At 50.1% G+C, this 48913-nt stretch carries 37 protein-coding genes and 1 other annotated feature; of the genes, 8 read left to right on the forward strand and 29 right to left on the reverse strand.

The features are described 5' to 3' along the window. Nucleotides 1-62: 62 nt before the first annotated feature. From treR to ACLTD4_RS14465, 9 genes are all read right to left on the reverse strand, one after another. Nucleotides 63-776 carry a trehalose operon repressor gene (gene treR, locus ACLTD4_RS14425; protein WP_117622660.1) on the reverse strand — a complete coding sequence of 238 codons (714 nt, stop codon included), beginning with the start codon at nt 774-776 and terminating at the stop codon, nt 63-65. 153 nt (nt 777-929) lie between these two features. After that, nucleotides 930-1658: a hypothetical protein gene (locus ACLTD4_RS14430; RefSeq protein ID WP_412331388.1), complete on the reverse strand. Its 729-nt coding sequence runs from the start codon at nt 1656-1658 to the stop codon at nt 930-932. Further along, nucleotides 1619-2119 (reverse strand): hypothetical protein, encoded by a 501-nt coding sequence (locus tag ACLTD4_RS14435; protein WP_412331389.1) that lies wholly within the window; start codon nt 2117-2119, stop codon nt 1619-1621. Before ACLTD4_RS14435 ends, ACLTD4_RS14430 begins: the two co-directional genes overlap by 40 nt. Before the next feature lie 281 nt (nt 2120-2400). Beyond that, nucleotides 2401-2856, reverse strand: coding sequence for a YhcH/YjgK/YiaL family protein (locus tag ACLTD4_RS14440; RefSeq protein WP_117622658.1), 456 nt, complete (start codon nt 2854-2856; stop codon nt 2401-2403). After that, entirely contained in the window at nt 2850-3638 is a 789-nt protein-coding gene (locus ACLTD4_RS14445) for a hypothetical protein (RefSeq protein ID WP_117622657.1), read from the reverse strand. The genes ACLTD4_RS14440 and ACLTD4_RS14445 overlap by 7 nt, the downstream gene beginning before the upstream one ends. A 176-nt stretch (nt 3639-3814) precedes the next feature. Further along, complete coding sequence (locus ACLTD4_RS14450) at nt 3815-5944, reverse strand: hydantoinase/oxoprolinase family protein (protein ID WP_055656694.1); 2130 nt, start codon at nt 5942-5944, stop codon at nt 3815-3817. Between the two features lie 19 nt (nt 5945-5963). Continuing rightward, nucleotides 5964-7310: a hypothetical protein gene (locus tag ACLTD4_RS14455; RefSeq protein ID WP_002604500.1), complete on the reverse strand. Its 1347-nt coding sequence runs from the start codon at nt 7308-7310 to the stop codon at nt 5964-5966. 44 nt (nt 7311-7354) lie between these two features. Further along, on the reverse strand, nt 7355-8362 hold the full coding sequence (gene yiaK / locus ACLTD4_RS14460; protein ID WP_002604501.1) for a 3-dehydro-L-gulonate 2-dehydrogenase: 1008 nt from the start codon (nt 8360-8362) through the stop codon (nt 7355-7357). Between the two features lie 569 nt (nt 8363-8931). Further along, nucleotides 8932-9924, reverse strand: a complete 993-nt coding sequence (locus tag ACLTD4_RS14465) for a LacI family DNA-binding transcriptional regulator (protein WP_038258855.1) — start codon at nt 9922-9924, stop codon at nt 8932-8934. A gap of 261 nt (nt 9925-10185) precedes the next feature. Here ACLTD4_RS14465 and ACLTD4_RS14470 point away from each other — a divergent pair, with 261 nt between their 5' ends. Then, complete coding sequence (locus ACLTD4_RS14470; RefSeq protein ID WP_117622655.1) at nt 10186-11481, forward strand: HD-GYP domain-containing protein; 1296 nt, start codon at nt 10186-10188, stop codon at nt 11479-11481. Between the two features lie 45 nt (nt 11482-11526). On the opposite strand, the gene ACLTD4_RS14475 is transcribed toward ACLTD4_RS14470, so the two are convergent. From ACLTD4_RS14475 to ACLTD4_RS14485, 3 genes are all read right to left on the reverse strand, one after another. After that, entirely contained in the window at nt 11527-12570 is a 1044-nt protein-coding gene (locus ACLTD4_RS14475) for a ribonucleotide-diphosphate reductase subunit beta (RefSeq protein WP_117622654.1), read from the reverse strand. Nucleotides 12571-12623: 53 nt separating this feature from the next. Next, nucleotides 12624-15155: a ribonucleoside-diphosphate reductase subunit alpha gene (locus ACLTD4_RS14480; RefSeq protein WP_055656928.1), complete on the reverse strand. Its 2532-nt coding sequence runs from the start codon at nt 15153-15155 to the stop codon at nt 12624-12626. 452 nt (nt 15156-15607) lie between these two features. Next, nucleotides 15608-16135: a putative immunity protein gene (locus tag ACLTD4_RS14485; protein ID WP_117622653.1), complete on the reverse strand. Its 528-nt coding sequence runs from the start codon at nt 16133-16135 to the stop codon at nt 15608-15610. 177 nt (nt 16136-16312) lie between these two features. Here ACLTD4_RS14485 and ACLTD4_RS14490 point away from each other — a divergent pair, with 177 nt between their 5' ends. Continuing rightward, nucleotides 16313-17188: a hypothetical protein gene (locus ACLTD4_RS14490; protein WP_243009735.1), complete on the forward strand. Its 876-nt coding sequence runs from the start codon at nt 16313-16315 to the stop codon at nt 17186-17188. A 204-nt stretch (nt 17189-17392) separates the two neighbouring features. Here the strand turns inward: ACLTD4_RS14490 and ACLTD4_RS14495 are convergent, their stop codons facing one another. From ACLTD4_RS14495 to ACLTD4_RS14510, 4 genes are all read right to left on the reverse strand, one after another. Continuing rightward, the gene (locus tag ACLTD4_RS14495; RefSeq protein WP_320995629.1) at nt 17393-17857 is read right to left on the reverse strand and encodes a GNAT family N-acetyltransferase; all 465 of its coding nucleotides are present in this window, start codon (nt 17855-17857) and stop codon (nt 17393-17395) included. A gap of 229 nt (nt 17858-18086) precedes the next feature. Continuing rightward, complete coding sequence (gene tyrS, locus ACLTD4_RS14500) at nt 18087-19310, reverse strand: tyrosine--tRNA ligase (RefSeq protein ID WP_002604509.1); 1224 nt, start codon at nt 19308-19310, stop codon at nt 18087-18089. Between the two features lie 70 nt (nt 19311-19380). Beyond that, nucleotides 19381-19660: a binding site (T-box leader), on the reverse strand. A gap of 415 nt (nt 19661-20075) precedes the next feature. Further along, entirely contained in the window at nt 20076-21932 is a 1857-nt protein-coding gene (locus ACLTD4_RS14505; RefSeq protein ID WP_117622651.1) for an aryl-sulfate sulfotransferase, read from the reverse strand. A gap of 17 nt (nt 21933-21949) precedes the next feature. Continuing rightward, on the reverse strand, nt 21950-23386 hold the full coding sequence (locus ACLTD4_RS14510) for an SLC13 family permease (RefSeq protein WP_025530957.1): 1437 nt from the start codon (nt 23384-23386) through the stop codon (nt 21950-21952). Nucleotides 23387-23539: 153 nt separating this feature from the next. Between ACLTD4_RS14510 and ACLTD4_RS14515 the strand changes: the two genes are divergently transcribed. Next, nucleotides 23540-24244, forward strand: a complete 705-nt coding sequence (locus ACLTD4_RS14515) for a Crp/Fnr family transcriptional regulator (protein ID WP_002604512.1) — start codon at nt 23540-23542, stop codon at nt 24242-24244. Nucleotides 24245-24318: 74 nt separating this feature from the next. Here ACLTD4_RS14515 and ACLTD4_RS14520 read toward each other — a convergent pair whose 3' ends face one another. The 7 genes from ACLTD4_RS14520 to ACLTD4_RS14550 all read right to left on the reverse strand — a co-directional run bounded on the left by ACLTD4_RS14520 (nt 24319) and on the right by ACLTD4_RS14550 (nt 36639). After that, nucleotides 24319-31020 (reverse strand): bacterial Ig-like domain-containing protein, encoded by a 6702-nt coding sequence (locus ACLTD4_RS14520; RefSeq protein ID WP_412331390.1) that lies wholly within the window; start codon nt 31018-31020, stop codon nt 24319-24321. Nucleotides 31021-31615: 595 nt separating this feature from the next. Further along, a complete protein-coding gene (locus tag ACLTD4_RS14525; protein WP_002604514.1) occupies nt 31616-31933 on the reverse strand; it encodes a carboxymuconolactone decarboxylase family protein in 318 nt (105 codons plus the stop codon). 102 nt (nt 31934-32035) lie between these two features. Then, nucleotides 32036-32875 carry an RNA polymerase sigma factor gene (locus tag ACLTD4_RS14530; RefSeq protein ID WP_243008314.1) on the reverse strand — a complete coding sequence of 280 codons (840 nt, stop codon included), beginning with the start codon at nt 32873-32875 and terminating at the stop codon, nt 32036-32038. A 26-nt stretch (nt 32876-32901) separates the two neighbouring features. Beyond that, nucleotides 32902-34080, reverse strand: a complete 1179-nt coding sequence (locus tag ACLTD4_RS14535; RefSeq protein ID WP_117622649.1) for a DHHW family protein — start codon at nt 34078-34080, stop codon at nt 32902-32904. A 55-nt stretch (nt 34081-34135) separates the two neighbouring features. Further along, nucleotides 34136-35539: an MBOAT family O-acyltransferase gene (locus ACLTD4_RS14540; protein ID WP_117622648.1), complete on the reverse strand. Its 1404-nt coding sequence runs from the start codon at nt 35537-35539 to the stop codon at nt 34136-34138. 2 nt (nt 35540-35541) lie between these two features. Beyond that, nucleotides 35542-36114, reverse strand: a complete 573-nt coding sequence (locus tag ACLTD4_RS14545; RefSeq protein WP_055656669.1) for a DUF4358 domain-containing protein — start codon at nt 36112-36114, stop codon at nt 35542-35544. Between the two features lie 234 nt (nt 36115-36348). Then, the gene (locus ACLTD4_RS14550; protein ID WP_055656667.1) at nt 36349-36639 is read right to left on the reverse strand and encodes a hypothetical protein; all 291 of its coding nucleotides are present in this window, start codon (nt 36637-36639) and stop codon (nt 36349-36351) included. A gap of 188 nt (nt 36640-36827) precedes the next feature. On the opposite strand from ACLTD4_RS14550, the gene ACLTD4_RS14555 reads away from it, so the two are divergent. Continuing rightward, nucleotides 36828-37856, forward strand: a complete 1029-nt coding sequence (locus tag ACLTD4_RS14555) for a 3-deoxy-7-phosphoheptulonate synthase (protein WP_055656665.1) — start codon at nt 36828-36830, stop codon at nt 37854-37856. Nucleotides 37857-37916: 60 nt separating this feature from the next. Here the strand turns inward: ACLTD4_RS14555 and ACLTD4_RS14560 are convergent, their stop codons facing one another. Further along, a complete protein-coding gene (locus ACLTD4_RS14560; protein ID WP_181988645.1) occupies nt 37917-39875 on the reverse strand; it encodes a CAP domain-containing protein in 1959 nt (652 codons plus the stop codon). Between the two features lie 194 nt (nt 39876-40069). Here ACLTD4_RS14560 and ACLTD4_RS14565 point away from each other — a divergent pair, with 194 nt between their 5' ends. The 3 genes from ACLTD4_RS14565 to ACLTD4_RS14575 all read left to right on the forward strand — a co-directional run bounded on the left by ACLTD4_RS14565 (nt 40070) and on the right by ACLTD4_RS14575 (nt 44047). Continuing rightward, nucleotides 40070-41317 carry an MFS transporter gene (locus ACLTD4_RS14565; RefSeq protein WP_117622646.1) on the forward strand — a complete coding sequence of 416 codons (1248 nt, stop codon included), beginning with the start codon at nt 40070-40072 and terminating at the stop codon, nt 41315-41317. 372 nt (nt 41318-41689) lie between these two features. Further along, nucleotides 41690-41935, forward strand: coding sequence for an HPr family phosphocarrier protein (locus tag ACLTD4_RS14570; protein WP_002604536.1), 246 nt, complete (start codon nt 41690-41692; stop codon nt 41933-41935). Between the two features lie 21 nt (nt 41936-41956). Then, nucleotides 41957-44047, forward strand: a complete 2091-nt coding sequence (locus ACLTD4_RS14575) for a glycogen debranching protein (protein WP_117622645.1) — start codon at nt 41957-41959, stop codon at nt 44045-44047. A gap of 301 nt (nt 44048-44348) precedes the next feature. Here ACLTD4_RS14575 and ACLTD4_RS14580 read toward each other — a convergent pair whose 3' ends face one another. The 5 genes from ACLTD4_RS14580 to ACLTD4_RS14600 form a co-directional block, all read right to left on the reverse strand. Beyond that, entirely contained in the window at nt 44349-45182 is an 834-nt protein-coding gene (locus tag ACLTD4_RS14580) for an undecaprenyl-diphosphate phosphatase (protein WP_002604538.1), read from the reverse strand. A gap of 22 nt (nt 45183-45204) precedes the next feature. Next, nucleotides 45205-45879 (reverse strand): uracil-DNA glycosylase, encoded by a 675-nt coding sequence (locus ACLTD4_RS14585; RefSeq protein ID WP_110324664.1) that lies wholly within the window; start codon nt 45877-45879, stop codon nt 45205-45207. A 61-nt stretch (nt 45880-45940) separates the two neighbouring features. Then, the gene (hisF, locus tag ACLTD4_RS14590; protein WP_002604540.1) at nt 45941-46702 is read right to left on the reverse strand and encodes an imidazole glycerol phosphate synthase subunit HisF; all 762 of its coding nucleotides are present in this window, start codon (nt 46700-46702) and stop codon (nt 45941-45943) included. 11 nt (nt 46703-46713) lie between these two features. Beyond that, nucleotides 46714-47322, reverse strand: a complete 609-nt coding sequence (hisH, locus tag ACLTD4_RS14595) for an imidazole glycerol phosphate synthase subunit HisH (protein WP_117622644.1) — start codon at nt 47320-47322, stop codon at nt 46714-46716. 61 nt (nt 47323-47383) lie between these two features. Then, nucleotides 47384-48013, reverse strand: coding sequence for a hypothetical protein (locus tag ACLTD4_RS14600; protein WP_117622643.1), 630 nt, complete (start codon nt 48011-48013; stop codon nt 47384-47386). A gap of 240 nt (nt 48014-48253) precedes the next feature. Here ACLTD4_RS14600 and ACLTD4_RS14605 point away from each other — a divergent pair, with 240 nt between their 5' ends. After that, complete coding sequence (locus ACLTD4_RS14605) at nt 48254-48694, forward strand: DUF4430 domain-containing protein (RefSeq protein ID WP_242354583.1); 441 nt, start codon at nt 48254-48256, stop codon at nt 48692-48694. Nucleotides 48695-48913 lie beyond the last annotated feature (219 nt).

The following is a 48913-nucleotide window of genomic DNA, read 5'->3' on the forward strand; positions in this document are numbered from 1 at the left end:
CGGCCTCCGTCCCCTTCCTGCTCTCCTCAAGCTCTTTGGCGTAGCATTCGCCAAACCATTATTTACAGCTTTCGCCTCGCAAAGTCCACAAACTTAAACTTATCCGGGCGGTGGCGGGACTCCGTAAACTGGAACAGCGTGGAATCTTCCAGATACGTATAGCTCTTTACCACAACGATCATATCGTAGTTCTTTATATCCAAAAGGCGGCGGTCTTCATCTCCCGCCATCTGTACCGTAATCTCCTTCATGGCGAAACCGATCTTTAAGCCCACCTCCTGCTCCAGATACTCATAGACGGAATCCTGGGCCGCCCGAAGCGGAAGATTATCCACCACCTTTCTGGAGAAATAATCCTTATCGATGATGATCTTTTCCCCCTCTATCTCCCTGACCCGCTCCAGAACAAATGCTTCGTCCTCGGGGCCGATCTGCAGGGCCTCCATCAGCTTCGGGTCATTCTTAACGATCTCTAAATTTTCCACGTACGTTTTTGGCTTCGAATCGGAGAAACGGTATATCTCCTTGAAGCTGGCGATCTCCGACACCGGGAAGTTAAATTTATTCTTGTCCAGAACGACCGCAGGCTTCCCCTTCGCCTTTCTGATAAATCCGTCCTGTACCAGCAGGTCCAGCGCCTTTCTGACCGTATCGCGGGACGCGCCGTACAATTCCATCAAATCGCCTTCGGAAGGAAGCTTGTCCCCTGCCTTATATTCCCGCTTTTCAATCTGAGCCTGCAGCTGGTTGTAAAGATGTTTGTATTTACTCTCCATAATTGACCTCACTTTATTCGAATCAAGAAACTACAGCGAACCAAAACCATATAACTCCTGTATGTATTTTAACATATACGTACAGCTTAGTCAACGCAAAATAAAGATACAAAACAGCACTCCTCCGCGTAATAACAGAAAAAAGGTTCGTCGTTAAAACGAACCTCCATCCGAAATTACCACGTCAGAAGCGTCAATGGATCCTTCTCCGCCTCCGTCACCACCCATGGAACCGATACCGCTTCCGATCCCACCGACCCCCGGAAGCTCCTGCGCCGCCCGCTCCTCTTCCCAGCTCCGGTGCTTACCCGTCCCCAGAATATAGCAGGTGTCTGCAAGGCCTTCCCGTACAAGACTGTAATCGGCCCCATACCTGGCGGCCCTTCTCTTCTTCATCTCCAGCCTGATCTGCAGAACCTTCTTTTCCTTTCGTGCCTTCTCCGCATGCTTCTTTTGAAGCTTCAGGCTGCTTTCCCGGTCCAGCCGCCGGATCTTTCTGCTTCCTCTTGCCAGAAGCTTCTGGAGAGAGCGGATCGCCCTGTCGGCCTTCGTCCTCTCCTCCTCGTCTCCGAAGCAGGCCGCCAGCCTTAGATTTCCGATGCTCCGGTGAACGTCTCCCAGCACCTTCTGTACCTGGCCCTTTGTCCCCGCTCTGGCAAGGCTCCCATAATGACCGCTGGTCGCATAGGAACTTACTGAGGCCTTTTTTACATTTATTTCTGATTCCAGCTTCTGCTTTTCCCGACTGCCCGGAAAGCCGGTAATGCCTGATGTGCCATCTTTCTGACCGGACTTCTGCTTTCCTGCTGCCGGCACTGCCCACGTCTTTTTACCGGCTGCGTCTAAACACGCGCCCTCGCTCGCGTTGGCGCTTCCACCCATCGCCAGTCCGCACTCCGTCTCCTTAGAACAGCCTTACATCGTTCATATTCTCCGGCATCCCGCCCCATCCGCTTCAGGAAATCCGTGGTGACGACCAGAAAACGCCCTTTTCCCAGCGAAGCCGCCAACTGTTTTAAGTCGCGGACCTCCTCCCGGTCCCGGATCAGAATCGTCACACCCGGATAATCTTTTTCCAGAACACGCAGATAGTCAAGCACCGCTTCTTCCGAAACCGGCCCTCTGTCCTCGGCCCCAAACGCCACCGTGTCAGAAGTTCCGGCCCGCACTGCCTCTTTCGCCGCGTTTCCGCCGTACGTGATACTCTTACCGCCTCTTACCTCAGCCGCGCCCTGACTTCCCATAGGATACGGCAGTCCATTTTCCGTTTCCGGAATCCCCGTTTTACCGGTTCCCGGCCGCCAGGTGATTCGGCTGGCCGCCCCCATTTTCACACCCTCCACCTCCAGCTCCCTTCCGGCGGCTGAAACCGCCCAAATGCCGTGTCTGTCTGAGAAAATAGTATCACACCGGGGTGGTAAAATCAATGTTGATATTCTGCATCATTTATAGAGCAGAGAGTCCGGCTTGCCGGACTCGCACGCCCGAGTGCGGTCGCTTCAGCGGCCATATTTCTTTAGCGCGCAGTACGCAGGCCCCGGAAAAGCAACATACAGAAGACTGCCTGTACCGGTATTTCACCGATGGCAGGCAGTCTTCTGTATGTTGTTTCTCACATCATCATCTACACTCTGACCTTAATCACAATCTTCTTCACATAGCATGCCTCTTTTGCCTGGCATCTCGGCTTATGTGCGTCCTCCGGAGCCACGACGATGCAGTCTCCCGCCTTTAACAGGACCGTACCCGCTTCCTCGGGTTCGCAGAAAAACACGATGTCATTCGTCTCATCATAAGGAGCCTCTTCCGTCAGATCCGCACGTTTCGCATAGCCGAACTGTTCCTCGCCTTCCACCACATACTGGATATCGAAATATCGGTTGTGCGCTTCGAACTTACACGTATCCGCCTTCAGAGAAGTGTATTCCTGAACGCTGGCGTAAATGTCATCGCCGTCAATATCCACTCTCCCAACGGCCAGCGCCTTCAGATCCGTAGTCCGTAAAAATTCATAGCCCCTGCGGAATTTCTCAGCCAGATAGTCGTATTTCTCCACTACATTCAAATTACCTGTCAGCATGTCTCTTCCTCAACTTTCCCGCCGTTCTCTCCGGCGATTTCCATGATTTCCTCAAAAAGAGCCGTAGCCGCCGCCCCATGATATCCATACATCAGAAGAACATCGAGCACGTAGGGAGAAAACGGAAGCTTAAGCAGTTCCTCTGCAAACGCCATACCGGCCATCTCACCGAGACAGACGAGACGGGACTTATTGGAAAATGGTTTCCGCCACAGCTCCACTCTCTCCGTCTTCGTATAGATGACATCCTCCTTCTTGAACTCCACCGCATGGAAGATCTCATGGGCCAGAAGTATATCGAAAATCTTCACATCTCCCAGGAGATCCGCGAGGCCTTCCGAAGCCGCCAGCGCTTCCGCCTTTTCAACCGCGTCCATAAATATGGTTACCTCGTCCGGTTCCACATACTGTGCAAAAGTAACCTGGCCACCGCCCACAGGTGTATCGGGAGTCGTCACTTGCAGCTTCATAGAGGCCGCTGCGGATTTTGCCAGACTGTCCGGCACTTCCAATACGACTTCTGCCGCCGCCAGCGCCGCCTCTTCTCTCCCGCAGGCTTCCGCCTTTCTCTGGTACTGAAGCTTCTGCTCCCGGTCAAATTTGCCCTCCAGCGGCTCTCTCGACCAGGCGTAAAGCCCCCAGGCTTCCCGGTCCAGTGAGAGAAGGCGTTCCATCATCGGACGAAGCGGAAGCACCTTCCCCGTATCTCCCAGACCCAGATCAGGCATTTCAGCCTTTCCGAACAGACTGCCCGCCAAACGTTTTGCACCATTTAAAGCCACAGCGCACTCCCCTTTCTTCTATATAAATAATATCAGAGACCAGTACTGCATTGCATAAGTTTCAGTGAATGCAGTACTGACTCACCGGACTCTGCGCCGGAGTGTACTCCTGGCAGGAGGCATTTCCTGTAACAGGAGCACTTACCAGTACCGGAAACAGCTCTTTCTCTTCTATTCTACAACTGATTCTTCGCGCCGACAATAATAATATCATCGGAAGAGTCGATCATCTGCATTTCCACATCCATCAACATCAGAATCTGTTCCAGTTCTCCGGATCCGTTAAAGTCCATGACCCGCGCGCCGACACAGAGATAGTAGTCCGGCCGCAGAATGGCGTCCGCCTTAAATATGGCCAACTCTTCCCACATCTTCGATACAATGCTCCGATATGAGGACGCTTTCGTCAGAACGACTTCGCCATCGGTTCTCTGGACCTTGATAAAGCCTTTCTTATCCAGAATGCGAAGCGGATTTCTGCCCTTTCCTTCCATATTATAAACGTAGAAGCTGGCCGTCTGGCCGACGAGCCGGACATCGGCAGGATTGGCCCGCAAGTCTTCCGCCGCCAGAGTCCGCGCCTCTTCCTCCGTGCATTCTTTTAATAAGTCGGTAGTCTTCACTTCCGTGGAGCCCAGCGCAATGGCGGTAAGCTTGGAAGTTTGAGGGTCGATTTCGATGTGAACCTCCACGGAATCCGGCGCCGCACCACTCTCCACCGCCTTGTCAACAGCTTCACGCTTGATGCTTCTGATGTCCTCCGGTGTCGGACTGGGAACCACGCGTTCTACCACATCCCGAACCATGGCCAGCGCCACGCCGATCGAGGAAATGACTTCCGCATTTTCCGGAACGCTGTACTTAATATTCATTTTATCCGCACAGAATCCGATCAGTGACGTCGCGCCGCCGCCTACGCCAACCAGGGAAATCTGGTCGTGCTCCAAATGGTATTTCGCCGCCAGATCCAGGATGATCGGTTCAATCTTCTCGTACGCCCTGGTAAGAATCTGTCTCGCCACATCTTCCACCGTAACACCTAAGTAATCCGCAATCGGCTGCATCGCCTTTCTGGCTGCGTTTACATTTCCATGGGAGAAATCCTTCTCCGTTACCAGCCCCAGTACGTTAGCCGCGCAGCTGTTGGTGATCGTCACCCTTTTGCCGCTCTTTAAGCGGATCGCCACATAGTCATCCGGATCCCCCTCCTTGGGAGAGAAAAATTCCAGCTTCGGTTCCACGATCTCATCCTCGTCGGTAAATACCGCATAATCCAGCCCCGCAATATGAGCGGAACGCGGTCCCACATCGTGAACCCCGGTCTTGTTCACACGGATCATGCTGCCCCCGGCCACACCGAGCACGCGCACATCCAGAGAACTGATATAGGTTCTGTGTCCGCCGACGATGGAGTAATCGATGGCAGGACGCCCATTTTTAATGACACCGATATTGGTCGTCGTACCGCCCACTTCAAAATACACTCCGTTGGAGGCGCGCAAGTACATAAGCGATCCCATGACGCTGGCGGCAGGTCCCGACAGCATGGTCAGAACCGGGCGCTTCTTCATCTCATTGATTTCCATAACGCCGCCGTCTCCGCGCATGATCATCAGCGGAACCTCCACGCCGGCCTCACGGACGCTGCTCTCGGTGCTGTTGGCAGTGTTCAGCATTTTCGGCAGAATACTAGCGTTGATTGCGGCCGTTCTCGTTCTCCTCGTCAGTCCGTAAAGCTTCGTGATGTCGGAGGCCAGTGTCGTCTCAAATCCCATCTCGTCATGGGCAATCTCATAGACGAACTGCTCTCCCGCGATGTCATCCACGCCGTAGGCATCCGACGCAACCATAACCTGGGCGCCTTCCGCTTTTAATTCCTCCACAGCCTTTCTCACGGTATCCTCATCCACTTCGTCATCCTTTAAATACCGGTTTTTGATAACAATCTTTCTGCCGGATCCTAAATCGATATCCTTCAGCTTCGTCTGAGCGCGGGAGAGAACGCCCTCCATGCCCTTCGGCCCCATGCCGACCACTCCGACAGTCGCCACATCGCCCTCAATCAGAGCGTTGGTAGCCTGGGTGGTGCTGTGCGCCACGAAAATCACGTCCTCCGGAGCGATATCATTTTCCCTTAAGCAGTTCTGAAACGCGGCTACAACACCGGCCGCCACACCACTCACATCGTCATGTGTCGTCTTAACGGAAGATTTTCCGATAATCTCATGTGTCGCATTGTCAATGGCTACCGCCTTCGTATGGGTTCCGCCTACGTCAATGCCCATTCTCACTAATCTTTTTCCCATGATAATTTACTCCTTTTCGTTAACCGAACATCACAAATGTGACAATCTGTAAGATCACGCAGATAATCCAGCCGCATACGACGCTCATCTTTAAGAAATCCCTGGTGGAAACCTTGGCATAGCTGATTCCCCATACGATCCAAGACTGCGTGATACAGCAGGAAACGTTCATGACCGTCGTAGACGCAATCATGAGAGGCGCCAGAAATGCGGTGGAAAATCCGATTCCCTTTAAAATCCCCAGCGTGGCCGCGCCGCATCCGTATAAGGTAAACGGTCCGCGAAACAGCCCGAGCGGTGCCAGAGCACAGAAAATAATGGTGATAAACAGGGTGCTGTGAGGAATTACATTGCCCAGCAGCGCGTTAAAATACGGGATACACAGTTCGGCCGCCTTGTTAAACATGGGTACCATGAGCAGGAAGCCCACCAGCGGAGCGGTATCGACAACGCCGTCGAAAAAGTCTTTATTAAAGGTACGGCAGGCCGTACGGAAATTCTTAAGCTTCCCGCAGACAAAGAGCGCATAGAAACCGCCGATCAGGAATCCCATGATGATCGGAACCTTGAACACGATCAGCAGGAACACCGGAATAAACGGGGTAAGAAGGGATTTTCCCGGGGCGAAATCCATTTTCTGTCTGATTGGCCGTCTGGCCGCCCAGGAGTGAACCGTCTTTTTCTTTCTCATGCAGAAGAGCACAAGGCAGATGGTGAAAATCAGCTGAACCGCCAGGGCAATTCCGCCCCAACGCACATACTCTTCGTAAGGATATGTAGTTCTCCCCTCCGCATCGAGAAAAAATGCGGTATACTGTCCAAACAGGACCGGATTTAAGAACATACCGGCGCCGATGCTCAGCATAAAGGATACGACAGACAGCACCTTCGGAATCCCAAGAGACATCAGAATCGGAAGGATAATCACACCGATCGCCACAACCGCTCCTGCTCCAAACAGAGAGGAGAAAATCGCTGTGGTCACGATACATAAAAGAATACAGGTAACGGCCGGCTTATCACCGCCCAGCTCCGTGGTCTTTCGGATCAGCGTGGAGGCAATTCCAGTCTCTAAGAGCACGCGTCCAAACCAGGCGCCGAATACGACGTTGACCAGAACGGTCCCCCAGCCTTCCGGGCCGCTCTGAAATACTTTTGAGAATGCCTGGATCCATGTGATACCGACGTTCTCCGCATTAGCCGCAACAAATGCCGGATTCGTCGGAAATGTATTGCCGATCATGGGGAGTACGGTCCAGAGAATTGCCATGACCAGCATACCCATCATTAAGTTTCCGCCTTTCGCGGCATAGAATGCCAGGCCGAAAAATGATACCAGAATCAGAATTCCTATGATATATTCCATTGATTTTTCTCTCCCTCTCTACCATTCTTTCCGGGTGACCCCTTCTAGCGTTCCAAAGAATTCAACGTCTCCCACACCTCTTCGATAACCGGAATTCCGTTCTTCGTGTTGTCATCTCTCGTCTTCAGTTCCAGCTCGCCAGGGTAGAACACCTCCCCGCCCTCTGCCGCAGGCTCCGAGGCCTTGATATCCGCCAGAATCTCATCCACAATGCGGTCTGTTTCCTCAGTCGTGTTAAACTTGGACGGATCCATGGCGATCATCACCTGGGATAAGCCTACCTCGTCGCCGAAGGTCCCGATCTTCTTAACGGAATTCTCGCTGGTTAAAACCGTTGCGATCAGATCCAGGGCAATCGAGATTCCGCTTCCCTTCCAGTAGCCCATCGGAAGCACTCTCCATGTCTTTTCAATCTCCGCGGGATCCGTGGTGATATTTCCATTGGTGTCGTAGCCGCCCGGTACCGGAAGCTGCTGGCCCTTCAGCCTCGCCTCCTCGATCTTGCCGTAAGAGAACTGGGATACGGCACAGTCGATGACCGCGTGCTTACCGCTGCTTCTCGGAATCGCCATAATGAGTGGATTGTTGCCGATCTTTCTGTCTTTACCGCCCCAGGCCGGCATATTCGGCATGGTATTAGACCAGCAGATTCCGATGCATCCCTGGTCAGCAGCCTGCCATCCGTAGCTGCCGCCGCGCATCCAGTGGTTGTTATTGCCCAGCGCCACGACGCCCACACCGTTTAATTTCGCCAGTTCACAGGCACGATCCATGGCAAGCTTTGCATTTAACGGACCGAATCCACGGTGTCCGTTCCACCGCTCAATAGCTCCCATAGCCGATTCGCATGTCGCAATAGCCGACGGATCGATCTCTCCTTTGTCCAGATAGCTGACCACTCTCGGAAAACGGTTTACACCGTGGGAATACACACCGTCGAGACTGTTTTTTGCAAACACCGTCGCCGCGTCCAGTGCATGAGTCTCGGAAAACCCTCTGCTCATCAAAATTCCCTGGAACTTCTTTAATAAATCCTCATACTGCACTCTCATGATTTTTCTCTCCTTTAATCTGGCCTCCGCCGGTGGGGGACTGACGGAAGAACTTGTTTTCTTCTCAATTACCTGTCCTGTCTTCGTTACTGCTCTTTACTTTTTAGATCTCTTTTTCAATTCTTGAGAAAGCGCTTTCTTATAGTCTCATTATAGCATTCGAGACTGTCTTGTCAATATGTCTTGTAATAAACTCTTAATTTTAGTTAATAATGCATATTTATCCGTATAATTTTTTGTTAAAAGGTTACATCGTTTTGCATTTATGTAAAAGCGTTTTCACGTTTAAATATAAAAAAAGAAGAGTTTATTTGATTTTAGTGTCCAAATAAACTCTTTTATATTGAGAAAGCGTTTTTACATAATCATAATTTTATGATCCTTTTTTTGATTTTGTTTTCTCGATTCTGTTTTCTCGATCCTGTTTTCCCGATCCTATTTTCCCGATCCTGTTTTCTCGATTCTATTTTCCCGATCCTGTTTTCTCGATTCTATTTTCCCGATCCTGTTTTCCCGATCCTGTTTTCCCGATCCTGTTTTCCCGATCCTGTTTTCCCAATTCTGTTTTCTCACTGTGTAGTCCCGCGTATCAATAATTCTGGCTGTATAGCCACATTGGATAAGGCTTTCCGGCCTTCCAGAACATCCTTTAAAAGCTGGGCGCACATATCTCCCAGAAGTTCAGGCTTATTATCCAGCGTCGTCAGTTCCGGCTCACAGATCAGAGAATCAGGAGAATTGTTGCAGCCGGTCACCGCGATATCCTCGGGCACCCGGAAGCCTTTCTTTTTCAGCCCCTTCATCACCCCGATAGCGGTAATATCTTCACCGCACACAATCCCTGTAAACGGGATGCCGAGCTGGCAGATCTCCTCTGCCGCCTCTAGACCGCCTTCCAGGCCGTACCGGCAGTGCACCACATTCTTTTCGGCTCCGGCGATATCGTGCAGCTTCATGGCTTCCAGAAATCCCTGACATTTCGCCCGGCTGCTCTCTGTCTCCAGGTCATAGAGATAGAGCAGATCCCTGTGTCCTTTCTCATAGAGATAATCGACGACGGAGCGGATCCCTTTCATATCGTCCACCATAACGGAATAGAAATCCGGCTGTTTCACCTGTCCATTGGCGACCACCACAGGAATCCCCTTAATCCTGGCCGTCATCTCCGGGTAATGAATCAGCTCATTAAAGACAGATCCGATCAGCACAATTCCATCCACCTGTTTTTCGGAAAGGATCTCGAAATACCGGCCGCATTCGCTGATCGAACCGCCCGTATTACAGACGGTCACATTATACCCCTCATTGCTGAAAATCTGTTCAATCACGTAAACCATTCTGGCGTAGTGGGTCACCCTGACATCCACAGTCAGAATCGCAATACTCTTCATCGTCTTCGACACCATCCCACGCGCAATGGCGCTGGGTTTATAGTCGTACTTCTTAAGCACCTCCTCCACCCGCTGTCTGATTTCCGGATTTACATTCCCTTTATTATTCAGTACCCGTGATACAGTGGAGATCGATGTCTTCGCCTCCGCCGCAATATCGTAGATATTCATAGTCTGCATCCCCTCTCTGAAAGCCCTTTCTCCATTTATTGTAAATGATTTTTCCTGATTTGTCACGATGATTTGCGAATTTATCAAAAGAACAGAATCCGTCTACGGTTCGGGCGTCATTCTCACTCTGCGAACCTCCCGTAACGCACGGAACCTCCTTTCACATTTTGCTGTAAAATTCCCATACATAAGCATGACATTTTCCCCCATTTATGTTACACTTAAATTTACCATCAAACACGAAAACTGGAGAACAAAATTATGCAGTATACAGGTTCCATTGACAACCGGGGAATACTGGAAATTATCCGTCGTTCCTGCAGCTATGTGGACGCCCGCCTGATGAATCACGGCTACAGGGTGGCCTATATTGTATCTGAAATGTTAAAGCCATATTTCCATGAAGACGCCCGGAAGATACGGGACGTCTGTTTTCTGACCCTTCTTCACGACATCGGCGCCTACAAGACCGATGAGATTTCAAAGATGCTGCAGTTTGACACCAATGATGTTCTGGCCCACTCCGTCTATGGCTATCTGTTCATCAAATACTTTTCTCCGCTCAAAAAGCTTTCCGGAGCTATTCTTCTGCATCACGCTACCTGGCAGGTTCTGGAGCATTCGGAGGTATTTCCGGAAGGAATCCGGCTTCTTGCACAGGTCATTCATGTGGCCGACCGCATCGACGTCGCCATGGAGGTGCAGCACCTGACATGGGAAGAAACCGCGGCTCTCCTGAAGAAAGGAAGCGGAACAAAATTCTCGCCCGTTATTGCCGATCTTGCCCTCGCCTGCGATTTCCACACACCGTTCGAAGGCGACACGGACGCAGAATCGCTATTTTTTCAGTTGTTTTCCGAGATTCCCCTCACACAGGACGAAATCACGGATTACTTAAAGATGCTTATCTTCACCATTGATTTCCGAAGCCGCCACACGGTTACCCATACCATCACCACCACGACCATCAGCGCCGAACTGGCGAAACGCATGGGGATGAACGAGGAGGAATGCAACCAGATCATCTGCGGTTCCATGCTTCATGACTTGGGAAAAATCGGCATTCCGGTGGAAATCCTGGAGTATCCGGGCAAATTGAGCCCCCAGGCCATGAATATCATGCGCACCCACGTGGACATCACTGAGAAAATTTTCGGAGACGTCATCGAGGATACGGTCAAATCGCTCGCCCTCCGTCACCATGAAAAGCTCGACGGCTCCGGTTACCCGAGAGGCCTGGCCGCCGCCGACTTAAGCACCGGAGAACGGATCGTGGCCATCGCCGATATCATCAGCGCCCTTTCCGGCACGAGAAGCTACAAGACCGCATTTTCCAAAGACAAAATATGCACGATTATCACAGAAATGAAGGACGCAGGTCTGATCGACGCCGCTATTGTGGAGCTCATGATTTCCGACTACGATGAGATCATGGAGGAGACCCGAATTCAGTGCCAGCCGATTCTCGATATCTACGTTCTCATACAAAAGGATTTTGACCGGATTTCCCAGGCCATGACCGTGGATGACATCGCGGGCATGAAGGCAGTTTTCTAAAACTGCCCTCATGCCCGCTTCTTCTTTAAAGATCATCTGCCAGATTTAAAGATCATCTACCAGAGCGCTGCTCTTCGCATAAGCCGTACTTCTGGCCTCAAAGAAATCCGTCTTTATCATGTTGGCATTGCTGTACTGGGATACCCAGGCCATACTCTCCGGTTCCTTTTCATGCCCCTCATAAATCGGGTCAAAGCCAAGGCTGAAACACCGCAGGTTGCCAAGATACTGAATATAGTCCGTTATCATATCTTTCGTCAGTCCCGGCACCTTGTCTCCGATGGCGTAATGGCCCCAGGCGATCTCCTGGCGGCATCCCTCTTTAATCATCTCTCGGTATACATCCACGCGTTCGGGGGTAAAGAGCTCCGGCTCCTCATTTTTGAGTTCCAGAATCATGTTGCGGAACAGCCATAAATGAGTGTTCTCATCGCGGTTGATATACCGGATCTCCTGTGCGGATCCCGGCATCTTGTGGTTCCTGCCAAGGTTATAGAAGAACATAAATCCGCTGTAGAAGTAAACCCCTTCAAGGATGAAATTGGCTACCACGGTCTTCATAAATGTAAACGGGCTCTTGTCCTTCTGAAATTCATTATAAAGATTTCCAATAAAGGTATTTCTGGCAAGCAGATGCTCATCGTTTTTCCACTGGTAGAGCACCTCGTTCCTGGTCTGCGGCTCGCAGATGGTATCCAGCATATAGCTGTAGCTCTGGCTGTGGACCGCCTCCTGGAAGGTCTGGATGGACAGGCATAAGTTGATTTCATTGGCCGTAATATATTCGCCGATGGCCGGTAAATTGGCGGTCTGGATGCTGTCCAGGAATACGAGGAATGACAGAATCTTGTCATAGGCCCTCCGCTCCCCGGCGTCCAGCATAGGATAGTCCTTTACATCAGGGCCCAGGTTGATCTCCTCCGGCACCCAGAAATTGTTCATGGCCTGCCGGTACCAGTCGCTCACCCAGGTGTATTTCATATTGTTAAAATCGTTGAGATTCGTTGTATTGCCGCCTATCATACGGCGGTTTCTGACGTCGGTATCGCCGTTCGGATTGAATAACGGCTTTCTGGTTAATTGTTCCATGGTCTTTCCTTTCCTCTTTTACAGCTTGCTGCATGATATTTCCGCGGCCGCATTTAGCTGGAGCATACCTCGCACTCTTCTACTTCCAGGCTTCTGGAGCGGATATAATAAATGGTTTTTACGCCGCACTCCCAGGCCAGTACATAAAGGTTCAGCACCTGCCTTAAGGTGTATTCGTTGGTGATATAGAGATTCATGCTCTGCGCCTGGTCCACATGGCGCTGCCGGATTCCCCCCGCCCGGACGGACCACTGCTGGTCAATGTAGTGGGCGTTCTTGTACTGCCAGAATGTCTCGGGAGATAAATCCGGAGCCACCCGCGGCACCAGTCCATTCTTCTTTTCCTCCAGGTAATACCGGTTCATGATCGGGTCCAGGCCGGCCGTCGTTCCCGCCAGCATACTGGTGCTGCTCGTCGGCGCAATGGCGATCAGCCATCCGTTTCTCATGCCGTTTGCCGCCGTCTTTTCCTTCAGCCGGAGCCACTCTTCCGAATGGTAGTTCCGTTTTTCAAAATAGGCGCCCGTCTGCCAGTCGCTTCCTTCAAACAGCTCATAGCGGCCCTTTTCCCCGGCATAGTCACAGCTTGCCTCAATCGCCGCGTAATTAATCCATTCAAACACCCGGTCGGTAAATGCCAAATGCTCCTCCGATTCCCAGGAAATTCCGTTTTTCGCCAGCATATGGTGGTAACCGCTGATCCCCAGTCCGATGGGGCGGTACCGCATGTTGTTGATTTTGGCGTATGGAACCGGGAAAAAGTTTAAGTCGATGACATTGTCCAGCGCACGCACTGCGTACCGTGTCAGCTCGGTAACCTCTTTCCGGTCCGTCACATCGATCTTCCCGAGAGAGAGGCTGGCCAGATTACATACCACGAAATCGCCGGGCTTTGTCACTGTCACCACCACCGTTTCGCCGTCCACCGTTTCGATGCGCTGCTCCATCTGTTCCACCGGACTCATATTCTGTGCAATTTCCGTACAGAGATTGCTGCAGTAAATGATGCCCTTATGGCTGTTGGGATTTGCCTCATTAACCAGGTCCCGGTTAAAGGTAAATGGAGTTCCCGTCTCCACCGCACTCTTTAAAATCAGGCGGACCAGTTCTTTTACCGGAATCACCCGCTTATGAATCCTGTGATCAGCGACACAGTCCCGATAGCGTTCCTCCCATTCCTGTCCATAGGAATCTTCCAGCGAATAGCCCTTTACCGTGAGAATCTCATGAGGACACATCAGGTACCAGTCCGCGTCGATATTCTCCTTTGCCAGCTTCCAGAACAGGTTCGGATAACAGACCGCCGGAAATACGTCGTGTGCCTTCATACGGTCGTCCCCATTGTTAGTACGCAGTGCCAGGAATTCCGGAAGGTCCTTATGCCACGCATCCAGATATACGGCGACGGCTCCCTGGCGAACGCCCAGCTGATCTACCGCCACCGCGGTATCATTGGCCAGCTTGATCCAGCGGATCACGCCCCCGGCTGCGCCCTTAAAGCCGCGGATTGCACTTCCTGCTGCCCTGACCTTGCCGAAATACAGTCCCATACCACCGCCGAACTTGCTAACCTTGGCAAAGCTGTCAATGCTGCGGTAAATGCCATCCAGGCTGTCCGGCACCGTGTCGATAAAACAGGAGGAAAGCTGATGATACGGCTTTCTCGCGTTGGAAAGGGTCGGCGTCGCCATGGTAACCTTAAGCGTACTCAGCATATCGTAAAAACGCCTCACCCATTCCAGCCGGTCGTTCTTCTCCAGCATGGCCAGATGCAGGGCGATGCCCAGAAACATCTCCTGCGGGGACTCTAACGGAACATTCTCCCGGCTGCGGATCACATATCTGGAAAGAAGCAGCTCCAGTCCGGAATACGTAAAAAGCTGATCCCGCGTTTCGTCGAGGAAGCCCTCACACGTCTCGATCTCCTCCCTGGTGTAATGTTCCAGAATATAGTCGCCGTAAAGCCGTTCCCCTGTCAGAAAATACAGCTTATCGTAAAAGCTTCTGATCTGATACTTCGCCTCCATGGATCTTAAGTTCTTTCTGAAGCGGACCATCAAAAGACGGGCCGCAATGTACTCCCAGTCCGGCGCTTCCTGGGTGGTAAGCTCCACAGCGGCCTGGATTAAGGCAGCCAGCTTCTCCGCTTCCGTCATCCCCTGTTTATAGAAAGCCGAAAATTTCATAAACAGGTGCTCCAGCCGGTACGCCGTGCCGGTCCATTTTTTCTGAATCTCCTTTAAGACGGCCTCCATATCAGGAACATCGTTAAAATACCGGACCAGATCCTGCCTCACACTGCGTTCCTTACTCCGCTCATTCCGATAAAGAATAAAGCTCTTAAGCGCCTCGTAGCAGCCGGCTTCCATCAGAGACTGTTCCACCATGTCCTGAATCTGCTCCACGCTGAGAGGACTTCCGTCCCTCACCGCACCGTCCACTTTCTCATTCACCAGACCCATGATCCTGTCCATCCGCGCCTCGCCAGGCTCCTGATTCACACTGGCAAACGCACACAGGATGGCACTCTTTATCTTCCCGCACTCGTATGATTCCGGCTGACCGTTTCTTTTTCTGATATCCATTTCTTTTACCGCCATTCTCCAAAGTTTAATTGTCATTTTTCATTCATCAAGCAATCAGTATTAATAACTGTTATTAATGCCGTCACTAAAAGATAATACCACAAGATGTAGTTTATTACAAGATTGTGATCGCAAAATATTTGATTTTTTTACCTTTTGTAATACAACAGATCAATACATGCAAAACTGATGGCCAACCCGAAATCTGATCTTATTACACGGGCGAAAAAGCGCTTTTATTCTATTATAAACAGAATTCCGGCTTGGAATCAAGCGGCAATGAATCAGATGGTGATGAGTATGAATATGAGACCTTTTCCTGCGGGATCAGCACGAAAAAAATAACGTGGAAATGCCGATTAAAAAGATAAGAGGAATCGGCATTCCCACGTTGAAATTATTTTCTTTGTCGGCTGTATTTAACAGCAACAATCTTCTGCATCGGGCCCCCCCTAACAATTCCATTTCACCTTCACCGGATGTGCTTCATCCGGCACGCAGACCTGTTTCAGCGAATCTACGGCTTTTTCCAACTCTTTGGAAGCTATTTGATCATAAACCTCAGCACTTTGTTCCAATCCGGCCTGGCTGTATGCTGCGGCCGCCGCCCCATAAAACAGAAATCCCAGTGCGCTGGTCGGCGTATGGACCGAAGCACATGATGTTGAAACCGCCCGCGCCGCAGCCTGTGCGGTCGGATTATCCGCCAGATCCCGGGCAAGCTGCCCCGCTTCCTTAATTACCGGTTTTATCTCACATAATTTACCGTTTCCTTTTAAATATTCTTCACATGCCAGTATCGTATCCCTCAGACACACATTTCCCGGGCACTCATTCTCATAAATTCCCAGAAAATTATCTTTCGCATAGCCAACAGCCCAGGCCGCCAGCGTTCTTTCATTCTGTGTTTCAATAAGACGCATCAGAGCAATACATTCCGCAGAATTGACATCACCAAGCATTTTTCTTAATTTAGGCATCGTTTTTCTCCTGTTCCTTCTCTCATCTTTCACACAATTTTATCATACCATACTCCCCAGCACGCCATCCATCATTGTAAGTATTTGTAAAACTTTCTTAATTTTCATTTTTCTACCAACCTGCTATAATCTAATTGGCAGCAATCGAAAAACACAACTAATTTAATGGAGGTTTCAATGAAAAAATTAACCGGAAGTCTGCTTCTCTCACTTTTATGCGTCACAGCCGTCTTCGCCTCTGGATTTGCTTTCCGTTCAAAGGCTGACACAGGTACGGCTCCTTCTTCCATCCGGATCTATGGAACGGTAAATCAGACCAGCGACGGCCGACTGTCCATTTCCCGGCAGGACGGGGATTTTGCCGGACAGGAATTAATTATCAATGTATCAGAAGAAACCAGAATTTTAGACGCAGTAAACGGTTATCCCGTTGCGCTGGATACTCTTAAAAACGGCGAGACCATCTACGCCTATATCAGCCCGGCCATGACCTTAAGTCTTCCGCCGATGTCTCACGGAGAGATCATTCTCTGCAGCATTCCGGCCGATTTCAAAGTTCCGGAATATATAACAGTTGATACCTTGACGGTTGCAGGTGACGGTGTTTCCGGTACCATTTCAGCAGATAACGGTACCACCTATACCGTTAATCCCGACAGTCAGATTCTTCCTTACCTCACAAGAAATATCGTCACACTTCAGGACCTTGTGAAAGGTAAGAAATGTCTTGTCTGGACACAGACGGGTTCCAATACTGCATATAAAATCGTAGCATTTGCCGATTCGGTAAATACAGACGGCTCCGGCGAAGCGGCAGCCCCCCGCGGCTGGTCTTCCCAGGATGGCAGCTGGTATTACTATGACAGCACCGGCAGTCTCCACAAAGGCTGGTTAAATGATAACGGCAACTGGTATTACTTAAATCCGGAAACCGGCGTTATGCAGACAGGATTTCTCACAGTTGACGGAAAGACCTATTACCTGCAGGAAAACGGAAAAATGCTGACAAAGGCGAAAACATTTACGCCCGACGCAAGCGGTGCACTTCACTAAGCCGTTCGATTCCATCGGCAGCGCTGCTGTCAACATCGGCGTCACCACAGCAATCAGGCAATCCACATAAAAAGGATGGCAGAGGCCGGGATTCTCCCAAGAGTGATCCCAGCCTCCGCCATCCTTTTATCACCTCTCCATATGCGGATTCAACCTTGCATAAATATAGGTATCCTTCCAAAGAGGTTTGTTATCGTCATCCTTTCAAAAATACACATTTTGTTTCAAGTAAGCTTCCCGTTCAAATCCCAATGACTCCAGCAGTCTCCAGGAGCCTTGATTTTGTGGGTCACACTCAGCGAAGATTCTATGTATTGCACCGGAAAATGCCTGCTCGATTAAAGCCTTGCAGCTTTCCTTTGCATATCCCTTTCCCCAATAATCCTGATTAAATACGTATCCCATTTCGAGGGCGTCAAACTCCCGCTTTCCCAAATATACATTTCCTATCATCTTATGATTGCTTTTTAATTCGACGGCAATCATCTCATCGGTTGAGATTCTCCATGCAAGGTTACTCTTTACTTCATCCGGATCCATCGGTTTATAAGGTTCGTATTTAACGACCTCCGGATTGGATAAGTATTCGTACAGATCCTGCGCATCTCCTTCCACATATCTTCTTAAAATCAACCGCTCTGTTTCTACAATCACATTTATGCTTTCCACAGTATTCCTCCCTGGGTTTTTACCTGACTCTGCGTTTCCCTGCTTTGACGTTTCTCCGGTTCCGGCCGGATTTGTCATTCTACTCTAAATTCAATTGCCGGTTTTGTCAAGTATACCGATGTCATTTTCCAGCAAAGCTTTCTGCTGCAGGCTCTGGGACAGTTATACTCCAACAACAGGAGAGCGGCGAACGCCATAAGCATTCACCGCTCTCACCATTTCCTCAATTCTATTTCGCAATAACTTTAACAAATTTCTTCTTTCCACGCTTCACAACGACGCCTTCGCCCTCCAGGCTCTCTTTTGCGAAGACGGCCTTCACGTCATTTACTGCATTGCCGTCAACGGATACACCACCCTGTTCCACGTTGCGTCTTGCCTCGGAACGAGAGCCGGCGAGACCGGATTTATGAAGAATATCGAGAATATCAATGGTTCCTTCTCTGAAATCGTCATCCGTCAGCTCGCAGGTCGGCATATCGGCCGCATTACCGCCGGTAAACAGTTCACGGGCGCTCTTCTGGGACTTTTCAGCTTCTTCCTCGCCGTGAACCAGTTTTGTCAGCTCGTATGCCAGGATTTCTTTCGCCTGGTTTAACTGGCTTCCTTCCCATTTATCCATCTCGTTAATCTGCTCGATCGGCAGGAATGTCAGCATGCGGAGACATTTTAAGACATCTGCGTCGCTCACATTTCTCCAGTACTGGTAGAAGTCAAACGGAGTGGTCTTGTTCGGATCCAGCCATACAGCGCCGGACTGGGTCTTGCCCATCTTCTTGCCCTCGGAGTTAAGCAGCAGGGTGATTGTCATGGCGTGCGCATCCTTGCCCAGCTTCCGGCGAATCAGCTCTGTACCGCCCAGCATGTTGCTCCACTGATCGTCGCCGCCGAACTGCATATTACAGCCGTAGCGCTTAAACAGCTCATAGAAATCGTAGCTCTGCATGATCATGTAGTTGAACTCCAGGAAGCTTAAGCCTTTCTCCATACGCTGCTTGTAGCATTCCGCTCTCAGCATGTTATTTACAGAAAAATGAGTTCCCACTTCACGCAGGAAATCGACGTAATTCAAATCCAGCAGCCAGTCCGCATTGTTGACCATCATGGCCTTTCCTTCGGAAAAATCGATAAAACGGCTCATCTGCTTCTTGAAGCAGTCGCAGTTGTGCTGAATCGTATCCACAGTCATCATCTGGCGTAAATCGCTGCGTCCCGACGGATCACCGATCATTCCGGTACCGCCGCCGATCAGGGCGATCGGTTTGTTTCCCGCCTCCTGTAAACGCTTCATCAGGCAAAGCGCCATAAAATGTCCTACGTGAAGGCTGTCCGCGGTTGGGTCAAAACCAATATAGAATACAGCCTTCCCTTCATTAATCATTTTGCTGATCTCTTCTTCATTCGTTACCTGGGCAATGAGGCCGCGGGCTTTGAGTTCTTCGTACGCTGTCATAATTGTTTTCTCCTTTTCTTTTAATTTTTGTAGATACTTTCCTATTACATAAAAAAAAGTCCCGTCCTGTTCAAAGGACGAGACTGTAATCCCGTGTTACCACCTTAATTTATAAACGGCTCGCGCCGCTTACCTCTTCGAGTACGATCGTCATACTCTAGCACGATAACGTGTGCAGGAATCCGTCACAGTCTACTCGCCGATCCGCAGGACTCTCCGTCCCTTCCAGATCTGCTTTCAGTGTGAAGCTCAAAGATGTATTCACAATCCGCTTTCCACGCGCCTCTCATCAACCGGCTGCTTTCTGTGTGCTATTGCGCATTATTACTTGTTCTTATCAACGCCTTTTTGCATTTATGAAGTTATTGATTAGTATATGAGGTTTCAGTTTGTTTGTCAAGAGCCTAAATCTATTTTTTCAGCAAAAAAATTGTATCAAAACAATAGCCAAAATGAAAAAGAAATTTTTAAATACTACCGTCAACTTCCAGAGAAAAAAACAGCTCAAAGCAAAAGCTGAGCAATATCTTAAATTTCCTTATCTCGATTATGGCGAGTGTAGCTGGTTACTACATATGCAAATGGTTAGATCGAGACGAATAAGACAGTTAGCCTAAAAACAAAGCCCCAGGGATTGCGCCCCTGGGGTTTTGTATGTTGATATGATATCTTAAATTTCCTGGTACCATTATATTAAGCCAGGAATAATAAAATGTCAAGTTGTATCTCAAAAAAATAGCCTAAATTTATTTTTTTATTTATTTTTCAGCCATCAATTTTTAAAGTCAGGCCGAGGCTGTATTTAGTATCATCGATAATCAGAGAAACGGCGTATTCCCCCTGAAGACCGCATTTATTCAGCCGGAAGTCCACCTGACGCCCGGAACTCTGGAATGTGCCCACGCACATGGCGGTAAATGACACTGCGGAAGTGGATACGAAATAGTTATGACAGTTTCCCTCCCCGTCTTCTAAGACCAGCATCACCAGCTGCCCTTTCTCGAAGGTTCCATGGAAGGTGTAACGGTCAAACTCTTCGCTGATATCTAAGTGGTATTGATCCGGAATGGTGTTTTTACTATATTCCGTCTCGGCGGCGGTTCCGAATTCCGGCGTTTTCCCTAATGTCCCCAGTATCATTCCGCGTCCCAGCGTCAAGTTCTCCCCTTCGCTGTAAAGGGACATTTTCTTTGCGCGGTAATAATTGGCGTTCAGGCACATTTCGTAGACAACTCTGCCGTCCAGAAGCTCCACGGTCTTTGACTCAAGCCGGACATTTTTGTTCTCAAAGTATCTGCGGGAGCCGACACCTTCGCAGGTGATACCGTCAAGGGAGGCAATTCCGCCGGAATGCACCAGATAATTCCCCTCTCCGTAGTAGTCCACGTTGGAGATGTAGGGCGAGAAGAACTCATTTCCCCGTTCCTTTCCGTACTGCCAGATCTGTCGGACGGTCCGTTTCTCCCGGTCGATGCTAAAACGCACGCCTCTTGAGTAATTGTCTTTTCCCAGGCGGTAGTGCTCCGGGTTTTTAGAACGGTAATGGCCGTTGTCAAAGGTCATAACATCACCAGCCGGGGTTATGAGACAGGCGTGCTGTTCATACTGCCATTCCAGATCGCCCACTGGCTTTAAGAAGTACGCTTCCCTCATGTCCTCCGGCCAGCCTTCCGGATCCCCCAGAATCCAGTTCAGTTTTCCGCTCTGAAAATCGATGTTGATCAGGACATCCTGATGGCGGCCGGATAGTGTGATGGAATCCGTCTTTTTATCATACCACAGGGCATTATTGTGGAACCAGTCGTGAGCGCTCCAGCTTCCGGAAGGAGCGGCATCCTGAGGCAGAATATCCTTGAAGTCCCAGGTTTTTAAAATGGAACCATCCGCCCTGTCAATCAGGACGCACATATCCTCCACCGTGCCATTTTCAAAGCACTCCGTCAGTACAAGGAGGTTCCCATCCTCCATCTCAAACTGGTCGTGGTGATAGCCGCCGGGAAGACGGTATTCCGCATAAATTTTTCCGATCAAGTCCATTTCCCACAGCCCCGTCGTATAATACGGTTTCTCCAGAAGGCGGGGGGAACCGATGGAAAAACGGCCGTTCTGCAGTTCCTTTATGGCGAAGGTAATGTTTTCCGTGCAGTACCAGCGGCAGTCTCCGCGGTAATCGTAAGCGGCCGGAAGCGCGCCCATGGCGGGTATGACGAACATCACGTTTCCATCCATATACGCGGCTGTCGTGTCTATGGACTCCGGCAGTTTGACGGCACTGTCCAGCGGGCCGGTGGTGATAATGATTTCTTTACGCCGCCCATCCGACAACCTCAGTTCCACGGTGTTATCTGTTCCCGGATACAGGCCAAGGACCGGTATTACGTGTTCATACGCCTCCGGAAATGATTTCGCGATGTCTCCGCTGGCTTCCATCCCTTTTACCGTAATGCTCACACTCACCTTCTCCTCCGTAAAAAAAGCGATCACGGCGGTGAGAGGCGCTATGCCGTAAGGATTTACCGTAACGAGCGGATTTTCAAAAGAACGGTGTTCCCGGTGAAAGTTCTCCATAAATTCCTGTTCTGCTGCGGCCTGCTGGTCAATAAAATGTTCTATTATTTTCATCCTGTTCCTCCTGTTATTTATGAAAAGAAAATATTAGCGATGGGCAGACCCACGGCCAAGACGGCAATCAGACTGATTATGCTCATCAGGATTCCGTATTTATAGATATCACCAATTTTCAGCCATTTCGTATTTCCATGCAGGATTGCCGATGTCGTGGAAGCGGCCGGCGTCACAACGGCAATACACACCATATACATGGACAAGCATGCAATGGCCGCGGAGCCGGCGCCGATCTGCTGCGAAAATACATGGATAATTGGTATGAGCAGCATGCCTACCACCATATTGTTGCAGATATTGGTGAGAACGCACGCAATGACCACTATGGTAATGGTGAAGACCAGCGGACTCTGTCCCTCGAATACAGGCGTTAAAATCTGCTTCAATAACACGGTGATTCCTGTGGCTTCATCGGTCAGGGCATTTCCAATGGTCAATGCGGAGCCTACAATCAGCACAACGGACCAGATCATATATTTGGAAACAATCGTCTTAAAATTAACCAGCGGCTTTTTATCTACGTGGATCAGACAGCATACGGTTATGATAAAGACAGGGATTGCATTCTGTGTATCCTTTAACAGCTGCTGCAGAGCCCCTTCCGGCAAAAGAGAGGGAGCCAGCACCCAGATGATAAAAAAGAGCAGGGCAAAGCTTAAGCTTTTCTGGCGGAGATTCATGGGCGGCAGCGGATTTTTGTCAAAAAGACTGGCATCGATCTGTTTCAGCGGCGTCACGTCCGGCTTAAGTACGAAACGCATGAGCAGAACGATGGCTGCCAGCGCCGTCAGCGAAATCGCCGCTGCGGTTACCATATAGGGGAGGTATTCGATCGCCGTCCCGGTCACCTTTGCATAATTGCCCAGCAGCCCCGGGAGCGCGCCCTTGAAAGGTGTTGTCGCAAACCCAAAGGAAGCCGCCATTACCACAGAGATCAGCATTAAGGTCACATACCGGTCGCCTTCTTTATAGCCGATTACTGCAAATAGGCTGTAGAGAATCGGCCAGAAGATGAATATGGTGGGACTCGGAGCGGTCAATACGGATAAAAGATATACTCCCAGTAGAAGCATTGCGGTAAATACCCATGGGCGTCCGTTATTGATCCTGCGGGTGATAAACCAACGGGAAATGTACTCGCAAATTCCTTCTTCTGTTATGGCTCCTGTCAGCATGATGACAAAGAACAGCATGATGACGATTGGATTTCCGAAGGTCGAGCTCAAAAGGCCGTTAAAACTGCCGAAACCGGTGAGTCCTAACATCAGGACACCGAACAGACTGGGCCAGAGCGTATCGACAAAGGTCCATAGATACATCGTTCCAAGAAAGACGCCTAATACCTTGACTCCGACTTCCGTAACTGGTCCAAAGGGAGAAATAAAACGGAAAACCAGCATAATCAATATGCCAATAATACAATGAATATAATACTTAACCCCTGATTTCATGGTGCTTCTCCTTTTATCGGTTGAATTTGTCTGAGTACTCTGTTAAGATAATAACATACGGCTGCTGTTAAAAAAATAGCAATCACTAAACATCGCTTATAAATAAAAAAAAGGCAGCATCTTTTATGTGCATGTTGTACAACCGGAGGGACTGTGAAGGAGAACGAAAGAGATCATTTTTTAGAAATTCTATGCAAAGAGGGCACCAGGATCCAATTGGACAAAAACCAGTACTTTTCTTCGATCATCAATCATGAAAATACTGCCTACTGTCTGATATCCGGCGTATGCGCCCTGCTGCGTTTCACCCAAAACGGGGAAGAGATTATCTATCACTATTTCAGGGAAAAGGATTTGATCGGCGGCGTGCCGTTTTTTCTATCCCACAAAGGGGCAGCCCAGATTAATACACTCTATAGTTTCTGTTCTTTGTATACAAAGACAGAGTGCATTCTATACAAAATTCCTTTTTCCGTACTGGAGAGAAAGATAAAAGAAGAGCCGGAAATCGGCTACTGGATCAGCGAAGGAATCGCCCGGCATTTTATGGAGGAAATCTCCCATGTACATTCTTCGAAGGAGGATCATACGTCGGGGCGTCTCTGCCGGACTCTGATTGAGCTGGCAAATGAAAAGAACGGAAGATATGAACTTCAAAAATATTTTACCTACACCGAACTGGCCAGATACCTTGGAGTCCATTCGGTAACCGTTTCCAAAATTATGCTGGTGCTGAAAAAAATGAAGGTGATTGAAAAGGAAGGCCACAAGACCGTAATCTGTGATATGGAGCAGTTAAAGTATCTTGCAGAAAATCCACATGAAATCGGCGACTTTTCTCCGCAGGAAGAGGAATAGAATCAGACGTATGCCCCCTGTCTGCCTGACAGGGGGCATATCTGTATCCCGGTGTTTTTCTCAGGGATTTGTTTTTATTTTACCCATTTTCCATCACTGCCGACCCGGTACCCGTCTGCAGTGACCGTGTCTTTAGCCATGGTGCCGTCTGCATTCAGATAATACCAGACGCCGTTGTATTCCAGCCACCGGTTCCCATACATGGCCCCGCTCTGGCCTAAGTAATACCAGTTTCCGCCATATTCCATCCAGCGGTTTTCATACATGGCTCCGCTTTCGTCCACGAAGTACCAGACGTCTGCATCCATCATCCACTCGTTGGCCGCCATCCTGCCATCCGACTTAAAGAAATACCAGGAACCGTTAATCCGTCCCCATTCATTTCTGGCAGGCTGGCCGTTTGGCTTCGTGTACTGCCAGCTTCCGCCGTCCTGCTTCCAGCTTCCTCCGTCCATGGTGCTGCTCGGCTTTGGAACTGGCCTGGTCTCAGCCGTATCACTGCTTCCAGAGCTGTCGCTGCTGCTCGCCGGTCTGACGGTCACCCACAGGGAATCCTGGAATACCTTTGCATCGCCGTTTTTGTCAATTCCGGTGTAAGAGACGGTCACTTTGATATCTCCGGAAATCATGAACAGTGCCGGGCTGACTTTGTAGTCACGGGTCAGCTCCTCCACACGCTCTCCTGTCTCACGGTTTATCCGGTAAGCCGTCACCGCCATACCTGCCGGTGCAAACATATCTCCCACGCGGTAAACCGTCTGATCGGGCTGGGAAGTGATCTGAATCATCTCTGTGTAAAAGCCCTCTTCCGCCTCATCGGCTACGGAGACATCAACGGCCGCCTGGAACTCCTTTTCTTCCTGATTCTTATCGGTTCCCATATAGACTACCTTGACCTTCTTATTGCCCGATGTGCTGAAATCGTATTGATAGTCCAGCTCTTCCAGCGGAATTTCCACCGCTCTCGTGGCATTTCCCGGACTGGCCTTTTGGATATCCATCACCTTCATTCCTTCCGGATTGAACTCCTCTCCGACCTTGTATACGACCTTCTTCGGCTTTTTATCAACCCGGATGCGGGTCGTGTAATACTCCGGTTCCACTGGTTCATCCTCTACGGTTACGGTAAAGGAGTCGGTAAACTCTATCCGCTCGCCGTCGCTGTTCTCGTCCTCATAGATAACCTCGACGGTGGCCTTTCCCGCTTTGCTGAAATCGTACTCTGTCACATAATCCGATATCTCAATGTCTCTTTCCGCATTGCTGGGGCTGGCTTTCTGGTGTGCCTTCACCACCATGCCGGCAGTGTCCAGCTCGTCACCCGTATAGTATTTCATCTTGTCCGGCTTCCCGGTCACTTTAATCTTCGTTGTGTAGTACTCGGTGCCTTCCTCTGTTACGACCACACGGAAGGTGTCCGTATATACAGTTCCGCTCTTTCCGGCCGCCGATACGGTAATCTCCTTCTCACCGGGAGTCCCTGAATTTAAAGTACTCACGGTGTACTGGTCTTCCTCCAGTTCGACTCTGGTCGCGTCACTCATGGTGGCGGTCACCACCATACCGGTGGTATCCAGTTTTTCACCAATCCGGTATTCTGTCCTGTCCGGAAGTCTTTCCACCTTCACTCCGCTGATATCCAGCACCTCCGGCTGTTTTGCGACTGCCAGCCAGCTGATAACCGGATCGTTTTTGCTTACCTTCTCAACTCTTAAGGTTACCGTATCCGCCTTCTCCAGAGTGAAGCTCAGGGTCTTTTCATCCTGCGATCCCTTTCCGGAGAGAGTCAGGTTCTCTGCTGCCAGTTCTTTTCCGTCTGCCAGTACCACCGCCTTCATGGAACGCGGCTCCCACCATTCGTTGACGCCGACGGTAAGGGAATACGCTCCCGCTTCAAGAGGCAGGTAATAGAGAACAGGATTGCCTCCTTCCATGTAGAATCCGGAGCTGTACTTATCCGTTAAATCCGTGTCCGGCTTTGTCACAACGCCGGTCTTGTTGAAGCCCCATTTCGTGCCGTCGGAGATCTGGTCAGCCTTCTCATTCTTCAGCTGATCGCCGAGCAGGGCGCGGACCGCCTCGTAGACAGGCGTTGTTCCGTCTCCCGGAGCCGCGCTGAAGCTGTCGATGTAATATAACGTGTCTTCCGGTACCACTTCCACCGGAATTACGGCCTGAAGGTCCTTGCCGCCTTCCACAGTTCCCTTTAGGCGGACTGTCTTATACGGTGCGGAGAAGGAATCCTCCTCGTTATTGGCCCATTGAATTTTTGCGGTGCTCTCGGTACCATTTGCCAGCTTCACCCTTACTTCTGCCGGCAGAATGTCGTCTTTGACCGTTTCGCCTTCCACAACAGCCAGATACTCAGGCAGTCTGTCATCAATAATCTCCACAGGCTGATCCAGACGCAGAAGCGCTTCTTTCGCCTCCTGCAGCCGGATTGCCGCCGTATCGATCTCCAGCTGGGTGGATTCCGTCTCATTCCCAATGACTGCCTGCGCCGCTGTCAGCGCATCTGCGAAGACTTTCCAGTGATCGGCGGTATAGTCTGCCTCCCGGTACGTTTCACATTCGGCCGCCAGAGCCTTTAAGGCTTCGATGCTGCCGCCCGGCAGAACCTCTCCGAGAATGTAAACGCCGTCAATCACAAGCGTTCCGCTCTTTACCACCACCTTAAAGGTGTGGTCTCCCGATGTGAGTCCGTCCAATACAATCGTGGAATAACGCTTGCTGCTGGAGTTGTTTTCTGCATTCTCCGCCTTCTTAACGCCGTCCACATAGATATCTGCCTTGACGCCGCCTCCATTTTCACCTACCAGCATGAAACCGGTACCCCTGCCGTCAAACGTCACATAGGTCGAGTCTCCGCTCTTTTTATTATAGGAGGTGGTCCGGTACCAGTTATCCGCGCTGCCGTTGCCTGGTCCTGTCAGCCTCCAGTCATTGCTGTACTGTACCTCGTCGTCGTGATCGTCATAAAATGCGGTCGCATACGGGATGTAACCAGGGATTTTCTCCACCTTCAGATTGTCGAAATACGTCTCCGCCCAGGCACTTCCCAGGAAGACGCGTCCCATCAGGTACGGTTTATCCGTGTCAATATAGCTGCCTGCCAGTTCTCCGTCCACATAGGCCAGGATTGCGTTGCCTCTGCCCTCTAAGGCGATCCGGCAGGAATCCCCCTGCTTCTCCGGCATACTGCCTTCCAGGAGCGTGCTGCCGCCCTTCCGCATTTTCCATGTTCCATTCTGGATTAACAGGTTGTAACCGCTGTTATCACTGTTCATTCCTGTCTGCTGACGGATTCCCAGAAGGGCGTATCCGTTGTCAGCCTGTACGTCGACGCTTGCCTTATAATTCATCCAGCGGTAGTCGCCGACAATCGTCTCCGGATCCCCGCCGTTCCACTCACTTACGGCGGCCGATAAAATCTGGCCGAGACGCTGATTGCCGTCGTCTTCCTTTTCCACCACCCAGGCGCCGTGCGTCCATCCTAGGCGCGGTTCATTTCCCCTGGATGATAAGTAGTCCTGCTGCTCCGGCCCGTTCGCCGTATTGACCGTTACGGTTCCTTCCTCGTCGTACTCAAAATCATCGGCGTAAAGGATGGTATTGTCTGTAACCCCGGTACATCCCTCTCCCATCTTTCCGTCCTCATCCGTATCCAGCACTGCCTTATCCGATAAAGACGTATGCTCCGGAAGCGTCAGCGCCCGGTCGCCGTCGTTCTGGTGGTAATCCAGGGTTGTGAAGGTCGCTATAGCCCCCGCATCCACCGACACGGTATACATACCGGCCGAGTTTGCAGCCACTTCGCCCTTGAATTCCATGTACTCGTCTGCCTTTGTCTGCCAGATCTCCAGTTTCTGGTTTTCATCGAGATTCATATCCTCGGCCTTAATCTGATAATTCAGTTTCTTCGGACTGTTGTTTACCGCTACCACCGAGAAATCCGATTTATCAGGGGCTGCAAGAGTCATATAGCTCGGTTTGCCTGCTTCATTGGAAAGGTGCTCATTTTTGTTATTGTCCCCGGCATAGGAATTGCTCGCCTGGGGAATTCCCAGCCAGATTCCATTGCTGTTGTCCTCGTCAGCCGCCCATCCGGACTTGGAAAACTGGGTGAAATGCGCCGTCATGTAGAGGGCCTCGTCATAACGGACATATCCCGCCCACGGCTCTCTGGCGCTGACCAGATCTTTATGCGCATACTGCAGCCCGTCATAGAAACCGCCGATTGCAGGCTGGAATATGTAATGAGTCATGTTGCTGAACACAAAGGAATTTAAGTAACCGTCCACCATGGCCAGAGGGCTCTGATTCCCGCCCATCGCCACATAGGAATCGGTGCGCCGCTCCGCCTGGCTCGTCATGCCAAAGGTCGCGCAGCCTTCGCTGTACCAGATTTCCTTATTGTATTTCTGTGCCAGATCCCGTACATTCTGGTCCGTACCGGTTACGTAATGGATTCCCACCGCATCGACAGAATCCCACGTTCCGCCCTTCTGATCCTTTGAGTTATACATGTCCGTGACAATTCCCCAGGAATCGATCTCATCGGCGGCTACAAACTGAATCCTGTGATAGGCGTCCTGTGCATCCTCCTCCATGTAATCCGGGAAATCGCTCTCTTCTTCCACCAGCTTTGTAAATGCCTTTGTCATCGGCGCGCTAATCTTAATCGCATCATTGTAGTTCGCCTCGTTGACACCGGCGGCAATGTAGTCTGCCATGATGCCATACTTCTCATAAGCGTCGAAAATGGTATCGCGGTACCATTCATAGACCTTTTCCGTGTTGGTATTGCCATTGGTCCAGTTCGGAGAACGCCAGCGCAGAACACTGACCTTTACATCCGGGTTCACACTCTTCGCATCCGCCGCCAGCTGCCAGCCAGGGGAACGGGACACGTCGGCATCCTCGCCCTCATACCGGATAGTAGCCGGATCCGCCGCCGTCGAAGTATTACCGTCATTTCCCATCTCAATTTTCACGTGGGATATTAAGGGATGTTCTCCTTCAAACAGGGTATGAATCATTTCCCAGTACTTTTCCGGCGCCTCTGCCTTATAGTCCATCAGCAGGTTGCTGGTTCCGTTGCAGCTTAAGAGTCCCCAGCCTTTGTATGTCAGTCCGTTGGTCATCAGAGCCGCCGCATCCACATCGCTGCCTTTAATGGTGATCACTGCATCGCAGACCGGAAGAATATTTCTGATCTTTGCGGTTGCTGCCAATACGGCCTCTCTCGAAGCATTTCCGCCTGCAAGAAGGGCTTCTGCCTCGGTGACGGCCTGTTTCAGCGCCTCATTACCGGGGTCCTCCGTGTCGAGATAAGCGTTTGCTTCCATTACAGCACGCTTTAACTCAGAAAGCAGCGGCTCCATCATCCGCGTTTTCGTCTCGGCTGCAGCCGCTTCCTCCGACATGGCCTCAGATGTCACCACAATATCATCATAAAGGCCATTCAGCAGAAAATTGGTGGCAAAGGAGCGGCCCAAAGCTGCTGTTATATTGCTCATCCCGCTCAGTTTGAAGCCGAGATCAGGAATCTCTCCCGCCCTTTCACCATTTAAATAAACCGTAACAGAACCGTTGGCGCCGTCCTTTTCCGAATAAGACACGGCCATGGCGTTCCAGTCATCTGCAATGATATGTTCCAGAGCCGTATTCCCGGCGCTGATTCCGCCTCCCGCCTTGGAATCGCCGTATCCCACTTTCCCCGACTGGGTAAAAATATGGATATTCTGATTCTCTGTTCCTATGGAAAATGCCGCTTTTTTATTCCTGTTATCTTCATTTGTATCAGTATCTTCCACCTTTACGTTGGCAAGCAGCGTAAATTCTTTTCTCCCAAACAGTGCGGCCGCATCTTTGATCTCCGCATGGCCGCCATTCTGATTATTCCAGCCAGCTGTCACTTCTACCACGTTACCGCGGCCGGCGTCCGAGATAACGCTCGCTCCCCGATTCGTGAGGCCGCCATCCATCTCCTCCAGCGCTGTGTCAAACGGCACCAGGGATGAATCCTTTTCGGCAACCGCCAGCCAGCTGAGAATTGCCCCTTTATTCTTCGTATCCTGGATCCGGAGCGTCACCTCACCGGCCTTATCCAGGGTAACATCACCAGTGACGCGTGTTTCCTGGTTGACGATTAGCGCTCCGGTCGTTCCCAGAGAGACCGGGGTACCATCGTCGATCTGTGCCGTGATGTCAAGCGTTCTTCCCTGATCCGGCCACCATTCGTAGTGCGCGGATGTAATTTCATACGTTCCTGCATCCAGGGGAAGCGTATAGGTAAGAAGCTTGTCCTGATCATTATAGATCCCGGATACCGCCTTATCCTCTGTCGTTACATTCCCTTTGGTTTTCACATTCTGATTGTGAAATCCCCAGGAGCCTTCCACGTACACCGCATCGGCCGCATCATTTTTCAGCTTAGTCCCCGTTAATTCCTTCACCGCTTCATAGGCAGGAGTGGTTCCATCCAACGGGCCGCTGCTGTAATTATCAATATAATATACCAGCTCCTGAGGTACGACCTCCACATCATATCGTACACCTTTGCTGGTCACTGCTACTGTATCGTATGCCTTACCAAACTGGTCTGCCTTGACAGATGCGTCATCTTTTAACTGCTCCGGCACCTGGCCCACATAGGTAGCAATCCGCTGGTTTGTCTCAGCATAGGCTATCGTGGGAACAGAAACGGAAGGCACCATCATCGCAGTCACAAGAATCCAGGACAGCGCTCTCTGCCCCTGTTTCTTACACTTCATACTTTTTCCTCCTCTTTACATACCCTTTACCATAAAACAGTTCATTGAAGCATTGTCAATAAGCCCGCATTCACTTTTATTGTGAACAGTATCGTAAACAGAGGAAAAAGCAAAAAATGTCGAAAACAGATTCCTTTTGCTCTCTCAATTTGCTATAATTAAGTCAGGCTTATTGCTGTGATAAAATGCAGGAACGACTCTGTGCCACCAGATTGTTTTGCTTTGCGTTCACGCGATAAGCTTTTTCCTGCACTTTTTTATGTTTTTTCTCCCCCCTCTCCTTCTGAATGTATTATCACATAGTTTTTTGTGTGTTTTGAATAGAATATTTTTTCATGAAACTGTAATTTTATTAGTATTGTTCAATAGCCCCTTCCTCCCCTCTCTCTGTCCATGTAATTTCTTAAGCAATACCTGTACTTTTTATTTCTAATATTTTCCATCCGTTCTCATCACAGTTAATGACGCAGCGCTGTTCCAGTACAGCTTCTTCGCAAAATAAAAAACGCCCCCATACGGGACATTCAACTTCTTTGTCCTGTATGGGGGCACTGCATTTTTTAACCGCTTCTCAAGCTTCCTTCACCCGGATGTCTCACGATTCCCCGTAACACTCTGCGGCTGCTGAAAGCGCATCGATCACCTGTATTCCTACGGCCGGAAGACCGACTAAAACTGCGCTCATGACTTCAGCCTTTGTCGCTCCCAGCTCTTTTGCAGAATCCACATGGTAGGCAATGCCTCCGGTCATGCGCAGAGCGGCCAGTACGGATAAGTAGGCCAGCTCCTGCGTCTTTCTGTCCAGCGCACTGGCCTGCGAACCTTTCATGACCATTTCCATGTACGCCTTCCCGGTTTCTCCAGTCTCACTCAGCAAAATCTTAAATCCATTTCCCATCTTACTTTTCTCCATGTTACATTCTCCATTCTCTATTTTGGTTTTATGGTATTGAAACGATCACACGGCCTGCTGCCAGTCCCTATAACCGCTTCTATAAAGTAAGATGCTGTGAAATTATGAAAGTCCCGTTTTTTCTGCATTATTTTTAAAAAAAGTTCCGATTGCCGACGCCACCGTATCATACCATTCCTGCGACGGAACGCGGTCCGGAATGTTTCGGTAATAATGGAGAATCTGTCTCCTCGTTTCTTCGTTCGGCTGATACCCGGTACCCCGGTAGTCCAGTACGGTGATCCGCGTTCTTGTCTCCCTCTGCAGAGCATTCCTGTTATTAGAAAATTCAATCCATGCCGAACATCTGCAGGGATTTTTCTCATCCAGGATGCCGCAGTGGTCACGGAAGAAAGACTCCAGACTCAGCCTCGCCCTGTATAAAAGCCCCTTTACCGCCTTGGGCGTAACATCGAGAATTTCTGCCGTCTCCGGAATGGACAGGCCAAACATATCTACAAGCGAAAATGCAGCCCTCTGATTCAAAGGCAGCTTCCCCGCCATCGCAAGAAAGCAGCCGTCCCGAAGCCTTTCAACCTCCTCCGACACGATAACTTCTTCCACAGGAGACGGAATGCTTTCAGTAAGAAGACTCCCCTCCCGCTCCAGGGCCTCCATATCATCCGTAAAGCTGAGAGGGGTGCTGGCCTGTTTACGGATCTTCATCCGAAATTCATTGACACAGATTGTTCGCAGCCAGCTCTTCACCGCCGCCGGATTCTTAAGTTCCGGGCAGTGCAGCCACGCCTTTAAGAGCGTCTCCTGGGACAGGTCCTCTGCCTCCTGCACATCCGTTGTCAGACGGAATGCAAGCCCATACACGAACCTTCCATATTGCTCAATCCATTCTTCAGTTCCCAAGTCCACATTGCCTGCTGCCTTCTGTTGTATATCCTTCATCATACACCTCGCCGCAGTTCACAGCCCTGCTATTTATAAACCAGCCGTGATACCGTTTTTTCCTTTGCAAATCCCGGAATCTGGTACATCACCAGAACATCCGTGATCCCCTGTTCCTCCATCCACTCCTTCAAATTCAGGTTCAGGTACCGCAGGTCCGCCATATACACGGTTCCGAAATGGTTGGCCGTAAACACGGCGAAGCTGTGGGCGTAGGAGTCCTTGATTATGAAAAGCTTCTTTTCCTTCTGATCTCCTTCTATGCTCCTGTTTTCGATCTTGGTTATGGCATGGTTGCCGTCGAGATACATGGCGTATTTGTCCTTTCCCTTTAATGCATCAGGAAAGTAGAGGGAATCATATTCCTTCGGTTCCCCGTCGAAAGACACCCGGTAATTCTGCGGCTCCTTCGGCTGCCACACCTCGATGGAATCGTACCGCCACGGAACATTGAGTTTGGAATAGACCGTTCCATGAAACTCGCTGCTGGCCGTCCGGATATCAAACATGTCTTCCGTCCACGGGATAAGCCCCATGGACTCCGCCCACAGCCGGTATCCCAAAAACGCCCCTCTGGCGGTCCAATGGTGATCCGTCCGGTAGTACAGCTCCTCGTCCCGAAACGATTTTAAGCAGTCTTCTGCCGGAAGCACCATCTCCGGGGAGTTCCCTGCTTCTTTCAGGCGTTCAAAAAGCAGCTCCGTTACCCGGCCCTGATCGTAGGGCGCGGCGAGAAATGGCAGCCGGTCTGTCATGACCTGGGACGCCGATGGTACAAGCATCACCCGCACATGGTCTTTCCCCAGGGACTTCTCCGCCGCCCCTGTAAATGCGGCCAGCTTCTCCATATTTTTGTTCAGCTGCTCCCCTTCCACGTCCTCTGTATCGTATTTCTCGATCAGATAGCCGTCTTTCCCAAAGTATACGCCGTTTACATCTTCCTGAAAGGCCAGACGCTCTGACGTAACCTTCAGACCGATCCATCCGTTTCTTCCCGGAAACTGATCGCTCAAATACTGTTCATACTTCTCTCCATAGCTTCCATCCAGCAGAGACTTCACCGTAAATTCCGGTTTCTTTTGCAGATACCGGTTCTCCGAGTCGGAAAACGCCTTCTGCGGCGTAATCATACCCGCCAGGGATACAATCCCCAAAAAGCCCAGAAACAGGAAGGTCATGCCTCTGTCACTGTATCTCTCTTTCTTCATAAACTCTCCTCATTTCCAACGCTACTGTCTCCTGGCGTAAATACGCCGGGAGGCACTAGAACCTGAAATACAGAAACGGATTATAACTGGCATCTACCAGAAATGCAACCGACAGCACAAGAATAACCGCCACAAACAGCAATTCGGCCGTCTCTCTCACACGTCCCGAAAGCTTCCTGCACAAGATCCCCGGAAGCGGTGTAGAACCCAGGACAGCCGCCGCAAGTAACGGCAGATTGGTCACCAGCAAATACCACGTTCTCCGGCTTGCAAAGGCGATACCTCCGGCGCCGGCCATCTGGGTGAAGTACTGAAGCCCCTCCGCCATATTTTCATGTGCAAACAGCACCCAGCCAAGAAAGACGAAGACCATGGCGTATGCGCTTCTGACGGCAGATGGCATCTTCTCCAGATACGGCTTCAGAATAAACTTCTCAAGCAGCAGAAGCACACCGAAATAGAGCCCCCATAAAAGGTAATTCCAGGCCGCTCCGTGCCAGATTCCTGTCAGCAGCCAGACGATCGCGATGTTCCGCACCTGCACCGCAGCGCCTCTCCTGTTTCCGCCCAGCGGTATATACACATACTCCTTAAACCAGGTGCTCAGGGTGATATGCCACCTGCGCCAGAAATCGGTGATGCTCTTCGCCGTATAGGGATACCGGAAATTCTCCGGGAAGTGAAAGCCCATCATCGCGCCCAGCCCCATGGCCATATCGGAATAACCGGAAAAATCAAAGTAGATCTGCATGCCGAACGCCAGAATCCCCATCCACATCATCAGGACGGTCCGCTCTGCATCCGGAACTCCCGAAATCTGCGTCCACAGCGCTCCTATGGTATTGGCGATCAATACCTTCTTTCCCAGGCCCACGGCAAACAGAAAGACTCCCCTGGAAAATCCGGCGAAGTTCTCAGTCCGCTCCCGCAGTTCCTCTGCAATGGTATGATACCGCACGATTGGTCCCGCAATCAGCTGGGGAAACATGGAGACATAGGCGCCGAAATCGATGATATTCTTCTGCGGGCTGGCCTCCTTCCGGTAGATGTCGATCGTGTATGACATGGTCTGGAACGTATAAAAGGAAATACCGATAGGAAGCGCCAGTCCCGGAAGAGGGAATGCAAGCCCGGTCAGCCGCCCCACGGTTTCCAAAAGGAAATCCGCGTATTTAAAGACACCTAAAAGCCCCAGATTGATGATGACCGAGGAAGCCACACAGAGCCTGGCCCGCTTCTGTTTTCCCTCTTCCATAAAGCGCCACACCAGACGTCCGTGGACGTAATCGACCAGCGTGGAAAACAGCAGCAGTGAGATGTACACCGGTTCTCCCCAACCATAAAAAATGAGGCTCCCAATGAACAGAACCCCATTGCGGAACCTCTTTGGAGCAGCAAAATATACAATTAACATAACCGGCAGAAACCGGAATAAGAATAACAGGCTGGAAAATACCATGTTTACCCCTCAAAGAATGCGTTAATTGCGTCAACTGCCTTCTTGTTTTCTTCCTGTGCAGATTGAAGGGCAGCCTCTTCGCCCTGCTCCTGCGCTTCCTCAGAAGCCGTTCCCAGCATAACGAAGAACACATAATCTCCGTGGCGGACTACTTCAGACGCCTGCACCTTGCTGATGTTCATCGGATACTGCATGGAATCTTCCACGAGACGGGTGCGGTAATCGCCGAGAAGCTTCTCCACATCCCCGCCCTTTCCTTCCTTCGCCCTGATGGCCACAAAGGTGTCCACATGGACGCTGATCATCGGTCCTTCCGCGATGAATTCCTCGTATAAATCCGCCGGAACTCCGAATATATCGTTTAATGCCTGTGCGTCATAGGCTGCGCTTGGTATATAATTTTCTCCGTATACATCTTTTACTGCCTGGTGAACTTTCTCCAAATCCACCGTAATCGCCTGTGTGGACTCTGCCACAGTTCCTGACCCGCCGTTATCCGGGCCCTTCTTGCCTCCACAGGCCGTAAGGCTTATCGCTGTCAGAACCAGCGCGGTTACAAATACTGATTTTCTCATAAATTTCTCCTTTATCTGTTCTACTTACGCGGATTCATTATAATATAGAACCGGCCAGATATCTATAGCATATCTCATACGAAATACTGAAGGTTCTCTTACGAACCGTCAGTTCATTCCCTGTCCTTCATTCCCCGTCATTTCATCAAATGAAATCAGCCATACTGCAATGAAAAAGCCTGCACACCCCTTACCTCCATTATTCCAGGTCAAATAAGGCGATGTGCAGGCGTATCAAAATTCAAAATCATCAAACCCATAGAGCAGCGGATAAGGCGCACAGTCCCGCAGGGGGGCCTGGATCGTTCCCTTCACGCCTCTGCTGAATGCCGGTCTGCGTGTGGCAGACTTTGTTCTGTTCTTAATCAGCCGGCCGCCCTTCCCCAGTTCTCCCACATAATATCCGTCCTGATCATAAATATCTCTGCCAAAAAACTTCCCGAGCACGGTGCCGTCACAGGCCACCAGATACTCCTTCTGTCTGACTCCCACGTATTTACCGCCCCAGGTCCAGAATCTATCCATACTCTCACACCATTCCCTTTTCTCAAATCTTTTCTCATATCATACACTATTTTTGTAAAAAAAGGAACACCCGGATTCCCTTGTTTGAACACATTTCCTAAAATTTCGGTCAGGTATAGATTTTTCCGATATTCTGGTATATAATTGGCAACAACAAAAGAGAAGAATCTTATCTTCAGGAGGATACCATGGGATTTCAATATGTAAACAACCTTCCGACCCCGGATGAAATCAAAGAACGCTTCCCTCTTCCGGCTGAATTAAAAGAGCGGAAGGCAAAGAGGGACCAGGAGGTCAGCGATGTTCTGACCGGCAAAAGCGATAAATTTCTCGTGATCATTGGTCCGTGCTCTGCGGACAATGAAGATTCCGTGTGCGACTACGCAGAACGCTTAATCAAGGTTCAGGAGAAGACCGCGGACCGTCTCATCATCATTCCGCGTGTCTACACCAACAAACCGCGTACCACCGGCGAGGGATACAAGGGAATGCTTCATCAGCCGGACCCGGAGAAAAAACCGGATATGCATGAGGGACTCATCGCCATTCGCAAGATGCACATGCGTGTATTTGCCGAGACAGGCTTCCCCACCGCCGATGAAATGCTCTATCCGGAGAACATGACTTATCTGGATGATATCATGTCCTACGTGGCCATCGGAGCCCGGTCCGTAGAGAACCAGCAGCACCGTCTTACCGCCAGCGGCTGTGACGTGGCCGTCGGCATGAAAAATCCGACCAGCGGCGACTTATCCGTTATGCTGAACTCCGTCGTAGCGGCACAGCAGGGTCATGATTTTACATACCGCGGCTGGGAAGTAAAGAGCGGCGGCAATCCGCTGGCTCATACCATTCTCCGCGGCGCAGTCAACAAACACGGCCAGTGCATTCCGAACTACCATTTTGAAGATCTGGTTCTGCTTCAGGAACTTTACGCCAAGCGCAACCTGGATAATGCAGCCTGTATCGTGGATACCAACCACTCCAATTCCAACAAGAAATACATGGAACAGATCCGCATCGCCAAAGAAGTTCTTCACAGCAGAAGACATGCGGCTCAGATCAAGGATCTGGTCAAGGGCCTGATGATCGAAAGCTACATTGAGCCAGGCAGCCAGAAAGTCGGCGAGCACTGCTACGGGAAATCTATCACCGATCCCTGTCTTGGATGGACAGATTCTGAACGACTGCTTTATGAGATTGCGGAAAACGTATAAAAATAAGAGAACAGCCGCGCACGAGGTTTTAATCCTGTGCGCGGCTGTTGTACTTTGCCCTTACTTTGTCTGAACGACTCCATTTACAGTCCATTCACCGTTCTCATTCACGGTATTCCCATCAATCACACCATTCCGCATCATTTTCCCGCGCGTGCCATCTGAATTGGGGTTAAAATAATAGCATTTCTGTACGCCATTCTGATCTGGAACCCAGCACCAGCCGGTAACCATCTTTCCTCTGGTTCCATCCGAATTTTGATTTAAGTAAAACAGATTCTCCCCGTCCTGATACCATCCAGTTACCATGTTTCCATTCGCATCAAAGAAAAACCAGTCAAAAGAATTTTGCCTTGATGTAGGATTGGCATATGGATTGTATACTGCCGCCCACTGATTGAGGTAAGGCATTCCATTTGAATCGGTAAATCTCCAGCCGCCCTCCTTTGTCTGTGTCCAATCCCCCTTTACCACGTAATCAGGGATCGATTCTGCCCCTGATATACCGGCTGCACCAGGCCCTTTTCCGGTTCCTCCCGCTGAAGAACCGCCTCCACCCGATGAAGAACCGCCGCTTCCGTAAGAATGGGATCCACCGCCTCCGGAGCCGCTTCCTCCACCGCTATTGGAAGAAGAACCGCCTTTTATGGTGACGGTAAACGACGCTTCCAGGTCTTTGTATTTCACAGTGATTGTCTGCTGCCCCTCCTGATTCGCATCATAACCGGTACACATCTGCGAAATTACCGGCATATACGAAATCCCATGTTCGGTACAGTTCAATGCCGCGACAACTCCAAAATCTTCAATTGCCGAAGCCTTTTTAAATGTCATGTCTGCCGGCACAAACAGCTCCATATGGTTCAGCTTATCATCGTAGCATCCAGAAAACATCTGCACCCAATAATTATTTGACTCTCCTGTCGCAAAATGTACAAAATTGTCATTCATTATATTTTTATAATGCCCGGAACTGTGCATCCACCCATTCATAACGGCCGCCGGGCTCGAGTATCCCCATGCTATATTTTCTCCCATTGAGCTGGTAGTATAGCCGATCTCATTAAAAACCGTAAAACAGCTGCTTCCGTCAGGCCGGATATGGGAATATTTCTGTGTCAGTTCCTTTTTCCTTATATCAGTCCCTGTCTGCATAAGGGGAACCATGGAAAGAGGAAGGTGTCCTTCCTTCATACGGTTCTGATTGGTAATCCGAAACACGGTCCATTCCCTTGAAGTGTACATATCCTCAGACGGTGGAACCATTTCATCATAACAGAGGTACTTACAGGATACCTCGTATCCGTCAGCTGTCTGAAAAAATAAATTCGCTCGGCCTCTTTTCTTTGCAGTAAAGACTCCCTCCTGGGTGATACTGATCACGTTTCCGTTGTCGCTGCGCCATACCCCTTCAGGAGCCTCTTCAAAGCCGGAAAACGTAATCTTAACCTGACCGGTGATCCCGACTGTCACTTCCTGATCCTGCATCAGAATTTCTTTATCAGAAACAACGACTTCTAAAACCCTTCCCTCCGTCTCCTGGGGGTCCTGGGTTTCATCTGAGCTGCGTTTCACTGCGGTCACCTTATATTGATACGTCTTTCCTTTTTCAGCAGTTTTATCTGTGTAGTTTCTTTTCCATGTCCCAGACTCCAGCTTTATGTAATCACTGCCGTCTTCAGAACGATACAGATTGCACTGATAGGAACCGGAGACGTTCCACTTGATCTGTACATATCTGTGATAATTATTCACAAGGACAATGTCCGTAATTTTCTCACTTTCATCCCACTTCATCAGCAGTGCATTGGACCTGGTTGCCTTATTCTGGGCATTTGAATCCGTCGCCTTGTCATAGTTCTCATCTTTTTCAGCATTTGAGCTGCTGGCTGTCCTCACCTTTGATGCGTACTCTGATCCAAGGCCATGCTCTGGTCTGCTGCCTGTGTCTGCCCATGCATAATTACTGCAAACCAGTACAAAAGTCAGCGCCAAAGCCAGTATTCGTTTCTTTTTCATCTCATATCCCCCTTCATGTCCCGATTGTAAGGATTTTAAATGCACCATTTTCCTTACAATTCCATTAAATTTTTATTAACTGAGATCAATTATACAATGCCCTTCCCTGATTATCAAGCGATTCAAAATTATATTACTAATTTCGCATCATTTATTGTATACTATATTTCTAATCACCAACTGGGGGAAATGATATGAACGCATTACAGAGAAACTGGAAACAGAATTTTTTTACGATATGGGCGGGGCAGGCTTTTTCCCAATTTTCAAGCGCTGTCCTTCAGTTTGCCATTGTGTGGTACTTGACGGATCAGACCGGCTCGGCTCTCGTCCTGACAGCCGCCATGATGATGGGATTTTTACCGCAGGGAGTCCTGGGGCCGTTTATCGGGGTGTTCATCGACCGGTATAACCGAAAACGGATCATGATTCTCTCGGATCTGTTCATCTCCGCCGCCAGTTTGGTCATGGTAATCGCCGGCTGGACGGGGACATTGTCAACCGAACTGATCCTCGTGGTCCTGTTTTTCCGTTCCATCGGTTCTGCCTTTCACATACCGTGTCTCCAGGCCGTTACGCCGCAGATTGTTCCGGAGGATCAGCTGACCCGCTGTGCCGGATATTCCCAGGCTTTAGAATCCGTATCACAGATACTAAGCCCGGTACTGGCTGCCGTATTCTACAGCTCCTGGAGTTTAAGCGGCATCATCTTTCTGGATGTCCTGGGCGCATTGGCCGCGGTCTTCACACTGGCCATAACAGAGATACCGAAACTGCCGGAAGAGGAAAACAGGGGAAAAGTCCATGTACTGCGGGAGGCCATGGAGGGCTTCTTAATTCTGAAGACGAATAAGGGCATGCTGGGTCTGGTTCTGATCAGCACCCTGTATACCCTGGCGCTGATGCCGACCAGTGCGTTGTTCCCGCTGATGAGCATGTCGTATTTTCATGGAACCAGCACAAATGCAAGCGTCGTCGAAGTCGTATTTTCGATCGGGCTGTTGTTCGGCTCTCTTATACTATCGAAATGGGGCGGAACGAAAAACAGGATTTATACCATTGTCGGTTCGTTTCTGCTGATGAGCTTCAGTTTATTTATATCCGGGCTTCTTCCTGAGCATGGTTTTGCTGCATTCGTCTTCTGCTCCTGGCTGATGGGCGTGTCCGGTCCGTTTTATTGGGGAATCTACACACCACTGCTGCAAAGCAGCTTCGAAGCAAAATATCTGGGACGCGTTCTATCGTTATCCGGCAGCATCCGGCTGATCAGCGGACCGGTCGGATTATCCGTCTCTGGAGTATTTGCGGAGCGCTTTGGCGTTGAGAAATGGTTTATTATCGCCGGATGGCTGGTGCTCATCGCGTCGTTTTTATGTCTTGCGATACCAGCCGTGCGCAATTGTAATCGACAGGCGGAAGGACAGGAGGGGGAGGGGCTGTAATATTTCTGAGGTCCCTGGATTACAGGCCGGCTATGAACCTCCGGGCCGCATGGATCATATTATATCTGTGTGACCTGGCCCTATTGCAGATATTATAACCAGCGCTGTTATCTGAAAGGTTTCCGCACATTCCCAGTTTTAGTGGATACATGTAGCCACCATTTAGTTTTTACACATATTTCACAAAATTTTCACGATTAAACTGTTTATTTTTTTGCTTTATTCTTGTATCGCGCTAAAATATATGGTAGAATATAGATAGATTGATTTATCTATATTTCACAGTTCACCAATCTTTTTCTGGAAGAGTATCTTAATGTTTTGTCACCCGACGTACGGATTATCCGCCCGCCATAAAAAGGAGGCTGGGATATGCGAACGAAACAAGTTGACATTTATCAGCGTTATACCCCCATCCCCATAGCTGTTTTAATTACGGCGGCCAATTGTTTTGACTGCGACATCTATATCGATAATGGCAAATCGAAAGTAAATGTAAAAGACTATGATGAGATGAAAAAAGGACTGGTAACGCGGAACAGAAATTTACTATTTTACTTTGACGGCAAAGATGAGAAAGCCGCTGAAGGACGGATTGAGATGTTGTTTCAGCCTTAATCTGTCAGAAAGGACACCGATATGCCACAGTACACCGATGATTTCAGGCCGCTTGACACCATATCCGGTTTTTCCGTAAGACCAGGATTGTACGAAGAATTCGGCGCGCGTCTAATACCTGGAGGAGTCAGTTTCACGCTTCATTCTCAGGAAGCTGCGTCCTGCGAGCTGCTGCTGTTTCACCATAACGAAAACGAACCATACGCGAAGATCCCCATCCCGGACCGTTACCGGATCGGGAATGTCTATTCCATCATCGTGTTCGACTTAGACACCCGGGATTTGGAGTATGCGTTCAGCATTGATGGGCCGTATGATCCAAAGAAAGGGCTTATCTTCGACAAAACCAAATACCTTCTGGACATTTATGCGAAAGCCGTTACCGGACAGGGCACATGGGGCTCCAAGCCGGAAAGCGGCTTTCGGTATAAAGCGAGGGTAGTCTCAGACAATTTCAACTGGGACGACTGCTGCCATCCTCCGATTCCCATGGAGGATTTAATTATTTATGAGCTTCATGTCAGGGGATTTACAAGGGATGCTTCTTCCGGGGTCACCGCTCCCGGAACCTTTCAGGGAATCATGGAAAAGCTTCCCTATCTGGAGGACTTGGGCGTCAACGCCATCGAGCTGATGCCCATTTTTGAATTTGACGAGATGCGCAGCCAGCGCAGCGTGGACGGGAAGATGCTGCTGGATTACTGGGGCTACAATCCCGTCAGCTTCTTCGCTCCCAACACCAGCTACGCCTCAAAAAGCGAGCACAACCACGAGGGCCGGGAGCTGAAGACGCTCATCCGCACCATAAAAGAGCACGGCATGGAGGTCTATCTCGACGTCGTCTTCAATCACACCGCGGAAGGCAATGAAAGGGGCGGATTCTTCTCCTTTAAGGGCTTTGACAACCATATTTACTACATGCTGACCCCCGAAGGCTTCTACTATAATTTCAGCGGCTGCGGCAATACCTTAAACTGCAACCATCCCATCGTCCAGCAGCTGATTCTGGACTGCCTCCGGTACTGGACCATCCACTACCACGTGGACGGTTTCCGGTTTGATCTGGCTTCTATCCTCGGGCGAAGCGAGGATGGCACGCCGCTTCACAAGCCTCCGCTTCTGGAATCCTTATCCTACGATCCGGTGCTCGCCAGTGCGAAGCTGATCGCCGAGGCCTGGGACGCGGGAGGTCTGTACCAGGTCGGCTCCTTCTCTTCCTGGAACCGCTGGGCGGAGTGGAACGGCAAATACCGGGACGATATGCGCCGTTTTTTAAAGGGCGATGACAACACCGCCGCTGCAGCTGTCAAGAGAATCACCGGCTCGCCGGATCTCTATCCGCCGGCCACACGTGGATATAATTCCTCCGTCAACTTTCTGACGTGCCACGACGGTTTTACCCTCTATGACCTCTACAGTTACAACGAAAAACACAACGAGGCCAACGGCTGGAATAATACAGACGGAGACAGTAACAACAACAGCTGGAACTGCGGTATCGAGGGCGAGACCGATGATCCTGACATTCTGGCACTCCGTTTCCGCATGATCAAAAACGCCTGTGCAGTCTTAATGTGCAGCCGCGGGACTCCGATGTTCTTCGCCGGTGACGAATTCGGCAACACCCAGTACGGCAATAACAACGCCTACTGCCAGGACAATCACATTTCCTGGCTGGACTGGTCACTGCTGGAGAAGAACCGGGAAATCCATGCATTCTTCCGCCGTATGATCGCCATTCGAAGGAGTCATCCGGTAATCCGAAGGGAGACGGTTCCTTCCAGCACCGGATTTCCGCCTGTCAGCGTTCACGGAACAGAGGCCTGGAAGAATGAAACAGCGTCCTATACCCACTACATCGGCATCATGTACGCCGGGAAACACGACGACGGCACCGAGGATATCATCTACCTCGCCGTCAATACCTACTGGGAACCGCTCACCATCGGTCTGCCAAAACTTCCCGAAGGATTTTGCTGGAACCTGCTCATCGATACGGGGAGAGGGAAAGAAAGTATTCCGGAACGTGTGAGCGGCTGGAAAGAAGCGGCCTGCCATTCGGTCACGATTGGAGCGAGGGCTGTGATCGTCCTGGGAGCCGTGGAGATTTAAGAACAGTCTGTATAAGAAAAGTTTAAATAAGAAAAGTTTAAATAAGAAAGTTTGAATAAGTAAGTTTGAATAAGTAAGTTTGAATAAAAAACAGAGGCAATAATCCGCAATGCCCTGGTGGCGGATTATCATGCTGCAACCCCTGGTGGGTCTGCGGCATGCCTCTGTTTTTCGTTTTTCGTTTTTTATTTTCTATTTTATATTTTCTATTTTCTATTTTTAAATTTTAATTTTTAACTTTTTAGCTTTTCATTTACGTAAATCCACTTCTAAATCTAATATTATATGCTGCCAAACCGAATCAGCCGATAAAGGCTGTGATTCCAAAGTAGACTAAAACGATGGCTCCAAGGACGATTCTATAGTAGCCAAAGAATTTGAAATCGTGTTTTCTGATGTAGCCCATCAGGAAGCGGATTGCGTATACGGAGACGATGAAAGCCACTACCATGCCGAGGATCAGATAGAAGACCTGGGGGCCGGTGAAATGGAGACCGTATTTTACAATCTTTAAGAAGCTGGCACCGAACATAACAGGGATTCCCAAGAAAAAGGAAAACTCGGCGGCAGCGCCTCTGGAGCATCCAAGGATCATGGCGCCCAGGATGGTGGAACCGGACCGGGATGTGCCGGGGATCAGGGACAGGAGCTGAAACAGGCCTATGTAAAGCGCCGTCTGGTAGGAGATGTCTCCCACCCGCTGCATCTCAAAGTTTCGGCTTTTATTCGCGTTTTCAATGACGATGAACAGCACGCCATAGATAATTAAGGTGGCCGCAACGACATAACCGTTCATCAGGTATTTTTCCATAATGTCATCGATCAGAAGTCCTATGATGGCCGCCGGGATACACGCGAGAATAATTTTGGACCAAAGCTCCAGTGTAGCCCGCTTTTGTGCGGGTTTCTTCGTCGGTGAAAATGGATTCAGCTTATGGAAATACATGACCACGACCGCCAGAATCGCGCCTAGCTGGATCACGACCATAAACATGTTTTTAAAATCTTCCGGCTGCTTCAGATGGATGATTTCATCTACCAGTATCATATGGCCCGTACTGCTGATGGGGAGCCATTCGGTAAATCCCTCCACGATTCCAAGCACGATTACCTTTAATGTCTCAATTATACTCATCTCTTATTTTCCGTCTCCATTCTTATATATTTTCAATCTGCCAGTCTATGGGCTCCAGCCCGTTGGCCTTTAAATACTCATTGGTTTTGCTGAAATGCCTGCTTCCGAAAAAGCCCCGGAACGCAGAAAGGGGACTGGGATGCGGCGCCTCCAGAATCAGGTGCTTCGGATTGGTCAGCATACTCTTCTTATTCTGTGCCGGTCGGCCCCACAATAAGAATACCATCGGCCGGTCCTGCTCGTTTAAGATTTTGATAGCCGCGTCCGTAAATGTCTCCCATCCGATTCCCTGGTGGGAGTTAGCCGCATGAGCGCGGACAGTCAGCACTGTATTGAGCAGCATGACGCCCTGATCCGCCCACTTCTTTAAGTAGCCGTTATTGGGGATATCGCATCCCAGATCGTCGTGCAGCTCCTGATAAATGTTCACCAGCGACGGAGGTACAGCCACATCCGGCTTTACGGAGAAGCAGAGGCCGTGGGCCTGCCCGTAATTGTGGTAGGGGTCCTGCCCCAGAATCACCACCTTTACCTTGGAAAGGGGCGTAAACTGAAACGCATTGAAGATATCATCCGCCTCCGGAAAGACTCTTTTCGTCTCATACTCCTGCTTAACCTTCTTATAAAGTTCCTTGTAATATGGCTTCTTAAACTCCACACTCAGTGGTTCCAGCCAGTCATTATCGATTGCACCCATTTTGCTGTTATTTCCTTTCGTATTGTCCTGTATACTTTTGACTGTATCGTAATCCTCTGCCCTATAACCTCACAGGCAGTCCCCGGTCCGCCAGATAGCGCTTCAGATCCATGATCTCCAGTTCCTTATAATGGAACAGGGAGGCCGCCAGCGCAGCGTCAGCTTTTCCCGTCGTCAGGGCATTGTAAAAATGTTCTTTTGTTCCGGCGCCGCCCGACGCGATGAGCGGTACGGAGACGCAGTCTGCGATCACGGCGTTTAATTCATCGTCATATCCGGCCTTTGTGCCGTCACAGTCCATGCTGGTTAAGAGAATCTCCCCCGCGCCCATGCGGTCGGCCTTCATGGCCCACTCCACTGCGTCAAGCCCCGTGTCGATACGGCCGCCGTTTTTGTATACATTCCATCCGCTTCCGTCGGCCCGCCTTCTGGCATCGATGGCGACAACCACGCACTGGCGTCCGAATTTGTCCGCCGCATCGGAGATCAGCTCCGGTGTGTTAATGGCAGAGGAATTGATGGATATCTTATCCGCGCCCTCCCGCAGAAGCAGTTTAAAATCATCTACCGTGCGGATTCCTCCGCCCACGGTAAATGGGATAAAAACCGTTTCCGCCACGCGGCGCACCATATCCACCACGGTATTTCGGTTGTCTGAGGAAGCTGTGATATCCAGAAAGACAAGTTCATCCGCTCCGGCCTTATCGTATGCGGCCGCGATCTCCACCGGATCTCCGGCATCCTTTAAATTCACGAAATTGACGCCCTTCACCACGCGTCCGTTATGTACATCGAGACATGGAATTATCCTTTTCGTCAGCATCCGGCCACCTCCTATTGTAGTTCGATGAAATTTTTCAGAATCTTTAAGCCCGTGGTACCGCTCTTTTCCGGGTGGAACTGACAGGCAAAGATGTTGCCGTGTTCCACGGAAGCGTGAAAACGGACACCGTAAACGGAGGACGCCGCCACATCCCTTTCATTCTCCGCTTTTAAATAATATGAATGGACAAAATACACATATTCCCCCGAAGCCAGTCCTTTAAAAAGCTTTGCTTCCGGACGGATGTCCAGACAGTTCCAGCCCATGTGAGGAACCTTGAGCCCCGGTGTATCCGGGAACTTCACAATCTCTCCCGGAAGAATTCCCAGACCGGGGACGCCTTCACTCTCCCCGCTCCGCTCAAATAAAAGCTGCAGCCCAAGACAAATCCCTAAAAACGGAGTTCCCTGGTCTGTCACGCGGTGAATCACATCCACTAATCCGTATTGACGGAGCTTCCCCATGGCATCTCCAAAGGAACCAACTCCCGGCAGAATCACCCGATCCGCGGAAAGAATCGTCTTCTCATCCCGGCTGATAACCGGCTGCTCTCCCAATGCATCCAGTGCCTTTTCCACACTTCTTAAATTTCCGGCATCGTAATCAATAATCGCTATCATGGCCGCCACCTCGTATCGCCTTTTTTCAACATTTTATCACAGGATACCTGATTGTACAACTTTAAAAGTTGAAGTATAAATTTCTAAAGTACTCTACGGAATTCACCGGGACAGACACAGCCGTTTCCCCCATTTCAGCGGAAAGCTGTGCAAATTTTCCATGGATCCGGTACATATGAGCCTTCTTATTCAGCGCCGCTGTCTTCTCAAACGGCCACCGGATCACCGTAGGCACGGCAAATCCAACCCCCAGCTCCAGAATAACCAGCCTCTTGTTCAACGTGCCGGCCAGCCAGGCTGTATAATTATTCCACTGTGGCAGATAGCCTTCCTCAATATAAGTTTCCGCCTTGATGGTATTTCCCGTAAGCGGCGCGCCGCAGTGAGGGCATATATCGTCCGGAATCTCCCCCGGCTCCCAGATATCCTTCGTGCAGGAGCGGGAGCACTGGCGCCACGTTTCATTTCCGCAGGGAGCCACAATTCTCGACGCATCGATCCCTGACTCAAAGATCCGTGCATCCGTCACCGTCGTCACGATAAAAAAGTCCCTGCCCTCTGTCAGCTCCGCCAGCTTCTCATACACATTTGCTATATCCGGGACAAGCTCCGCCTTCCACTCTTCCCCCAGACCGATCAATAATTTCTCACACTCTGCAATTTCCTGTCTGATATTACGATTTTCTTCCATTTTGACTCTCCGTTTCATCTCTTGTCCGGCCGCCCCCCGCTCCCGTTATCATGCCCATAGACGGCGGCCAACTGCCCCTCATTATACACCACCCCGGGCATTGGGAAAAGTATTTTCTCAGTATCCCTAAATTTTCTTGAGTTTCCCTGCCTTTTTATGCTATACTAGGAGCACTCAGTGAAGCACTTCATAAGCTTCATGTGAGTTATAAGATTTCACATGGATAGAAAGAAGACTTTAATGATGATTACAGACAAACAAGGACATAAGAGACTGAAACGTCCCTCCCCATTTCTCGGTGCCTGCGTGGCTGTGGCCGTGCTGGCGCTGCTGCTGGTTATCTATAACTTTTCAAAGCCCGTTCCCATGGTTGGCAGTAAGACCATCACCATCGATGTGGTTTACAAGGATGGCAGTGAGGACAGCTATCACGTTACTACCGAGGCGCAGTACTTGAAGGAGGCGGTGGATGACATTCCGGAGCTGACCATAGAAGGCACCACCACCGAGGAATACGGCCTCATGATGATTACCGTCAATGGAGTGCGGGCGGACTATACACAGGATGGAGCCTACTGGGCGCTGCTTTTAGATCATGAACCCTGCAATTACGGCATCACCATGCAGCCCATCAAAGACGGCGAAAATTACAGTATTGTATATACACCGGCGGACCAGTAATGGAGCCGCCGTTTCTTTGGGCAAAAGGGGATTCTTCCCCCACCATTCTCAGCTTCCCGGTCTGCCCCGGCTTGCTCATGCGGCCTTTCCTGTTCCGGTTTCGGGCATAAGCACTTCTAAACGTGCAGGATTTTTCTAAAAACCAGTGAAAATGCCCAAACTCGCTGCGCTCAAACAGGTGGGCATTTCCCCTGAATGAAAAATTCTGCGCGTTAAGAA

It is taken from the genome of Hungatella sp. (assembly GCF_046966825.1).

Excerpts from the sequence above, each read along its gene's own strand:
- treR (WP_117622660.1), bottom strand. The coding sequence starts at position 776 with ATGGAGAGTAAATACAAACATCTTTACAACCAGCTGCAGGCTCAGATT.
- ACLTD4_RS14430 (WP_412331388.1), bottom strand. The coding sequence starts at position 1,658 with ATGGGTGGAAGCGCCAACGCGAGCGAGGGCGCGTGTTTAGACGCAGCC.
- ACLTD4_RS14440 (WP_117622658.1), bottom strand. The coding sequence starts at position 2,856 with ATGCTGACAGGTAATTTGAATGTAGTGGAGAAATACGACTATCTGGCT.
- ACLTD4_RS14450 (WP_055656694.1), bottom strand. The coding sequence starts at position 5,944 with ATGGGAAAAAGATTAGTGAGAATGGGCATTGACGTAGGCGGAACCCAT.
- ACLTD4_RS14455 (WP_002604500.1), bottom strand. The coding sequence starts at position 7,310 with ATGGAATATATCATAGGAATTCTGATTCTGGTATCATTTTTCGGCCTG.
- yiaK (WP_002604501.1), bottom strand. The coding sequence starts at position 8,362 with ATGAGAGTGCAGTATGAGGATTTATTAAAGAAGTTCCAGGGAATTTTG.
- ACLTD4_RS14465 (WP_038258855.1), bottom strand. The coding sequence starts at position 9,924 with ATGAATATCTACGATATTGCGGCGGAGGCGAAGACATCGATCTCCACT.
- ACLTD4_RS14470 (WP_117622655.1), top strand. The coding sequence starts at position 10,186 with ATGCAGTATACAGGTTCCATTGACAACCGGGGAATACTGGAAATTATC.
- ACLTD4_RS14475 (WP_117622654.1), bottom strand. The coding sequence starts at position 12,570 with ATGGAACAATTAACCAGAAAGCCGTTATTCAATCCGAACGGCGATACC.
- ACLTD4_RS14480 (WP_055656928.1), bottom strand. The coding sequence starts at position 15,155 with ATGGATATCAGAAAAAGAAACGGTCAGCCGGAATCATACGAGTGCGGG.
- ACLTD4_RS14485 (WP_117622653.1), bottom strand. The coding sequence starts at position 16,135 with ATGCCTAAATTAAGAAAAATGCTTGGTGATGTCAATTCTGCGGAATGT.
- ACLTD4_RS14490 (WP_243009735.1), top strand. The coding sequence starts at position 16,313 with ATGAAAAAATTAACCGGAAGTCTGCTTCTCTCACTTTTATGCGTCACA.
- tyrS (WP_002604509.1), bottom strand. The coding sequence starts at position 19,310 with ATGACAGCGTACGAAGAACTCAAAGCCCGCGGCCTCATTGCCCAGGTA.
- ACLTD4_RS14505 (WP_117622651.1), bottom strand. The coding sequence starts at position 21,932 with ATGAAAATAATAGAACATTTTATTGACCAGCAGGCCGCAGCAGAACAG.
- ACLTD4_RS14510 (WP_025530957.1), bottom strand. The coding sequence starts at position 23,386 with ATGAAATCAGGGGTTAAGTATTATATTCATTGTATTATTGGCATATTG.
- ACLTD4_RS14520 (WP_412331390.1), bottom strand. The coding sequence starts at position 31,020 with ATGAAGTGTAAGAAACAGGGGCAGAGAGCGCTGTCCTGGATTCTTGTG.
- ACLTD4_RS14525 (WP_002604514.1), bottom strand. The coding sequence starts at position 31,933 with ATGGAGAAAAGTAAGATGGGAAATGGATTTAAGATTTTGCTGAGTGAG.
- ACLTD4_RS14530 (WP_243008314.1), bottom strand. The coding sequence starts at position 32,875 with ATGATGAAGGATATACAACAGAAGGCAGCAGGCAATGTGGACTTGGGA.
- ACLTD4_RS14535 (WP_117622649.1), bottom strand. The coding sequence starts at position 34,080 with ATGAAGAAAGAGAGATACAGTGACAGAGGCATGACCTTCCTGTTTCTG.
- ACLTD4_RS14540 (WP_117622648.1), bottom strand. The coding sequence starts at position 35,539 with ATGGTATTTTCCAGCCTGTTATTCTTATTCCGGTTTCTGCCGGTTATG.
- ACLTD4_RS14545 (WP_055656669.1), bottom strand. The coding sequence starts at position 36,114 with ATGAGAAAATCAGTATTTGTAACCGCGCTGGTTCTGACAGCGATAAGC.
- ACLTD4_RS14550 (WP_055656667.1), bottom strand. The coding sequence starts at position 36,639 with ATGGATAGATTCTGGACCTGGGGCGGTAAATACGTGGGAGTCAGACAG.
- ACLTD4_RS14555 (WP_055656665.1), top strand. The coding sequence starts at position 36,828 with ATGGGATTTCAATATGTAAACAACCTTCCGACCCCGGATGAAATCAAA.
- ACLTD4_RS14560 (WP_181988645.1), bottom strand. The coding sequence starts at position 39,875 with ATGAAAAAGAAACGAATACTGGCTTTGGCGCTGACTTTTGTACTGGTT.
- ACLTD4_RS14565 (WP_117622646.1), top strand. The coding sequence starts at position 40,070 with ATGAACGCATTACAGAGAAACTGGAAACAGAATTTTTTTACGATATGG.
- ACLTD4_RS14570 (WP_002604536.1), top strand. The coding sequence starts at position 41,690 with ATGCGAACGAAACAAGTTGACATTTATCAGCGTTATACCCCCATCCCC.
- ACLTD4_RS14575 (WP_117622645.1), top strand. The coding sequence starts at position 41,957 with ATGCCACAGTACACCGATGATTTCAGGCCGCTTGACACCATATCCGGT.
- ACLTD4_RS14580 (WP_002604538.1), bottom strand. The coding sequence starts at position 45,182 with ATGAGTATAATTGAGACATTAAAGGTAATCGTGCTTGGAATCGTGGAG.
- ACLTD4_RS14585 (WP_110324664.1), bottom strand. The coding sequence starts at position 45,879 with ATGGGTGCAATCGATAATGACTGGCTGGAACCACTGAGTGTGGAGTTT.
- hisF (WP_002604540.1), bottom strand. The coding sequence starts at position 46,702 with ATGCTGACGAAAAGGATAATTCCATGTCTCGATGTACATAACGGACGC.
- hisH (WP_117622644.1), bottom strand. The coding sequence starts at position 47,322 with ATGATAGCGATTATTGATTACGATGCCGGAAATTTAAGAAGTGTGGAA.
- ACLTD4_RS14600 (WP_117622643.1), bottom strand. The coding sequence starts at position 48,013 with ATGGAAGAAAATCGTAATATCAGACAGGAAATTGCAGAGTGTGAGAAA.
- ACLTD4_RS14605 (WP_242354583.1), top strand. The coding sequence starts at position 48,254 with ATGATGATTACAGACAAACAAGGACATAAGAGACTGAAACGTCCCTCC.